Raw genomic sequence first — 56,503 nt, forward strand, 5'->3', positions numbered from 1 at the left:
GCTCGTCAACGAGTCGACCGATATGCTTTGCATCCGCGAAGCAGCGTTTGATCTCGTCAAAGAGGGTGAGGATTTCAAGATATTCAAGAACTCCGACAAGTATCTCGGTATCGTCTTCCATGAGGATGCCATAGAGGACTACAAAAAGGTGATAAAAAAAATAGATGGCCACTTCAACACCTACGTATTCTCACTTGGTGACGAGCCACATGAGAAGGAGTTCGAGGATATCAAAAATAAGGTGACGCTGTGCGCCATACCCGAGGTAATTCTCAAGGTGTATCGTGAGATTTTTAAATAAACATTATGTGGATTAATTTCAAGGATTATCAAGAAAATGCTGTTGTCGATCTAAAGCGCGAATCGAACAAACTACTCGACGCTGAAGGAGACAAAGTACTTATATTCAAAGCCCCTACGGGCTCCGGAAAGACGCTGATGGCGGCGGAGTTTTTGAAGCGCCTCATTGATTCACGTATCGACGGCAAGAGATTCTCGTTCGTCTGGATTGCGGTAAACAAGCTCCATGACCAGAGCCGTGAGAAGCTCGCAAAATACTACGACCACTACGCTGTCGGCTTGAAGTGTTCGCGCTACGAGGATTTGGAGGACAAGAAGATCGCCGAAAACGAGATCCTGTTCCTGAACGGGGCCAGCATCAACAAGAAGGGCAACATATACGTGCGCGCCAATGAGCGCGACAACAATCTCACATCCGTTATTGCTCGTACAAAGAACGAGGGGCGCATTGTCGTGCTGATCATCGACGAAAGTCACCATACAGCTAAGAGCGAGAACTCGAAGGATTTGATCCGCGAGATTGGTCCCAAGCTCACACTCGAAGTATCGGCGACGCCTCAACTTAACAACGCGAACCGTATTGTCGAGGTCGAGCTCAAGGCGGTAAAAGACGAGGGTATGATTAAGAAGGAAATCGCGATCAATCCTGGCTTCGAACACTATGTTCTCGATCCGAAAAAGAGCGATAAGACCGCAGATGAACTCGTGCTCGAGAGTGCTCTCAAGAAACGTGCGGAGCTTCAGAAAAAATACGAGGCCCAGGGCTCCGGCGTGAATCCTCTCCTGCTGATTCAGATACCGGATGCGAAAGCTGGTGTTGCGGATAAGAAGGACGAGGTCGTAGCGATGCTTTCCAAGTATGGCATTACCACAAAGAACGGCCGTCTCGCGATCTATCTCTCTGAGAAGGATAACAAGATCAACCTCGCTAACATTGAGAAGAACGAGAACGAGGTGCAAGTTATGATTTTCAAACAGGCCATCGCGCTTGGATGGGACTGCCCGCGTGCGGCAATACTCGTATTGTTCCGTCAGTGGCGCGAGGAGAATATGACGTTTTCTATACAAACACTGGGTCGTATCATGCGCATGCCAGAGCTCAAGCACTATGAGGATCAGGATTTGAACATCGGCTATGTGTTTACGAGTTTGCCGGACATCGAAGTCGCCGAGGACATATCGCGTGACTACATCACTGTGTATGAAGGCAAGCGCCGGCCGGACTATAAGTCCATCGACCTCGAATCATGGCACTCAAAACGCTTCCGTGAGGAGACACGACTTTCATCCGATTTCGTCCCAGTATTTCTCGAAGCCGCAATCAAACTCAGCACAAAAAAGCGGATTTCAACAAAGCACAGTATTGTAGATACAAAACTGGTCGCAAGCGGCAGAATAATTGATGTCGATAAAGTCGCAAAGAACTTAGATAAAGAAGGGACACTCGATATACCCAAGAACGAGGTTGAGTTACAGAATGCTTTCGACCTGTTTGTGCGCAACAATCTCGCGCCTTTTGCCCCAGAGCAACGTTCAATCGCTCGCATCAAGACCTCCCTCTATAAGCTCTTCGACGTCTATCGCGACGAGGATGAGTGGCCGAAAATACAGGCGATGGTGCTGGCCAAAGAGAACCGTCAGCCGATTATCGATACCATCAACTTAGCGAAGGAGAAGTATCTAGAAGTTGTTGGGTCCGGCAAGAGAGAGCTGGTGATGAATGACAAACCATGGAATGTACCGTCGATCATAAACTACAATCTCGACTTCAAGAAAAAGGATTACAAGAAATCCATCATTCAGCCCTACTACGGTAAGACCCGGGGCAGCCAAAGCTCGTTGCTTGACGGCTATACAGAGGAGAGTGCAATCGAGCAGGATTTTATCGAACTACTTGAGAATTCAAAGAACAAGGTCGCGTGGTGGTTCCGGAATGGCTCGCAAGATGGCTCCTACTTCGCGGTCCCTTACATCGAGAATGGACAGAGTCACGCTTTCTACGTTGACTTCATCGTACTTATGAAGGACGGCAGGGTCGGTCTTTTTGACACTAAAGCTGGCATCACTGCGGAGACAGCTGGATCGCGTGCCGAAGGCCTCGCGGATTACGTTGCCGCACAAAATAAGAAAGGCAAAAAACTGTGGGGTGGCATTGTTGTCTATGACAAGAAAAGCTGGAGGTATCACCCGGGTAAGGGATACTCATTCGACCAAAAGAACTTAAAAGGGTGGGAATTTCTCGACTTTTCCTAATGAATGAGGGATGCCTTGTACCACGATCTATGTACTAAAAAAGTAAAATGAAATCACGGGGGAAACATGGCACTGCCACTCAATTTAAAGGGCGCACAAAACAGACAACCTCTCCGAAGTTCCGTGAGCGGAACCTCGATAATTTCAAACTGTTGGTTGCTTACCCCGCTTTTCAGGAGGAGGTGTGTAAAATCCAGGCGGAACTCGAAATCAAAGCCGGTGGTTTTTCCACAACCAAAGAAGCTGAGGAGTGGAATAAACGAGTCATTAAAAAGACAGACATTGTATGGAAACACTATAGTGAGCTCGTAGAAAAAATAAAAACCGATTCAAAAAACAATGGGATTGGTTACCGAATGATGCAACGCCAGCTCGAAATGTTGTACTCTGGGCTTCCCTTCAGTGGGTTAGAGAGTTATGCGAGCTATCTTATCGGGCGATTTAACTTACCCCAACACTATCAAAGCGCTTTGGTTCTCCACCTTCTATATGGGACCATATCGGCTCCGGTTCACAATTATAAAACAGAAGTGCCCTCACCGTTGCGGTCCAGGTCACAACCGAGCGGGTTTTCGGAAGTTAGAGCCACTATCTACACACGCCTAACAAAAGACGAGCAGAGAGAGTTAATCGCATGGATCGAAAGGATCACAAATGAAAGGACACTTCCTAAATACGAGCCACTTGTCAACATTGACCGTGATCTAAAAATAAAAGAAGCATACGAGGCATATAAAGAAAATCGCACCGGTGAGCGTGGCACGATAGCCGACCTCGCCGAGGAGTATTTAGGGGATAGGAAGAAAGCTAACCAAATAAACGCCATTTTACGAGATCTCAGTAAAATTCAAAAAAGCCGATTTGAAAAAGTGAGAAAAAAGCGGTCATAGTTTCTCACTCATTTTTGACGGGCACCGGACAATATAGTCGCAACCAAAAAGTTGCGACACTTTTGTTCACGGGGGCCGAAATCTGCTCGTACACCCCCGTGGCGAGCAGATTTTGTATGATTTCCCCACAGTCCAAAACAGATAAAGAAAGTACCGCTCTCTCTTTTGACGATTTCAAAAAGTCGTTAGGGCCGAGGGCGGCTAAGTACACCGACGCACAGATCGAGGTGATGCGGCGTATTTGTGATGGCATTGCAGATGCCTGTTTTAATACTTGGCTTCAAGATAGAAAAGCGCATAATGATGTTATACAACATGAATCGTCAAACGCTTAGAGCAACAAAAAACTGCGTTGGCCAATGTCGTGTAAGCTCTCAGAAACAACTGCAGGAGGGTGATAGTTTAGATGTCCAAGAAGCCAGTATTCGCAGATACGCCGAAGTGAAAGGCTGGAACATTGTTCCTAATAACAATGTTTGGAAGACAGCTATCTCTGGGCGAAAAACGGAGCGCGACGACTTTGAGGAAATACTGGCCTACATAAAATCTCACCCGGGCACTGTTGACTACTACGTCTTCCGTTCCATCGATCGCGCAACCCGAGCAGGTAGCGGCGAGTTACAACGCATGAAAATGGAACTCGCTAAGTGTGGCGTGCAGATGGTAGACACTTACGGCATCATTCAACCATCAGTAAATACACTTTCTGATCTTGACTTCGAATACGCATGGAGCAGGTTTTCACCGAGCGAGGTAACAGAGGGTGTCTTTGCTACCACCGCCAATCAAGAAGTCACGACGATCCTCACTCGAATGATTGGCCAGTCAATCCGTAATACCCAAAAAGGATACCGCACCCGCCGTCCAACTGACGGGTATCTTAATCAGAAAGTATTTGATGAGTTCGGTAAAAAGAAGTACATCCAAGTACCAGACCCAAAGCGTGCTAAGTTCCGCATCGATATGTTTGAGTTGCGAGCCCAAGGACTAAGTGATGAGGGGTGTGTGAGGCGGATCAATGCAAGCGGCTATCGATCGCCAATCTACAACAAATGGAATGACGCTCACGACAAAATAATCGGGAGACGGGGCGGTAAACCGATGACTATCAAACAATTTCAACGCGATATTCAAAACACCATTTACGCAGGGGTACTGTGCGAGAAGTGGACATATTACAAGCCAGTTCGGGCACAATACCCGGGACTGGTGAGTATCGAGCTGTGGAACCGTGCCAACCGAGGCAAGATCGCAATTATGGAAGCTGCCGACGGTTCTCTCGAGATCGTTAAGGGTAATCGGTCAGCAACAAGCGGAACGAGATTAAAAAACAACCCTCTCTTTTCATACAAATTTATTTCCTGTCCGCACTGTGGTAAGCCAATGCTCGGGAGCTCACCACGAGGCAAGATGGGAAAGCCGCACCCAACTTACCACTGCGCACGAAAGCACAAGTACTTCGGCGTGCCGAAACAAGTATTTGAGGATGCTATAAAAAAGTATATTCGTAGCTTGAAGTTCAACCCTGACTTGTTAGTAGGACTTGAGGCAACGTTTATGGACAAATTCCGTAAACGTGAGCAAGAGATCGTTCGAGCTTCAGGGCACATCCACCAGAGCATCGCAGACCTTGAGAGTGAACAGGCCATGAAGCTAGAAGCATACACAGCGAGTAAGAGCGCAGTCATACGGGATATGCTTGAAAAGGAGATCGAAGGCCTAGAGAAGCAAATCAAGTCTGCCGGTAAGGAGCGCCTCAAAATACAAATAACTCGAGATGACATCAAGTCATTCATGCGGGAGGCAAAAATGATTATGGAACACCCAGCACAAATACTCCTAAACCAAAAGGATATAAGGGTTCAAAGGGAATTATTCGGACTGGTATTTGAAACTATGCCGACCTACGTCGAAATACTTAGTGGAACACCTAAATTATCCCTAGCTTTCAGGCTTTCTTCGGACTTTGTGCCCGATAAAAACCAACTGGTGACCCCACGGGGAATCGAACCCCGATTACTGCCTTGAGAAGGCAATGTCCTAACCGTTAGACGATAGGGCCGTTAATACGGATAAGACTATAGGAAAATCAACCTTAAAACAACCACTATCCGTGTGCCCCTCTAGACTTTGTTGACTTTTTTATAAATTATGACATAATTAGCGTCAGATAAATGGACTCGGCTAATTTCACAAAAAGAAAGGAGTACTTTGTATGATTACTGTTAAAAGACAGGGGGAAATTGCTCTTATAGTGTTGAAAGAGATCCTTCGCAACAGAGGCATTAAGCCTGATACCGAGGAGATCAGGAAACAGGCGAAAGAGGCAGTGGAAAAATTAAATAAAAGAGGTGCCAACCTCTCTATCCCGGAAGCAACCGAATTTTACCTCACCCTCTGTGATGATCTGGTTAAAGAGATGAAAGAAGGCCTTTCTAAAAAATGAGACCTCGAAAAATAAGCCCTATGCGTTCTGCATAGGGCTTTCTTTTTAACGTTTTCTCCACTCCTCATCCTGTCTCACAAGAAGTTTTTCTTTTTGGTCGGGGTTGGCCATGATGGCTTCCACTACCCTTTCCATCCGCATGGATTGTGAACCCTTAACGAGAACGATGTCTCCCGGTTCAATAATGCTTTTTATATATTCCCCCGCTTGAATAGAATCTTCAAAATGAGCCAGTTTTCGCTTCCCCATTTTTTTCTTGAGCGCCCCCGTTTCAATGAAGTGCGAGCGCATACCCACCGTAATAAGCAGGTCCGCCACTTCGGCGGAGTATTTGCCCGCATTTCTGTGTTCTTCAATCGAGTATTTTCCCAATTCCATCATGTCTCCCAAAACTGCGATTTTTCTTCCGGAAATATCAAGGCGGGCAAGAGTCGCCAAAGCTTCATGCACGGCAACGGGAGAAGAGTTGTACGTATCGTCAATAATAACGGTATCCGCCATTCCCGAAACGATGTGCATTCTTCCCGGAGGAAATTGTCCCGAAGAGACAGCCTGCGCGGATTTAAGAATCGGCAAGCCTTGCGAGATTCCCACCGCAATCGCGGCAAGCACGGGATAGATATGCTGACGGCCCAAGACACCGGGAACACGGATGGGAATGCTTACTCCCCTATGGTCGACTTTAAACGTCATGCCGACTGGGATTTTTTCTTTTCCTTCTTTTTCATATATCGGTTCGTCATGAGCCCCCAACACCACGTTGCCGTCCGCAAAACCGTATGGAAGCGTGCTTCCTGCAAAAGAATGCCTCAATGAAAGAGCATGTTTATCATCTTCGCTGTACACCAAAACGCCGTCTCCTTTAAGCGCGCGCACCAGATGGCCTTTTTCTTTCGTTACATCTTCGGGAGAATCAAAAAACTCGACATGAACGGGCACGTCGCTGAAACGCGTCAGGACGACGATATCGGGATGAAGCCAATGTGATATTTTTCTTATGTCGCCCGGCCTGTCGGCGCCGACTTCAAGCACAAGCCATTTGGGATAATGGCTGGGAAACAGAATAAGCGCGAGCCCCGATATGAGATTTTTTCCCCACGTGAGCGGGTTTCGCCAGCCGTTCTCAACACCGATAATCGTCAACGGAACGCCGATTTCGCTATTGAAACTTTTTGCGCTTTTTCGAACAAAAAATGCGCCGGATAAAACGTTGTAGACGGCGTCTTTAGTCGAGGTTTTCCCCACGCTTCCCGTAACGGCAATTATCTTCGGCTTATATTTGAGAATGATGAGACGGGACTCAAGCGTAAGAAAGAATACTATGATTTTTTTGAAAATGGAAAGCATCGGTTTTAGCGGTCAAATGGCACCTCATAATAATTTATCAGAAATTTCGTTATATCGATAAACGGGTGCGTCAGTGTTTCAGAAGCGTATCGTACTCCTTTCGGGTCCATTGTAAAGAGGAAAACGAGAAATTCGGGGTCATAGGCGGGAAAGTAGCCGAAAAACGAGTGGAGGTATTTCCCTTCTTGATACCCCCCTCCTCCGGTTCCGACAACCTGCGCCGTACCCGTTTTTGCCGCGACACTATAGTGGGGCAATTTGACGGTACCACCCAAAAGGGCTTCGTCGACGACACGGACGAGCATCCGCGTAATTTCTTCCGATGTTTCCTGTTTCAAGACGCGCTCTCCGCGGTCAATGGCGATTGTTTTGGAAAGTCCGTTTTTATAGTTTATTTTTTTTACGAGATGCGGGTTAATCAGAAGACCCCCGTTTCCGAGAGCCGAAAGGGCTCTGACGGTGGCTATGGGCGTAAAGGCGATTCCCTGTCCGTAGGCGGCGGTGGCAAGCTCGATGTCGCGTCCGCTGTCAAGGTTGTCGATGAGACCGTACGTTTCATTGGGAAGGTCGATGCCGGTTTCGTCCCCGACTTTGTACGCTTTCATATAATTTACAAATGCTTCTTTGCCCATTTTAAACATGGCGAAAGCGGCACCCGTGTTGAGAGACTGATTGAGCACCTCTTGCATATCGACAATCCCTCTTCCCTTTCCGTCAAAGTTTGAAATGCGCGCATTGTTGAGGATAAGGTAGCCTTTGTCGTCGTATGTCGTACTTGCGGTGATAGCACCCGTATCAAGAGCCGCGGCAACCGTGAGAGGTTTTATGATGGAACCCATTTCGTACACGTTCTCAACAAGCGGGTTTGAAAAGACGTGCGGGTCTTCTTCGTTTTGAAAGGTATTGAGATTAAATGTCGGGTACGCTCCCATAGCATAGATTTCACCGGTTTTCGGATTGATAATAATCCCCCCCACTTCATCCGAATTCCACGTTTCATCGATTTTCTTGAGTTCCCGTTCCAAAAACGACTGCACCGTCGGTTCGATGGTCGCGACGATGTTTCCTTCGTGCTTCGCTTCACCTGCTATGTTTTCTTTAAGGTTTGAAAAAATTTCTGCGAAGAAATTGATGTACAATCCACCGCTTTCGCGCGCGAGCGTGTCTTCATAATACCGTTCAAGACCGTAACGGCCGGCAAGTGTATCGTCTTTGTATCCCAAAAATCCGATAAGGTGGGAAGCGAGACTTTCGGCGGGATAAAATCTCCATTTTTCCGTATAAATATTTACGCCGGAAATTTTAAGGGCTTCGATTTTTTTTGCCGTGGTTTCGTCAACGCGTTTGGCGATTTCTTCGTACGGGTCTTCTTTTTTCGCGGCTTTCGCGAGAAAAGCGTCACGGTCAAGAGCAATGGCTGAAGAAATTTGGACGTATGCGGACTGCGCGTCGGCAAGGATGCTCGGGTTTATGGCAACCGTAAAACCAGAACGAACAAATGCCATTGGTTCGGGGCCACCGTCCTTTGTTTCAAAATAAATGGTTCCTCTGTTGAAAAGGTTTACGTCCTGACGGACATATTGCTTGTCAGCCTTAAGGCGGTACTCTTCACCCGAAACCACCTGCACAAAATAGAGCCTCGAAAGAAGCAACAACGAAAAAAGCAAAAAGATGACGGAGAGAAATCTCAAACGACCGGGAAATGCCTTCATGAAGGCTTATGGCAAAACGTTAACCGATAGTCCTTTGCCGAGCTCCGCGCGCTCGATGAACTGGGTGTCGTTTACTTGTTTATAGCCTTGAGAATAGGCAAAATCCAGACTAATTGAGTTTTTCTGGGAAATATAGGAACTTTCCATTTCGGACAGCCGGGCCTGCAATGCGCTTATGTTTCCGGCCATTTTTTCCCTGTGTACGACATTAAGAACCGTGTTATTCACGAGAACCAAATAGGCGCCCCAGGAAAAAACCACCGAGGCCAAAAGTATCAAAAATATCTTTTTATCGTTGTAAATGTAAGAAATTGTTTGTGTCATATTGTTTTTTCAATGATTCGAAGCTTGGCGCTTCTGGCACGGGGATTGTCCTTTACTTCCTTAAAATCCGCCGTGATGACTTTTTTATTGACTAACGAAGCCGTCTCTTCTTTTTCTCTTTCCCGAAAAAAAGTCTTTACCGTTCTGTCTTCGCCGCTGTGAAAAGATATGACTCCCATTCGCCCTTTGTCGGCAAGCCGTGCAAAACCTTTTGTTAGCCCTTCTTTCAATGCGCCGACTTCATCATTAACCGCCATTCGGAGCGCCTGAAAAGTTTTTGTGGCGGGATGAATGCGGCGGGTTGCATACCATGACGGAGTGGCTTTCTTAATGACATCGACAAGTTCGGCGGTTGTTCCGATGGGTTTCTTGTTTCTCTGCTCCACGATTGCCGAAGCGATGCGTCGTCCGAAACTTTCTTCTCCGTACTCGTACAGAAGCCATTCGAGGTCCTCTTTGCTCCATCCGTTTATTATTGAAAACGCGGTAGTGGTCTCGGGAGTGATTTCTTTTTCAAAGGTCATCAAAAGCGGTTCGTCTTTCTGAAAAGAAAATCCCCGACCGCTTACTTCCAGTTGTTCGGAATTAAGACCGAGGTCAAAGAGTATCGAGTGCGCTTCTTTTATGCCGGCTTCGTCAAGAACCGTATCAAGATTCCTGAAATTCGCCTGTTTTAAAATCACGCGACACTTCGCTGTCCCAAGACTTTTTTTTGCTTCCTCAAGTCTGTCGGCGTCTCTGTCGATTCCGACATATGTCCCTTTGGAACCCAGGAGTGCCGCGACTGAGGCACCGTGCCCTCCGTTCCCTACCGTTGCATCGAGAAAGACGCTTCCTTCTTTGGGAAGAAGTCCTGCGACAACTTCTTGTAAAAGAACACTGACGTGGGACATAGGACTAAAAGGCTCCTATTTCTCCCAATTTCTCGGCGAGAAGATCGGCCTGCTTCTCGATCCGTTTCTTGTATTCCGTCCATCGTTTCTCGTCCCAGATTTCTATCCTGTTGTGAACGCCAGCAAACACTACCTTGCCCGTCAGCTGAGCGAACTCTCTCAAGAAATCCGGAATGAGAATCCTGCCGATAGAATCGACACCCGCCTCCACCGCACCGGCGAGCATGAAGCGATTGAAGCCTCTTGCGTCCGCCTGCCCCATCGCGAGTGCTCCGAGCTTTTCGGAAATTGTTTTCCACTCACCGATAGGATACAGAAAGAGACAATTATCGAGTCCGTGGGTGATAACGACCGTTTTGCCTACTTCCTTTCGAAATTTCGAAGGAAGGGAAACGCGGCTCTTGTCATCAATCGTGTGTGTGTATTCTCCAATTAACATTTTTCCACTTTATCCCACGTGCCTACATTATATAACACACTCTCCCACCCTACTATGTTTCTTATCCACACAATTCACTAAGTTATTGATTAAATCTTCTTTATGTTGTATAATTAGGGTTAGGTAGAAATAAGGCTCTTTTTAAAGTCACAACAAGGAGGTTTTGTATGAGGGGAAGAAACAGCGATTCACAAAATGTGTGCGCACGGTTTGAGGCCAACGCACGGACATTCGGAAGAGGAGCATGTTCCCGCTCTTCCCGAGCACATGAACCGGTTTATCTTAGGAAGGAGGAACGGCCCCACGGCCAGGAAATCGTCAAAATAGTCACAGGCAGTCCTGTGACAACCCTTTTTCAGACAGGAGGCAGATAACCGTAGCAGAAATTTCAAAAGCCCAAGCGACACACGCTTGGGCTTTTCTTTTCAAATAAAATTAAATGTGGTATAATGATGTTCAGATAAAAAGACCTTTTTAAAACGATCCCTAACCTTAAGGAGGACATATGGAACGCCAAATCAGTCAGTGGGATTTTGTATCTCTCCGACAGTCCTTCAAAACAAGTGAAGGGATTGTTCCGGAAAATACAAAAGCGCGGGTGCTCGAATTGTACGGAAAGAAGCGGTGCAAGGTGTTGTTTTTTTCGTCACGTTTTTACAAAGACGTGGTCCCACAAGAGATTCTTGCATTCGAACATTCCCACGTAGAATTTACACGTCGGATGCTTTCGCTGGAAAGACCGCCTGTCCCAATGTTTCATAACATCCCCAACATCTGTTACGCCTGAACAAAAACATAAAAAACGCCTCGTTTCTTGAGGCGTTTTTTCTTTTTATTTAATCTTTCGGTCTCATTAGAGGAAAGATTTGAGATTCCCGAATGCTTTCACCCGACAAGAAACTGAAAAGTCTTTCTGAAAGACCGAAACCGAAAGTCGGCGGCATTCCATATTCCATCGCCTCCACATATTCAAAATCGGCCATATGCGCCTCATTATCACCGGCGTCACGGAGTTTCTGCTGATTTTCGAAACGTTCCCGCTGGTCGATAGGGTCATTCAGTTCATTAAACGCCTTTCCCACTTCGCTTCCGGCTAAAATAATTTGGAAACGGTCAACGACACTCGGGTCTTTAACGGATTTTTTCGCAAGAGGTTCAAGATATATCGGAAACCCGGTGAGAATAACAGGTCCTTTTATGGTCTTCCTGATTTTTTTCCAAAGAAGGTCAATGCCCCGCCCTATATCAATATTTTCTTCATATTTTATTTTTTCCTTATCCAGAAGACCGCACACAACTTTTCTATCGGCCTTTCTTGGATCAAAACCATATTGTTCCTGCATGAGCGCATTGAAATCCTGCCAAATCCATTCATCTCCAAGGTCAATATCAAATTCGCCTATTTTGAATTTGAGCGTATTGAATGTTTCTTTTGCAACCTGCTTATACAGTTCAATAACCATAGGAATGCCCTTGCGTGCGTCCTGGTATGCTTCGTAAAATTCAAAATGCGTATAATCTTGGGCATGTTCATACGACATTCCTTCGTTTCTAAACACCCTCCCGATTTCAAATATTTTGGGAATACCGCCGATAATCAATTTTTTGTGCCACAACTCAGGCGAAATACGCAGATACACGTCTATATCCAGTGCGTTGTGGTGAGTAACAAAAGGTCGTGCCTCGGCACCTCCCGTTTTGGTTTCTAAAATAGGAGTTTCAACTTCGATAAAACCGCGTTTAAGCATAAAAGAACGGACAGCGTTCCAAAATACCGAGCGTTTTTTTATGATTTCGGTCGTTTTCTGATTAAGTAAAATGTCGAGATATCGTTTTCGGTACCGCCCCTCTTCATCTTTGATACCAAACCACTCATCAGGAATTTGATTTAAGCTCTTTGAAAGCAGTCTCCATGATTTTCCCGATAACGAATTGACTCCCCTCTTGGTGGTGAACGCTCCTCCGGTAATTTCCACAAAATCGCCGGTATTGATGGTTTCTACAAATAACTTGAATTGTTCTTCGCCAATATCGTCTTTTTTTACCAATGCTTGCACGCGGGCAGAACCGTCAAAGAGGTCAATAAAAATAATTCCCCCTTGGTCCCTAAACGACATAATGCGTCCGGCAAGAGTTACCTGTTCTTGCGAAGAAAAAAGCGTACTAAAAACTTCCAGAAAATTGGCATTTTCATGCGTCCGAAAAGATTCAGCGGGATGAGGGTCAATCCCGTGTTCTTTTAAAATTTCTATCTTTTTCAGCCTTTCGGACCGAGTTTCGTCAGTAGACATGGGCTCTATTATATCAATTTTTCTTTTTTTCTTCCCGCTTTCCCCAGGCCGTTTGAGTAAGAACTCACTTTCCAAAAATCTTACGGGACCTCTCCCCCCAGTTGGAGCGAGCAACCCCTTTTTCAGAGACTAGCGAGTGCGACGGCACGAGCTCGAGGAATTTTCTAGTAAGAAAATATCCGTGCTCTGAAGAAGGGATTGTGAACGATTTTTATTTGATTTTCAGAATTTTGTATCGAACGGCGCCTTCGGGAGTTTCAAAGGAAAAAGTTTCTCCTTTCTTTTTTCCTATAATCGCTTTGCCGAACGGAGATTTCATGGATATTTTCGCGGCGGAAATGTCTGCTTCTTCCGAGCCGACAATTGTATACACAAGTTCCCCCTTTCCCCCTTCGCGGGAAACCGTCACAACAGAGCCTACCGAAACTACGTCACCGTGGGCGCCTGAAACAATGTGCGCGGTTTTAATGAGAGACTCAAGCCGCGTGATTCGATTCTCGGTGTTTGCCTGCATTTCACGCGCTTCATGGTACTCGGCGTTTTCAGACAGGTCTCCGAGAGATTTTGCGTATTCAAGACTTTCGGCTATTTCTTTGCGTCTGGTCTTTTTGAGGTATTCAAGTTCTTTCTTGAATTCGTCATATTTCTCCTGCGTAAGATATTCTTTTTCTTCTTTCATATTTGTTGGAAATTCATTCTATCGTGCAACAGGGTCAAAGTCAATTTGCGGGTTTTGCCTCAAAATATTCTGGTGTATGCGCGTTCATCCAGTCAAGAAGCTGGCGCATAACATAGGCTCCTCCAATAAGGTTCGTAACAGGCCCGCGCTCCATAACAACCGCAAAAGCGTATCGGGGAACGTCAAACGGAAAGAAACCGACAATCCACGAGTTCACATATTGCTTTGCCACGCCGAGTTCGGCGGTTCCCGTTTTTGCGGCAACTTTGACAAACGGGACGGAGAGGCCCTGGGCCGTTCCTTCCGTCACAGCCATTCGCATTCCCTCTTTGACAATAGTGAAATATTCGGAGGGGATATTAAGCGAGGTGGATTCTATTTTTCCTTCCGACACTATTTTGGGCCGTAAGAGCATTCCTTCGTTCGCAATCGCGGCAATCGCCCGAACAATCTGGATGGGCGTTACCTGAACACTGTATTGGCCGATAGCCGTGTTATACGTATCCCCGACTCTCCACGCCTCTCCGTTAAAAGTTTCCTCCTTCCATTGCGGTGTCGGAATCAGTCCCGTTTCTTCATGTGGAAGGTCAATGCCCGTTTCCTCTCCGAAACCGAATTTTTTCATATACTCGTCGATTCTCTGTATGCCGAGGCCTTGCTGGTCTTCAAACCCCCCTCCGATTTCGTAAAAATATACGTCCGAAGAAACCGCGAGCGCGTGTCTCATGTCAACCCAGCCATGCGCTTTCCAGTCTTTAAAAACCGAACTTTGTCCCGGTGCGTACGGGTTTGGAATGGAAATCGAACCGGTGGAAAGAATTTGTTTTTCCGGAGAAATGATTTGTTCGTTAAGAGCGGCAAGGGCAAGAAACGGTTTTACAATCGAGCCCGGAGTGTACAGCCCCGCAACGGCACGATTGAGAAAAGGTGTGTATGGATTGTTTACATAGTTTCTAATCTGTTCCGAATCGCCTCCGGTTAAGACCGCCGAGCTGTATTCCGGGTAACTTGCAAGTGCAAGCATTTCTCCCGTCTGCACATCCATGATGAGGCCCGAGCCCGCTCGGAAACCGACATTGCCCGCCGTCTCCCTGATAATTTCATACAGCTTGCTTTGTATTGCCGAATCAACCGACAAAGAAAGGCTTCTTCCGCGCACAGGGGGCTCGATGACACTTTCGGACTGAACCGCGCCAAGAGCGTCGGTTTCGGTAATTTTCAAGCCGTTTGCTCCTCCAAGTAAAACATCATAGGCTCGTTCGACACCCTCCCGCCCATCGAATGTTTCCTGATAGTAAAAACCGTCGCTGTCTTTTGACGGATATTTAAGGTAGCCGAGAAGATGAGAAAGTCCGGGGAGAGACGTGTATTCGCGTAAAGAAAAATCAGGGTTGTTCGGATGGATGCTGTTCCACGCCAATTCCACCTTGTTCCGGTCATAGACAACTCCCCGCTCGGAAAAGATAAGCGTGTGCCGTAGACGGTTGTTTTCGCTCTTTTGCGCATACGTTTTTCCCTCAACAATTTGCAAAGAAAATAACCGGAATACGAATACCAATCCGACAAAAAGAAAGAATACGCCGAGATAGAGCGGCACTGATGAAGAAATCGGTTTCTCCAGTCTCCCTTCAAACTGGTTTCGGTCAAACTTCGGCAGGTTGCTTGAGTCAAGAAAAATATCTTCCGGGGCGATGTCCGCATATCTGTCACGCGGCCGCAACGGCAATTTTAGAAAATTCCGCAATCTTTTCATGTTTTTTCATTATACACTCCCCTATACCCGCACATATTTCTTGGCAAAAAACGAAAGCATGAGGAGGGCGTACGCAAGCAGTATCCCGAAGGGAAAACGGGGAAAAAAGAAAAAAGGAACCGCGTGCAAAGCATCAAAAACAAAACCGAATAAAATAATTTCGTAATAGGAAGAAAAACGGACAAGCGCCGAAAGAGCAAGAAGAAGCGTTACCCACCACGGAAAAAGCAGAGATGAAAAAAGAATGATGAAAACAAAAATTCTAAAAACAATGTTACTCATGGTGTAAAGGTGGAAATATCATTACGCGCTGGAGATTGTTCATATTGACCGGACCCTTGAGGTATACGGCTTGAAAGGAAGATGCGGGATCCGAGTCGATATGCCCGACTTCGGCAACAATCAAATTATCAAGGGAAGAAATTTCAAGAATATCTCCCTTTACGATATCGAACGCCTTTGGCAATAAAGCGACAAAATTTCCATTTCCCCTGCCTTCCAGACGGACGGCCTCACCCGTGCGGGCGACAAATGTTTGCGTCGTTTCTCCAGGGGAAGACGCGAGCAACACATGAGACGTAAGAACGTCCACGCCGATAATTTTCCCGAGATATGCCCCGAGGTACGCAACACTCGCATCTTTTTCAACGTTGTTTTTTGTTCCGGCGTCAACAATGAGCGTATCAAAAGGCGTATACGGCGGACGTGACAATACGGCGACAAGCATACCTTCGGCGGAAGGGGTTCTTCCCAAGAGTTCCCGTAAGCGCACATTTTCAAAACGGAGAACCTCATTCGCCATGCGGTCGAATTTCAGACTTTCGATTTGTTCTTTAAGGAGTCTATTTTCTTCCTCAAGTTTCACCCGCGGAACAAAAAACGCGGAAAGAAAATCCGTGCCTTCCAGAAGCGCGCCGTGCGCGATAAAAAGAGGCCGAAAACTTGTTTTAAAAATATTTGAGAAAAAGGGATGTGCAATAAGAAAAAGGGAGAAAAACAATACAGCCACGCTTGAGGCAATGAGCGCCCGCCTTTTTAAGGGCGATGGGTTTCTTCTATTCTTGAGGAGGTAGTTCATCTTCGTTAACAATAAGAACATCCTCGTATTCTTTTAAATTTTCCAAAACAATACCGGTACCGCGCGCGACAGCCGTGAGCGGGTCATCCGCAATGTGCACGGGAATTTTTACGTATTCCTGAATCATATCTCCCAGACCCCGTAACAATGCCCCTCCGCCGACAAGATGGATTCCGCGATGCATGATGTCTCCGAGAAGTTCGGGAGGAGTGGTTTCCAGCACTTCTTTCGTCGCCTCAATCAACGTGTCGATGGACGAAGAAACGGCTTCCCGAATATCCGAGTCAGTGATAATAACCTCACGCGGAAGCCCCGTAATGAGGTCACGGCCCTTTATTGTGGACTCTAGCGGCATATGTTCGGGAATCATGGTACCGATGGCTATTTTTACGTCTTCAGCGGTTTTCTCTCCGACAAGAATTTTAAATTCGTTTCGGATGTAAGAAATGATGTCGTTGTTAAGACGTTCACCGGCAATACGCAAATTTTTTGATTGAACCACTCCACCCAAAGAAATGACGGCGATGTCGGTCGTTCCGCCCCCGATGTCAATAATCATATTCCCTATCGCGTCGTGAACGGGCAGACGAATTCCGATAGCGGCAGCCATTGGTTCTTCGACAATATATACTTCTCTTGCTCCCGCGTTTTTTGTCGCATCGCGAACGGCACGGGTTTCAACATTCGTAATACCGGAAGGAACGCCGACAACCACCCGCGGACCGAGAAGTTTCCTTGAACTTTCTTGAGCTTTGTTGAGAAGATAGGCAATCATCTCTTCGGTAACTTCAAAGTCCGAGATAACACCGTCAACGACGGGCTTGACCGGAATGATGTGAGGGGGCGTTCGTCCAAGCATTTGTTTTGCTTGCGCCCCGACCGCAACCACCTGCCCCGTTTTGTGGTTTACCGCAACAACGGAAGGTTCATTGATAACGATTCCCCGCCCGTGAACATAGACAAGGGTATTGGCGGTACCTAAATCGATACCGATATCGTTTGAAAACAAGGTATACAGTTTTTCCAACTTTTTGTTAAACACGGGGCGTATTGTTAAAGAGGGGCTTAAGACCGAAACTGACTTAGATATTGTGAGGACAGAGAGCTGTTGTCAATAGAGATTATTTTTCCGTCTTTACGTGACTTTACTTCGATTTTTCCTTCCGCAACGGTCTTTTCGCTTATTACAAAACGGTACGGGATACCAATAAGGTCGGCATCGGCGAGTTTTTCTCCCGGGGAAGCGTCACGTTCGTCATAGAGCACTTCAATACCCGCGTTTCTTAATACGTTGAAGGTTTTGTCCGCGGCATCCGTCACGTCTTTCTTTTCGCCAAGACGGAGAAGGTGCACTTGAAACGGAGCAATGGAAGAAGGCCACACCATTCCCTTTCCGTCAGCCATTACTTCAACAATCACTCCCATAAGCCTTCCCGGTCCGATACCGTAACTGCCCATAATGACAGGCTGCTTCTCCCCTTTGTCGTTTACAAACGTAAGCCCAAACGCGTCCGAAAAACGGGTACCAAGACTAAAAATATTTCCCACCTCAACCGTCTTTTTTTCAACTAAATCTTTTCGGGAAATTTTTAGGTCGGCAAGCACTTCATCCGTTAATACTTCCTTATTTATGGCAAGTTTTCTTTTTTCGTCCACATAGATAAGGTCTTCTCCCGCCGCGGTTTCCGTTTGAAATTCATGGGAATATTTTGAGAACGTTCCGCCGGAAGCGAACGTTAAATGTGTCTTGTCCCCTATACCGAGACGGGCAAAGACCGTTTTATAGGCTTCTTTGGCCTTTTCATAAAACGCCTCGTGTTCTCCTTGGGTGCGGGAAAACGAGTATAAGTCTTTCATAATGAATTCCCGCAGCCGCATAATACCGCTTTTCGCCCGCGTTTCGTTCCTGAATTTTGTCTGGAATTGATACACGGCGCACGGAAGGTCGCGGTACGAACGCACGTATTCGGTCATAATTTTTGTCAGCGGTTCCTCGTGAGTGAACGCAAGACCAACCTCCGTATCGTTTTTAAATTTTGTTTTAAACCAATTGTCGACTGCTCTGTCGTCCCATCGGTTTGTTTTTTCCCATACCGCTTTGTCTTGAAGGGCTGTCAAAAAAACTTCTTGCCCGCCAATGTGATTCATTTCCTCGCGGATAATGTTTGTTATTTTATTGAGAACGCGCAAACCTAAAGGCAGATACGAATACGCTCCGGCCATTTCTTTGTGTATGAATCCGGCCTGTATAAGAAGGAGGGCGTTTTTGGAAACTTCGTCTTTGGGAGTCTCTTTTCTCGTCTTTGTAAAAAGTTGGGATTGAAGCATTGACTTCAATACTACAAGAAAAAAGGGCTTCAATCAAACGGATATTAGAAAAGGCGCACGATGTCGTAAAACGTCACAATAAGCATAAGGAGGATAAGAAGCACAAAACCCGCTCCGTGAGCCGCGCGGACGAAAGACATTTTCAAAGGTGAACCCGTGACAGTTTCTATGAAAAGAAAGAGAAGGCGCCCACCGTCAAGCGCCGGAAAAGGAAGAAGGTTGATGACTCCAAGATTGATGGAAAGAAGCGCCATAAAGGAAAGAATGTGCATTAGACCAAGTCGTGACACATCACCAACTATGGAAGCGATGCCCACTGGTCCGCTTACTTGAGAAAAATCGCCCTGCCCTTTGAAAATATTTCCGAAAAATTCGGTAAGCCCGACAAACGTTGCCTGCGAAAGTTCGAGTGTTGTTTTACCTCCTTCAAAAAGGGCTTGCAAGGCCGGCAGTCTCATCGTTCCCACAATATCCATGGAAATCCCAATCGCCTTTTTTTGCGGGATAACTCCTTCACGCGGAGATACGACAACGGTTTGTGTTTCTCCGTTTCGTTTATACAGAATCGTCACTTCTCCCTCGGAAGAAGAAATAAAGTCTGAAACTTTTTGAGGTGTTACTTCTTGAAGAGCGCCTGATTCATTTTCAAGAAACAAAATGACATCCCCTGCCGCGAGACCGGCTTTTGATGCGGGAGAATCCGCGACAACATACGTCACCATAAGACGTGGGTCTGTCGCCGCCGCATTGTATGAAATTGGCACTTCAAGGCCGGACATAAACGTAATGGAGAGTAAAAGCCAGGCGGAAATAAAATTAAAGGCGACACCTGCCAAAATAACCGACATTTGTATCCATTTCGGTTTAAATATGAAACTGCGTTTTTTCTCTCCGTCCAAAGGAATGTCTGTCGGGTCTTCCCCGAAAATTTTCACAAATCCTCCGAACGGAAGAAGATTGAGCGTGTATTCCGTCTCTCCCTTTTTAAAACCAAATAGTTTCGGCGGAAAACCGAAGCCGAATTCATCCACGCGGATTTTGGCCGCTTTGGCGGTAATAAAATGCCCGAACTCATGAACGAGAACGAGAGAGCCCAAAATAAAAATAAACAGAAGAACGGACATGCCTATTGAGAAATTTCGGTTTCCTTACGAGTCGCCATTTCGTCAAACTTTTTCTGGGCGTCATCGACTATCTTCTGCATTTCGTCTTTAAAACGGAATTTTTCGTCTTCGGTGAGTGTTCCCGCTTTTTCTTTCGTCTGTATATCATTCCACACCCTGTCGCGCTCTTTCCGCATGGAGATTTTTGCTTCTTCAAGTTTCTGCCGCGCAATCTTAATGAGGGACTGCCTGCGCTCGGCGGTCAAATCGGGGAAAATTACCCGGAGACCTTTGTCGTCAACGGCAACCGAAAGACCGAGGTCGGCGAGAGTAACCGCCTTTTCCACCTCCTTTACCTGCGATGCGTCCCACGGAACAACACGAAGTGTTTTTGCATCTTCAACAGCGATACTTGCGACTTCCCGAATCGAAGCCTTGGACCCATATGAGAGAACTTCAATACCGTCAAGCAAAGAAGGGGTCGCGCGGCCTGTGCGGACGGATGCAAATTCTTTGATAAGCCAATCGTTTACTTCGGCAACTTTCAGTTTGAACGGAGAAAAATTATATGGCATATAAATTATTTATATTCTTGTTATTACCATTAACAGTAACAGAAGCGGGATAAAAATCCAGCCTCTAAGATGCGGTGGGAATAACAAGTGAAAGATATTCGAGGATAATTTTTACCGAGGGAGAGCGGTCATGAAGATATGAACGGCAGAGAATAATTTCTTCGAAAAGAGCCGCGTCTTTGACGGTCATGCCTGTTTTCAGATTTCGCAGTGCTTTTTCCAGGCCTGTAAGAAAAGAGATTGCGCGCGCTTTGTTCTTGTCTTCAATAATCGGTTTCAGCAGATTAATTCTTTCGGCCGGCCGCAATGAAAGAAATTGTGCAGCCAAACTGTCATCCTCTTTTTCTTTGCTTTCGAAAACGTAGTGAAGCAGACGGGAAAGAAATGTCGGAAGTAAAGATTCGGCTGAAGGCAGGATGAGAAAAAAATGGGTATGCGGGGTCGGCTCTTCAAACACTTTAAGCAGGGCATTTTGAGCCTCATGCGTAATGCCTTCGGCAGACACGATAAACACTTTAATACCTTCGGAAAAAGCCGTAAAAGATTGGCGTTCTTTAATATGCCTTCCCTCGTCAATGCCAATTGTTTCAAATGTGCCGTGCCAAAAGTCGGGATTTCCGGCAGTCTTTATTTTTACTTTTGTTTCAAAAAACTCGACAAGTTCGGGCACAATTTCCCGAGACCTGCCTTCTATAAGATATGCATGATGCAATGTGCCTGTTTTTCTATACGTGTCGACAAGGAATTTCATGTCTTTTCTTTTAGTTAAAGTGAGAATTTGCTTTTCAAAAATCTTGCGGAGTTCGTGGAGAACGAGCAGAGAAAAATTCAGTAGAATTTTATCGTGTTTTTGAAAAGCAAATATGAGCGGTTTTTACCGCTTGGCTATAATTGTTTTTTTATACAAATCAAGATGGTTAAGGGCGATTCCGGTTCCTTTGGCAACGCAGAAAAATGGGTCTTTCGCGAGAATTGCCTTGACCCCGGTCCTGCGGTAGACAAGTTCGGGAAGATTGCGCAGTTGGGATGTTCCGCCCGTCATAATGATTCCTCTGTCGATAATGTCTGAGGACAGCTCCGGTGGAGTTTCCTGCAAAACATTTTTAACGGCACGAACGATTTCTTGCAGTTCCTTGTTTATGGCCTTAACCACTTCGTTTGTTTTCACTTCTATTGAACGGGGAAGGCCTGAAACGAAATCACGTCCTTTTATGGTAGCCGTCAGTTCCTCATCAAGAGGAAGCGCGGAACCGATTTTGATTTTTATTTCTTCCGCGGTTCGGTCACCGATAGCAAGATTGAAGGCTTTTTTGATGTAATCGGCAATGGCATGATCAATTCTATCCCCGGCAATTTTTACGGAAGTAGACGCAACGATGCCCCCCAAAGAAATGACAGCGACGTCAGTTGTTCCGCCACCGACATCCACCACCATGTGCCCCGCCGCTTCGTGAATTGGTATTCCCGCCCCTATCGCGGCAAGGATCGGTTCTTTAACAACATAGGCGTTCCGCGCGCCGGCTTTAATCGCGGCCTCAATAACCGCGCGCCGTTCCGTTGACGTTACCCCGGCGGGCACAGACACCAACACCTCGGGCTTTATAAAACTCCACCTACCGAGAACCTTGCTGATAAAATAGCGCAGCATCGCTTCGGTGACACGATAATCGGCAATTACTCCGTCTTTCATCGGTCTGTAAGCGATAATGCTTTCCGGAGTTTTTCCTATCATTTCTTTCGCTTCCGTTCCGACGGCAAGAATTTTATTGTCTTCTTCGGATACGGCAACCACGGAGGGCTCATTTAGGACAACACCCTTCCCCGGCACATACACGAGCGTGTTCGCCGTGCCGAGGTCTATTCCGAGTTTTCGAGAAAATAGTCCCATATTTTTATTTAATATTTTTGCTCTGCGGACCAACCGTACGTGTAATGTTGACGCCAATCGAAGACAGCCTCTCTTCAATGCGTTCATACCCCCTGTCTATGTAATAAACATTATTGATAACCGAAGTCCCTTTTGCAACTATGGCGGCAATGATGTAGGCGAGGCCCGCCCGGATGTCCGGACCGTACAATTCCCTGTTTTTAAGAGGGGTTTTCCCCTTAATGAGCGCACGCTGGGAATCCCACACGGTGATATGCGCTCCCATCTGCTTGAGGTCCTCCATGTAACCAAGACGCCCTTCAAAAATAGTCTCAAAAATAACGCTCTCGGTTTCCAGTTGTGTCAAAAAAACGGCAAGCGGGGCCTGAAGGTCGGTTGGGAATCCGGGATATTCGTGAGTACGAATTTGGATTTGCCCTTCGGGGATTTTTTTTACTCCCCGCACGCGGATAAAATCTTCTCCTGTTTCAAGTTTTACTCCGCATTCCGAAAGAGTTTCAATCAACGACAAAAGATGGTTCGGGTTGCAGTGTGCGATGGTCAAGTCATTTGAGGTAATCGCGCCAAGGATAAGAAAACTCCCCGCTTCAATTCGGTCGGGAATCGTGATGTAGGGTTTCTTTTGTGTAAGCAGTCCCCCTCCGATAACGGTAAGCGTCGTCGTGCCGATTCCTTCAATGTGCGCGCCGTTTTCTTTAAGAAAAAGGGCAAGACTTTCCACCTCAGGCTCCAGAGCGACGTTGCGTAAAACCGTTTTTCCCGAAGCCAAAATTGCGGCCATAAGAAATGTCTCGGTCGCCGTTACGCTTTGCACTTTAAAAAAAATTTCCGCGCCGGAAAGTCCGTTCGGTGCAACAAGCGAAAACTGGTCGTCTTTTTCGGAGACTTTTGCCCCCATTTTTTTAAATCCCTGAAGAAACAAATCAATGGGTCGTTTACCTATCACGCATCCGCCCGGATACGGGAAGGAAACTTTTTTAAAACGGGAAAGGAGCGGGCCGGAAAGTATGATTGACGCACGGAGACGTTTTGCTATTTCTACATTAAGAAAAGATTTTTTTACTTCGTTTCCGAAAAGCAGGAGAGTTCGTTTCACCGAATCTTGGGAATTTTTTGCACCCAAATCTTCAAGTAATTCGAGCATGCGGGAGACGTCTTCAATATGGGGAACATTTTCGGCGGATATCGGGTGCTCAAAAAGAATGGAAGAAGCCATAATAGGAAGAATTGCGTTTTTTGAGCCTCTAATTGAAACAGTGCCGCTTAATACTCGCTTCCCACCGAGTCCGTTAATGAGAAACTGATCTTTCATCCAACCTATACTACGACGTTTGGAAGGCTTTTACAAATATTGAGTTTTTAAGGGTTTTCTGTGATTATAGGGTCTATATGATGGCAACATTTAAGAAATCAAAATGGGCTCTTTTGTATGGAAGTATCGCGGTTGTAGTGCTCTTTGGGGCGCTTGCAGCAACGTTTTTGTTGGCCGGTTATTCCCTTGGACCGGGATTGTCGGTTCGGCATCCGGGAACAATTACGGTAATTGTTCCGCACAAAGATACTCATGTGTTTCTTGATGACCGCCGAGTCGGCATCAGTTCAAAGGAAAACGAAGTGTTCAAACTTTCCAACATTGCCACCGGGGCGCACACCGTTCTTGTGGCCAAAGAAACTTTTTTCCCGTGGGGTAAAAACATTGTTCTTAAAGAAAAAGACAGTATCACCGTGCGACCTTTTCTCGCGCCCGCTTCCGCGCAAGTGAGTATAATAACGGAAAACAATGACCGCTTCGCGGAATTAAAAAACAAAATTATCGGCTCTCCCCTTTCCTTGCCGCAGACAATAAAACTTTCTCCGGACAACACCGTGGCGTTATGGACCGATGGGAAAAATGTTATTGCGGAATGGCGGGGAGGCGACATCAAACCCCGATATTTCTGCGAAAACACATGCACCAATAGAATTATTGTTTTCACGGCGGATTCGGAAATAGAAAATACGGATTTTTATGCCAACCGCTCCGACGTTATCATGATTGCAATCAAAGACGGTATATATGCGATTGAACTGGATGCAACGGGAGTTCAAAACTTTCAGCCGTTGTATGTAGGTATCGGCCCCCGATTTCTTAAAGAAAGTTCCGAGAGTTTTCTTGTTTTGGATGGCGATTCCTTAAAAGAAGTCGCCTTCTAAAGGCGTTTGCCATGAAAAATGAAGAAGGACAAAAAGAGGTGCACATCATCCATTGCATCCCCATTGCACGTGGCATTTTCAGGCAACATCTTTCGTATTTCACAACAGCCGAGATTCCTCTCGGAGCGGTTGTAAAGGTTCCCGTCCGCGGCCGAAAAATGCTTGCGCTCGTCGTTAAAAAAGAAAGGGCAAGTGATTTAAAAACGGACATCAAAAGAGCGGCATATGTAATAAAAAAAATTGAAAAAATTGAAACAGTTTCTTTTTTTTCAAAAGAATTCATTGAAAGCTGCGAGGAGGCCGCGCATTACTTCGCGACAACAACCGGCCAAGTCGTAAGCGCACTTGTCCCTAAAACAATACTCGAGCACATGAGTCGTGTGTCGCGTCCTCTGCAGGAAGGCAAAACACCGATTACGGGAGAACGTTTTATTTTACAAAGCGGAGCTGAAGATCGATTTGCCAATTATAAAAGCCTTGTTCGTGAAGAATTCGCACGCGGTTCATCTGTATTTTTTTGTCTTCCGACAATAGAAGATATAAAAAAAGCAAAAAATATTCTTGAAAAAGGCATTGAGCCGTATACCCTAAGTATTCATACATCAATGGGAACGAAAGAACTTATCAAGATGTGGAATGCGATTGTTTCGGAGCCCCATCCGGTCCTCATCATAGCAACCGGGACATTTCTTTCCATCCCGCGCGGAGACATTTCAACAATTGTAATTGAGCGGGAAAATTCCCGAAGCTATAAGACTCAGAAACGCCCGATTATGGACATTCGCGTTTTCGCCCGGCTGTTTGCAAAATTAAGCGGCAAGCGCCTTATCCTCGGAGACACGTTGCTTCGGGTGGAAACGATTTTTGATTACAAAAACAACGAGTATCTAGAGATCGCTCACCCGAAGTTTCGCTCGGTTCTCCATGAACATACCGAGGTAATTTCGATGAAGAGCAAGGCGGTCAAGGGCAAGTTCGAAATCATAAGCGACGAGCTCGCAGAACTTATCGAGAAAACAAAAAAGAACAACGAACGGCTTTTTTTGTTTTCCGTACGCAAGGGCATCGCGCCCTCCATCGTGTGCGGGGATTGCGGAGCGACGGTTGTGTCCGAGCAATGTGGTGCGCCGATGATATTGAAACGAGGGGAACGGGAAAATGTTTTTTTCTGTCCCGTGTGCAAAGAGGAACGGAGCGCGAAAGAAATATGCAAACAATGCGGCAGTTGGAAACTTCAGGCATTGGGGGTGGGCATCGAGCGGATTGAAGAAGAAATCAAGGAACGCTTTCCCTCCGTCAAACTTTTCCGCATCGACAAGGACAAAACGAGCACGTACAAAAAAGCAAAGGAGGTTTCTGAAAAATTCGAAAATACGCCGAGCAGCATCCTTTTGGGTACGGAAATGGCGCTTCTGTATCTTTCAGGCGTTGAAAACGCAGCCGTTGTTTCGATGGATTCCCTCTTTTCCGTGCCGGACTTCAGAATAAACGAAAAGATTCTTTATATTCTCCTTACCATGCGCGACCTCGTGACAAAACAGTTTCTCATCCAGACGCGGAATCCTCAGCAACTTATTTTGGATTACGCTGTCAAAGGTAACCTTATTGATTTTTATCGTGATGAAATAACCATACGAAAACATCTCGGTTATCCCCCATTTTCGATTATTGTCAAAATGAGCGTGCGAGGAAGAAAAAACAGCGTGGAAAGTATGATGAAAAAAATGGAGGCCATATTTGCGGACAAATCTCCCGATGTGGTTTCGGTATTTTCTCCCGCTCCGGAAAAGTCATACGGACTTAATATGATTATGAAAATCCCGCGGGATAAGTGGCCCGACGAGGACATACTTTCAAAAATCCGCTCACTCGGTCCCGCTATCGCTGTCGAAGTTGACCCTGAAAGCATATTGAATTAAAAATCGTTGCAAATCCACGTACTCTGATATAATTTTGAGCAATGGTAAAAATAGTCCAAAAGGAAGACCCCGTTCTGCGTCACATGGCCAATGAGGTGCCTGTTGAGGAAATCAAAAGCGCGAAAATTAAAACCGTGCTTAAAAACATGAAAGAGGCGCTGTATTCTCAGGATGACGGAATTGCAATTGCCGCACCACAGATAGGACAGTCATTGCGTATTTTTATGGTATCGGGAAAAGTGCTCGCTACGCTTGAAGGAAAAGAGGACGGGCATGAAGAAGACCTTACGTTCATCAATCCACGCATTATGCGAATCTCAAAAGAAAGTAAAGAAACGGATGAAGGATGTTTGAGCGTGCGATACCTGTACGGCAAAGTAAAACGGGCAGTCAAAGCGTCAGTCACCGCCTACGACGAAGACGGCGTAGAATTCAAACGCGACGGGCACGGACTTTTGGCACAAGTGTTTCAGCACGAAATTGACCATTTAAACGGCATACTGTTTACCGATAAAGCAAAAGACATTGAAGAGGTTTTGCCGGAACACCCTACAATCACTCCTTCGCATGAATAAGGCACCCTCTATCGTTTTTTTCGGCACATCTGATTTTTCGGTCCGTGTGCTTTCGGCGTTAAAAGAAAAGGGGATTCTCCCCTCTCTTGTCGTTACCGCTCCCGACAAACCTGTGGGCAGGAAACAAACCGTCACCCCGCCGCCGGTAAAAGTATGGGCACAAGAACATAAGATTTCCTTTCTTCAGCCGGAAACTCTTAAGGGAGATTTTGCAGAAAAACTGAAAGGGTCAGGAGGAGCTTCCGGTTGGGACCTTTTTATCGTTGCCTCGTACGGAAAAATTATTCCGTCGTCGGTGCTCTCTCTGCCCCGCCACCATACGCTTAATATACATCCCTCGCTTCTTCCAAAATTCCGCGGGGCATCCCCGATTGAAACAGCAATTATCGAAGGAGAGAAAACCGGGGTAACCATAATGGAAGTTGATGAACAAATGGACCACGGCCCTGTTGTTTCTCAGAAGGAACTTGTGATGGAATGGCCGCAGAATTACCAAACCGCATCGGACGCCCTCGCCCGTCTCGGTGGAGAACTCCTTGCGCGGGTTATTCCCGATTGGATTTCGGGAACCGTAAAAGGAATCATCCAAAATCATGACGAGGCGACATTTACAAAAAAAATTGTTACGGAGGACGGAATGGTAGACCTGTCTGAAAATGCGCTCAAAAACTGGAAGAAGTTTCTTGCTTATGCCAAATCCCCCGGTGCTTATTTTTTTACGGAACGGAACGGGAAAAAAATCCGCGTCAGGATTACAAAAGCGGAATTAAAAAATGGGGAGTTTATCATACACCGCGTTACTCCCGAAGGAAAAAAAGAAATGGAGTACTCCGACTTTAAACGGGGAGAAAAGAAAGGAGAGATTTAGTCCTCGAATTCAATAATAGTCACGAGATACGGGTCAAAGAGAAGTGCAAGGTCTTGCGCCGCGGTTTCCGTTTTATAGAGAATAAAAATAAGGATTGAAAACAGGAAGCCCCAAATAAGAATTGGGACGGTGATAATATTGGGCACTTTTTGTTCAAACGCGAAAAGTTCTCTCATATTAATTCCACGGCATGTGCCTTAAAAGGTTTTTTATTTTTGCGCTTCCCCTTCTTAAAAGCGTGTCTTTTTTCGTTTTGTACGCCTTGAGTGAATGACTTATTTCGTCCTTGACTTCGTCAAGGGCGGCATAAATATTGTCCTTTTCGGAAACCGCGGTAAGATATTTTCCCGCCACGTGAATGTGAAATTCGGCTTTGAAAACATCGCCGGTACGATGATGAGATGTTGTTCGTGCCACTTCAACGTCGCACATAACACTGGTATCAGAAGGGTCAATAAATTTTTCCACGCCCGCTAATTTTTTATCGATGTATTCCTGAAGCTTTTCATCAAGCACCATGTCCGTTGTTTTGATGTTTGTTTTCATACCTTAAATTATAGCAAAGGAACGCCCTCTTCTCTACGAGCTAATATGAAATATCTTTGAGGGAGAATGGTGACCCCGAATGAGACGTACGGAGGAAAGCGGCACTGAAAGGCGTTTGGCAACAATTTCCCTTACACGCCTATTCGCCATATTACGCTCCGGTTTCTCCTTAACTTCCACAGACAAAACATCGGAAGCGATGGAGGTACATCGTTCTTTTTTGGCTCCCGTTTTAACTTTGACTTTAATATGCATCAGTACGCTTCCTCTTCCCGGCGGTATAAGCCCATAAGATGAGTTTCCTCTAATATGTGTCCTTCCATGCCTTTTTCAAGCGTTTCCCGCTCCGCGCCTTCGGGTAAAGAAAGTGTCGTGTCAAGCGCGTACAATTTGAAAAAATAACGATGGGCGCCGGAAGGAGGGCATGGTCCCCTATATCCCTTGGTACCGGCCGTTGTTATTCCGGTGCTGCCTTCCGGGATGCTGTCTTCTTCGATACCGGTCGTGCCCGCAGGAATATTCCACATTATCCAATGCGTAAAAACACCTCTCGGAGCATCCGGGTCATCGACAATAAGCGCAAGGGACTGCGTGCCTTCAGGGACTCCTTCAATTTTCAAAGGAGGATTTATATTCTCCCCGTCGCACGTATACAACGAAGGAATTTCGCTGTTATGCTCAAACGCTTCGCTTTTAAGAGTAAACGTTGACATGGTGTTTAAGTCTGAAACGAGAGAAGATGACCGCTCGTTTTGCCCGATATCCGGCAAGACAAGTTTTTCCCACACCAAGAAAACAAACATTCCGACAAGAAACACAATCGCGACAAGCGGCATGCCATATCGTTTCATCTTTAATAATTATAGCACTCCGTCAAAAAGCAAAGAGGTCTGTTGCCAAAAACGTGTGGGTACGACAAACAACACCGGAGGAACCTCCTTAGACCTTAATCAGAATTTTTCTTTAAAGAGGACAGTTTTTTGAAAATACCCTCAAGACCCATTACTCTTCCTGAATGAAAAGCGGCAAGAATAAATAGACCGAGCATAAAGACAATATGCTGGTCAACGATATAGGCTGTGGCGCTTGGGTGAGGAAAACCGAGCGGGATATAGTATAGAAGCATGAGAATGATTCCAAGCGTTGCGCTCATGCGTACGAAAATCCCGAGAATCAAGGACACCCCAAGAAGCGTGAGCCCCCATTCGTTAACAAAATTGATGACGGGAAGAATGCTCGGTTGTAAAAATATCTGGTACAAACCCGTAAATGCTTTGGCTCCTTTGAGATACCCTTCCGCAGACCATGCGGGATTAAGCACTTTTGTTATCCCTGCGTAAAAATACATCCACCCGAGACCGACTCGGAGAAGAAAAAGAGAGATTTTTTGATACTTTGACATGGTTTTATTTTATCACGTTATCGGGACAGTAAAGATTCTTTATTTTTCATAAGAAGAGCGTTTACGGCAACAATCACCGTAGAAAGGGACATGAATACTGCAGCAAACGCAGGTTGCAAAATGATTCCTTTGGATGCGAGCGCTCCCGCCGCAATTGGCAATGCGATAAGGTTATATCCCGTCGCCCAAAAAAGATTTTGAATCATCTTGTCGTAGGTAATTTTTGAGAGACGGATAATTTTGACTATGTCCCGAGGGTCGTTTTTTACAAGAATGATTCCGGCCGACTCGACAGCAACGTTGGTTCCCGCCCCTATGGCAATACCAATATCGGCGGCAGTCAAAGCGGGTGCGTCATTGACACCATCGCCCACCATTGCCACTTTCATGCCCCGGGCCTGCAAAAGCCTTACTTTGTCGGCTTTTTCATGGGGGAGCACTTCGGAAAAATATTGGTCCAGATCAAGCTTCCCCGCCACCCACGAGGCAACATCTTTTGAATCTCCCGTAATCATTGCGACTTTTACACCAAGCTTTTTAAGGCTGTTAACCGCTTCTTTCGATTCCTCTCTTACGACATCAACAAGAGCAATGCTGCCCAAAAGTTTATGGTCCAATACGACATGAATCACCGTTTTTCCCTCTTTTGCAAGAGAAGAAATCGTCGCCTCATGCATTTCCGACAAATCGATTTTTTCCTCGGAAAGAAGTTGGTCATTCCCCACGAGAACAAGTTTCCCCGCGACAAGTGCCTGGGCGCCCTTCCCCGGAAGACGTTTGAAATCCGTGACCGTCTCAAGATTTACATTGCGATGCTGCGCCTCCATGCCTATTGCTTTTGCAAGCGGGTGTTCGGATTGACTATTTACGGCCGCGGCCAAACGCAATACGTCTTCTTCCGAAAATCCTTCGGCAGAAACAACAGCGTCAACACCAAATTCGCCGCGGGTTAATGTTCCCGTTTTGTCGAAAAGAACAATGTCTATGTTGCGTGCGGCTTCCAATGCGATTCGTTGCCGTACCAGGAGTCCGTTCCGTGCCGCCATCGTTGTCGATATGGAAGCGACAAGGGGCACGGCAAGACCTAAGGCGTGAGGACACGCAATAACGAGCACGGCCACGAGACGTTCTGTCGCAAACACGACTCCCGCTTTCGCAACAATCCAAAGTAAGAATGTAAGACCTCCGGCGGCAATCGCAAGAACGGTAAGATAAAACGCGGCTCTGTCGGAAAGAATTTGCAAACGCGACTTGCTTGCTTGGGCATCCGCGACCAGACGCATCACTCCGGCAAGAAACGTGTGCTCCCCTATTTTTGTGACTTCAATAATAAGACTTCCGTCACCATTTAACGCTCCCGCAATCACTTCGTCGCCTTCTTTTTTTAAAACAGGTTTTGATTCCCCGGTAATAATCGCCTCGTTGAGTTCCGATTTTCCTTCAAGGATTTTCCCGTCAGCGGGGATTTTCGCTCCCGGTTTGACACGAACGTTATCTCCGACGGCAAGTTCGGAAAGCGGTATGGTTTTGGTTGCCCCCCCTCGGATTACTTCGGCAGTATCAGGAAGAAGTTTTGCCAGTTCTTTAAGGGCCCCCTGAGTGCTTTGGACCGATTTCATTTCAATCCAATGTCCGAGCAGCATAACGGCAATCAATGTCCCCAGTTCCCAGAATAACGTATGCTCAGAGCCCCGCAGCACCTCAAAGATACTGAAAGAGTAGGCTGCGGTTATTGCCAAAGCGATAAGCGTCATCATTCCCGGCAACCGGGCGGAAAGTTCCCGATATGCCCCTGCAATAAACACCCATCCGCCGTAAAAGAAAATTACCGAACCGAGAGCCGCAACTGAAAAGTCCTGCAACGGAAAAGACGGCAGTGCGAATCCGAATGCTTTTTCAAAAAGTTCGGAGTAGAGAAGAATCGGAATAGTCAGAACAAGAACAGCCCAGAATTTCTTGAGAAAAGATTCCGTTTTGTGTCCTTTGTGTTTGTCATGATTTTTTTCGGACTTGTCCGTCGTAGCTTTAGTGGAGACGGGAACAAGGCGCATGCCGCATTCGGAACACATGCCTTCCTTTGCTTGTTTGATCTCAGGATGCATCGGACAGGTATATATTGTCTGTGATTCGCTATTTTGATTGTTATGGTTGTGGTGATTCATAATCTTTATTCTACGCCGCATTCAAATAAACGTTTAACACCGTCGCTGACATTTATATTTTTAATTCAGTATGTTTTATATCCCGCACCCGCTTTGCTGGCGTGGCTGTGCCGCTGGTGCTCCTGTGTCTACCCCACATCCATTTCCACTCCTCTGTCCTTGGGGTTGAACAACCTGCGAAGCAATCCTTTGGTATCCCTGCGCGCTTGAGAAATTAATACCAAGTATTTCTTGCGGGTTCACGTCTTTCCAATCAACGCTTTTATTTTTCATATAGGTTGCTATGGTCATATACGTGTCCGGGAACCAGTAAGAATTAACTGCCAAAGCGGCTGCCCACATATCTTCCTCGCTAACGCCCTGTGAAGCCATGAGTTCAAGAAGCCCAAGCATCGCCATACCGTGATTGCAATCGGGAAAATGCGTCGAATTACCACAACAAGGGCGGTAGATTCCTTTCGATACTTTATCCACTAAAGCCTGCTGTTCGGAGGTCAAATCGAAAAATTTATGCCGACTATAGTGATCCATTGCATTTCCTTCGGCAATTGTCCAACCGCCCGTCGAGGCAAAATTACCCGCGCCTCCATATTTCGCATTTGCCATTTCGCCTTTTTCCAAGATTTCATTTTTACTCGCAAGACCTAAAGCCCAGAACAGATTGAGCAGATATCCGGCGTTGTTTTTTGTAATTTTTAGCTTGCCATCGTTTTGTCCGAGAAGCAGATTTTTGTACTCATTGGTAAATGCACTACGGTCTTCGTATATGGCTTTAAATTTTTCGGCATCAATTGCCCCTACACTTGCAAGTTTCACACCGAGGTCGCCCCATGTAACGGGAAGATCAACCCCTTGAGACGACAATACTTTTTCTTCCAGCTCGGAAATCTTGGTTTGCTCGTGGTTTGTTCCAAGACCCGATGTTTGCTTTTCAACGGTTCCAGGCCCGCTTGTATACATCCATGCACCGGAAAGAACAAGCGCGGAAATAAGAATGCTTGCGGAGAGCACGTAGTCTTTTTTGACTGGCTTAACTTCAGGAGAGTCCTCCGTGATTTGATTTTGTGTTTCGTTTTTGTTGTTTTCCATAGATATGTGATTTATTTTCCATTGTTAAGGATAGTTATGTTAACGTGTTTCCGTAACCGGACATCCACTTAATTCGGAAAGTTGCGCGGGGCTCAATTCTCCTTCAACTCTGGTTCCGTCGGGAAATACCCATGTCGGGTAAGCTTTTATACCGGCGGCAATACATACCTGCGGATTATCGGGACATTCCACATATGGAACGAAAGAAAATACTTCTCCGAATGCCCTCTTCTGGCTTTGACAGTGCGAACACCACGCGGCGCCGTACATTGTCACGTTTTTTTCCGCAAGACACTGCGTAAGAAAAGTGAAATCTTCCTTCGGGCGGCTTGTACACAAAAAAACGACAACCAATCCTATGGCCAAAATAAGTGCACCGATAACAAGAAAGAAAGTATTTTCTTTATTCATTGCAGCAGTCCACGAGTTTGTTGACAATGTCTTGCGCTGACCATGGTTTTTCTTCCGAAGCAACCACTTTTATATCTTCAAGATTGAGAAGTTTGAGCCGTAAAGCCCAAAACATCGAGTACATTGAGTAGGCGCGCTCGAACATTTCTTTGGCGTCTTCTTTTTTACCGTCTCCGTGAAATTTCGTTCCGACTTCCATAAGGCGCATCGTCGTCGCCAAGAGATGCTTGCTAATACACCACGTTTCCCCTTCGTGCTTTTGCACAAGGCGGGACATAAGAGCTTTCCGATTTTCCCTTACTTCGGCCAAAAAGTCGAAGTATTCATCTTTTTTTGTCTTTGAGCCCGTGAAAAAGAAATGTTCCTCAAGGCTCAAAAGGTTCATCACAGCAATACTTAAGTCTTCGTCCGAAGAAAGGTCGATTTTCCCGGAGCGGCGTAATTCTTCGACTTTTAGAAGCACTTCATTCATTGTTTGTTTTCCATCCATGATAATTACAACATAAAGATAATAATTCCTAAGATAACCATCGCGACCCCGCCCCATATTCGCATATGAGTATTCTCTCCCTTTTTCCACTCGCGTACTTTTTCTATAAGCGCTTTATCGCTTGAAAGAATAAGAATGATGACGAGCGGAAGGACAAAGATGAGGTTGTAGAAGAAGAGATATCCAAGACCTGTAATATATGTTGTTGAGTCATGGAGAAGTCCGAGAACCATAAGGTATGGACCTCCTGTGCACGGAAATTCGCACAAAGCGACAAATACTCCCAGAATGAAAGCGGTGGGAAGAGTTGCTTTCTCCATTAGGAAAGCCATTGTTTTGTGGGATACAGTCGGTATGCGCAACTTGATGGGAAACGACGGGAAAAATTCATTGATAAGATTCAGCGCTCCCCATCCTATAAGAAGGAAAGCACCGAGTTTCGCCATAAAGTGCGGAGTATTGAAGAAATGAAGCGCCTGAAGAATACCAAGACCGATAAGCATGTAGGAGATGTAAATTCCGAGAATATAGAATGCACCGATAGTAAGGATGCTACCTCGCACTTTTCCAAGATTTATCAGGAAGGCTATGGTAAGAAGAAGAATGGAAAATGCACATGGATTGATACTGTCAATGAGCGCGGCTATGCCCACGAGCGGCAAGAGCCATGTTCCCTCATTGCTTATGTTCCACAACATGACAGAACCGAAAGAAGTCATTTTGAGAAACAGAATTGTCCCCAAAAGCAGAGCGGCAGAAATTACAAGAATGATAAATTTTTTATTCATGGGAGTTTAAGGAGTTACGTTCGCGGTAAAACGAAGCTCAACAGGTGCTCCGCTGTCATTTTCCAGGATAATTGATCGTCCAATTTTCCCCACGCCGGCCGGACCGTGAGCCGCGGGATCAAAAGTAACGATAACGCGAGATTGTTCTTGAGGATTGATTGCGGCATTGATAGCCGGAATAAAACCGTGGCCCGGCATACCAAAGGGACCGAATGTACCCTCTGCCGTTTGCAGTGCCGCTTGTGTGCACATGCAAGAGGTATATAGGGTACGCACCAAGGTTGCTCGCCCGCCTGTATTGGTAATAACGTATTCGTGTGTCACCGGGCCCTTCGCCATAGAAATGGTTCCAAAATCGAAGGTTTTCTCTTGAGCAACGAGGAAGCTTTCGGATAATTTGTTTTCTTGATTTTCTTGGGATTTTTTATTCTGAGAAATATTATTCGTTACAATAAGCGCCCCCAGAGCGACAATACTAATGAACAATGCAATGAGTATATCTTTCGTTTTCATACTTTACATATAACGGGATTAGAAACGGGTAAAATGAAAAACCCGCTTTTAAAACCAAAGGCAACTTGACTAAAGAGCCTGAGGAGAGCGGGCTAGAAAGAAGACGAAGGGTCGCGCTTTTCACGCAAAGAGAGCCAGTGTGAAAATTTCTGCGTCGCACTAGTCTCATGGAGAGAATACGTTACAGGCCGAATGACAAGAAAAGTTTTTTGAGAAATTACAACAATCGCGTATAGAAACGCCGACACGGAAGTCAGCAGCAACGAGACGAGCAAAACAGACATGGACACGCTATCAAAAGTGGCGGTTGAGAATCCACGCAATGCGTTGGTATAAAATGCCGCCCCATCAAGGGCCGTACTTGTGTCCGGACACACCGTCCGCTGGAAAAGAGATGCAATGCAACCTGCTCCATAGTTGTGTCCCATGCCAAGAAAACCGAAAACGGCAATACCCACAATGGCGACAAAAAGTATTGAGGATGTAAGGCGCGCTAACATATTTGGATTATATCACAATTTTTAGGTTATGTCTTCCCTGCTACTCCGTGGTCCTGCCATCGAAGTGTTCTTCATTTGACAGAGCCTCGGCCTTCGTCTTGCGGACAGTACCGTCTTGATGTTCCGGGGGTGAATAAAGAGTATACAGTTTCATATCCGCACTGCCCGCATTTATGACATTGTGTTTTACACCCGCAGGCACAACAACCGCACTCCCGTCGGCAATTACATGTTCCACACCATTAAGCACAGCTTTCCCCTCTCCCGCTTCAACTCTGATAAATTGGTCAAGGGTGTGAACTTCTTCTCCGATATCTTCGCCTGGTTTAAGATTCATCAAAACCAACTGACTGTTTTTTGCCGTATACAGCACACGTCGGAAATCGGAATTTTCAAGAGATTCCTTTTCAATGTTTGAAACATAACCTTTCATACCGTTGATTATACACCCAAAAGAAAACCGTCAGCCTTGGGCTGACGGTTTTTTATAAAGGAACAATTTTTTCCATGTTTTTTCCGAAAGAAACCGCGCGGACCTTCACTTGCGCTTCTTTTTCTAGAAGCGTAATACCCTCAATAAATTCTTTGGGTAGGTCTTTGGAGGAAGAGACGGCGTCCGTTTCGCATTTCCATCCGGGAAACCTTTTGTAAAATGCCTGGCATTTTTCCAGAACTCCGTTTGACGGAATTGCGGTATAAAACTCGCTTTGCATTGAGAGTGTTTCCTTACCCCGGCGTTTTCCCGTGTAATACGGCTCCGTCCCTTCGTAACGATATCCGACACATAATCGTATTTCAGGACAACCGTTTAACACTTCGGCCCGAGCAAGGATAATTTCCCTTCGCTCGTTTCTCAAAGCGTGACGTAACAAGGCAAGGTCGAGCCAGCCTATTCTCAAAGGCCTTCCAAGAGCATCATACTCATCCGCCTTTATACGAATAGCCGCGCCCAGTTCAAATTCATCCTTACTTTCAAGGCTTGCCGTGGGAAACTCTTTGAGATCCCGCTCTCTGTCGACAAGACCTGCACACCATCGTGCAGATTTCCGGCCTCCCATTTCCGTGGGAATACATTGCCGCAAATTGGAATTAGCCATATAAAACGCTTTGACGACAAAACATCTATCCGTAAAAAAGCGGTTCATATAAACCTCCTTTCGTGGAAGTTACGATTTTAAAGAAGAATCATTTTCTTGCCACACATTATATAAAAAGACCAAAAGACGCAAGAAAGGGATAGCTTTTCAAAAATATTTCCCTCAAGCCGTTTGAGCGAAAATTTACTTTTCCAAAATCTTACGGAGCTCGTTGAGGGCGAGTAGAGAAAAATTCAGAAGAATTTTATCGTGTTTTGGAAAAGTGAATTTGAGCGGGTCTTTAAGGCTGGAACAATTCTTCGGGCAAAAAACGGACGGAGGATACCTCGGGAAATTGTTTTGCCGTAGCTTCAATTTGAAACCACAAAATCCCAACCCGGCATGAGCCGCCCCCTGTTTTGTTTTCGGTATCGGAAAAAGTAAGTGTGAGAAGACCGTTTTTAAGTTCGGTACTTTTCAATTCCAGACCGGGTAAGGGATATTCGGTCATGAGGCCTTGCTTCTTTTCTGCTTCAGTCAGCTCACCTTTCAAAAGCAGGTTGATGGTGTCTTCTATCGGCATCGTACTGTTCTCAATCTTCCGTTCAACGCTTTGCAAACCGTTTTGAGAACATAATATGTTTCCCGTTTCGTCTTTATCCGCTTTCGGATTGTAATAAAAAAGTTGGACAGCACGGCCGACATCTTCTTTGTGCAGCAATAATGGCACGAAATACAACGATGATACGACAAGAAAAGAGAGAATAACAAAAAAGATAAGAGATTGTTTACTCATGCCCCCAGTATACACCCTCAAAAAATAACGAAAAAGACCCGCCTTTACAAAACGCGGTGGGTCTTTCTAACAGGAAATGGCTTCTATCCAGCCTATTTTCTTGAAAAAACAAAAAAGTTCTTCCGAGTTCATAAAGAGCGTTGGTAAAACACAGAGCCCACACAACTCCCGTACGTTCTCAATCTTCCTTTTCCCTTCCCCGCATTCAAGCACGTCCCCCGCTTTAACGAAACCAAAACAAGCGGAAAGTTTTGCACGGCAAAGATAGCAACGTCTCATTATTTCCTCCTTTGTCTGTAATGAACCGGCTAGCACTTCCTCAGCAATAATAACAAATAGGTGCCGAATATGCTGTAGAATGGACTGCATGGACACTTGGGAGGAAAAAGGTAATTTTTTGCATAAGACCTTTATTTTCAAAGACTTTAAAGAGGCGCTTGCATTTGTTAACCAAGTGGGAGAAATTGCGGAACGATTACAGCATCACCCTGATATTTCCATTAGTAATTACAAGGAGGTTTCTATTTCAACAACTACCCACAGCGAGAATAATAAAGTAACAGAAAAAGATTATGCTCTTGCAAAAGAAATCAACAGTTTAGAGCACTTGCACAAATAATTTGTGTACAAATGTTCTATAATGAATATGAATTTTATTAGCTCAATTAAAAACTATGAAGGACAATAATATTATCCTCTATGTGCTCGGCCTAGTCATTGTCGCGAGCATTGCATTTGGTGTTTGGGTAAATTCAAAACCCAAACCGGCGGTAGTCGAAGATACGAACTCCCCCGTTTCTTCAAATTCGTCTACCCCCTCTAGCTCCTCCGCCGCCTCACAGACGGGAGGTGCGGTTATAAAAGAAACTCCCGTAACACAGACGCAAACAAACCCGAACGTCAAAACCGTCTTGTATCGGGGTACTTTGTTTGAACCAGCGATTATCGAGATTAACCACGGTCAAGAAATATTGTTTATAAACAAAAGCAGCAGCGCAATGCGCCTTGTGTTTTCTGTTCCCGGTACCACAGCCCAAAGCTATACATCATTTGACCAGGTGAAAACCGTAGGCAAGGATGGAACATATCAGCTTATCTTCAATCAACCCGGCATATGGAATTTCTACAACCTTAACGGCAACAAAGCCGTTATCGGCACCGTTAACGTAAAATAAAGAGTGCTTTGAACAAAACCCCCGCCAAGTTCGCTTGGCGGGGGTTTTTCAAATCTCGCGATCTAATCGAAAAGGTTGATGAGATATTTATCTATTTCGCGCTGGTCGAGGTCGTAAAAATATTTATTTTCATCATGAAGTTTCGTCGCAAGTGTTACACCCACAAACCGCCAGTGCCACGGTTCAAATTGGTAATACAAATTATTTTCGGAGTATGAAAGTACGAAACCGTATTTGTAAGCGTTTTGGGTCAGCCATATATATGCGGCAGTATTTTTGAACGTATTAAAACTTGCCCCTAAATCAGGAGTTGTGAAATCAACCGTTGTTCCAAGTTGATGCTCCGAATATCCTTGGTCGGCGGAAAACTGATTCGCTCCGGACCCGTACGTCACTTTGTAATTAGACTTAAGAGAAGATTGTTCCGCAAAAGACCGATATCCCGAAATGATTTGAAGCGGGACGGAGTTTGCTTTGGCATCATTTAAAAGTTTCGCAAGATAGAGCCATACGCTTGTCTGAATTGAAATCGTTTTTCCGTTGCGATACGCGTATTCCGAATTCGTAATGTCAGTGAGGGTAGCGGGGATATAGTTTTCGTTAAGAAAGTAAACTTTTGAATATTTTTTTAGAAGTTCCGGGTCGGTCATGCTCAGCTTTTGAAGTGTGCCGACAGTACCCGTAATACTTTTAAGCTGAAAATCGAAGTAGTCGTTTTTCCCCTGCTCGACCCTAAGCGCTTCAGCCAAGTTCGTATTTTCATTTTGCGCTTGGGCAAAACTCTCCTGCAGTTCGGAAATTTGTGCTTTAAATGCGGCGGTATCCGAAACCAGCTGGCTTTTTGTAGCCGTTAGTTGTTTTGCCATTGAAAAATAGACGTATACGCTTCCTCCAAGCAAGATAAGCAGAATTGCGACAGTGGCCTGAAGTGGTGTAAAAGGTTTGGATTGGAAGAAGACGGCTTTCATAGGAAAAAATTGTACCACAACAAAAACCCGTCCGCTTGAAGCGGACGGGTTTGTTAAAAATCTTTCAAATTATCCTTCACAATCACATTCGGAGCATTTCTCCCCCGCTTTGTGCTCGTGTTCGCACATTGCACATTTTACTTCTTCCATTGCGTTAAGTCTTAATGCCTTGTAAATCGACTTTCTCCCCTATTTTATCATGTCTTTAAAAACAGCAAAATATAAATAAAAAAAAGCCCGTCAAATTTTATTTTGAACGGACTTTTCAGTTTCTCAGAGAAGCAATTACGAATCAAAAACAGCGGGAGACGCGAGAGCACCTAAAGTTTCCTGGTCTTCAAGAGGATTAAAAATGCGGTCATCCTCCTTTCGAATATCTTTTTTGTAGGACTCGAGATGTTCTTGGTATCCTTGTATGGAGGCGGAACATTCCGCCTTATGAAACACTCTCCACCACGAAAGCGACATTCTGTATTTTTCTAGCACATCAATACGCTTTTCGATTTCCCGTACCACGGCTTGGTCCAAAGTTACATGTTCCGAAGTTGTTTTTTGCATCGGACACCTCCCAAAAAAATGGTTAAGAACAGCAACAATTCCTCAATTTCTAGTAAGAAAGATAGCACAAAAAAACTGAGAAGTCAAGCATCCTCCGAAAGGCTGCGAGGAGAAACTTTATTTTGATTTTTTGCGGGAAGCTCTTTCCGCAAGCATCAGTCTCTTTATCGCAAGACGCTTCTTTGTCTTGGGGGAATGTTTTGATTTTCTTTTCGGACTAAGGAATCCGCCTCTTTTTGCCATATAAATAAGTAGTTAATGAATAGTCGACTAATTCTACACCGATAAGAAAATTAAACAACCTTGAATATTCCTCCCCTTCTGGTATGAAGTGAGAACTACATTAAGAGATTTAAAATGTAAAAATTAAATTGTATATAAAAGAAAACCACCTGCAAATTTAAGGTGATTTCCTTACATTCGAGGTGGTTTAGGCTAGAACGCAAAACTTAATGTGCAAAGTCTGAGACCGCGGCGAGCAAGCGCTCGGTCAACAATGCCACAAATTCTTGTTTGTACACTTTTTTTCTTGAGTTGTTCACTTGTTAAAACACGTGAACATCTTTGAAGAACTTTTTTCAGAACACCATTCACCTGATTCATGGCTGCATCTCCAGTAAAGGGTTAGGGTTTCTGGTTCAACCAGTCTAAGCCTTATTGTACACCGTAATACAATATTTGTCAATATCTAGCTCCCCCGGGAGGATTCGGTCACAGGTTCTTGCTTCGCAGACCTGCGACCCCGACTCGGCGCTTCATCCTGCCCCGCAGGCGCGCCTCCGTCTTTCGAACCCCCTAACCGTGGAAGTTGGAAATACAAAAACGCCCGTGAAGGGCGTCTTGATTTTCAAAGCTCCCCCGGGAGGATTCGGCTACACGTCTTATCTCGCCGTCGCTCGGTAAACTCGCAGCCCGCCCCTCGCGGTTTTGTCTGCTGACAAAACATCGCTGCGGTCTTCGAATCCTCACGAACGCACAACAATGTGCGTTCTCCGTTTGGAAAACCTAAACGATAAAAAAGACCCTGCGTGGAGCAAGGTCTTTTTTATTCGTTGGCTCCCCCGGGAGGATTCGAACCTCCGACCAATCGATTAACAGTCGATTGCTCTACCGCTGAGCTACAGGGGAATGTAGTTATATTATTCCGCTCTGTTCTATGATTGCAAATTTTTATTCTTAGCAATCTCCTTACAGTGCGATCTCCTTACAGGAGCTGCACACCCTTTGAGATATTTTACTTCGTTCCTCATAAAATATCTCAAAGGGTCTTGCGAAGCTCCAAGTCTTCACTTCTCACTCCACCGCCAAGCTACAGGGGAATAATAAAGACTATACTAGCAAAAAATCGCTATCCTGCAATCTACTCTCTTATTCTCCAGCCCTTGGCAAAAAGACGTTCTACAAGCACGGAAAGACCGATAATCAGAAAAAGGGTCATGAGCATGCCGAACGTCTGATTGGCTTCGCTGATACCAACCATTGAAAACCGGATACCATCCGCAAAATAGAAAAACGGATTCCATAAAGCAATAACGTGCAAATTTTGCGGAAGCATTGAGATTGAGTAGAAAACACCTCCGAGAAAAGAAAGGGGCGTGATAATGAATGTGTTCCATACGCTTAACTGTTCGAATCCGCCCGCCTGAAGACCAGCAAGAATTCCCAATAGCGAGAAAATTGCAGACACACCGATAAGGTAGAAAAGGAAAAAGCCAAAATGTTCCATCTGTGCCACACCAAACAAAACGGCAATGAAAAGCACCCCCACACCAACCAAAATGCCGCGAACGACTCCGCTTAAAGTAAACCCAATTACCATTTCAAGATGGGAAAGAGGAGCAACAAGTATTTCTTGGATATTGCGCGTCCAACGGCCGAAATAAACTGCGGAAGAAGTGCTTCCAAAAGCGGCCGCGACAACATTCATCATCAGAATCCCCGGCAACACAAAGGAAATGTAAGAAACACCGCCGATAAGGTCTATCTTCCCGCCAACTATCGAACCGAAAATGAAAATGTAGAGGAAGGCGGAAATCAGAGGGGTAACAATCGTTTGTGTGATGACCCTAAACGTTCGCTCAACCTCTCTGCGTATCAATGTGTAAAATCCTACCCAGTTCATCCCGTTAGAAATTTATTTATAAAGATATCCTGCGCAGTGCGTCTGCCGAATAGGCAGTTCCCGTTATGAGCGAAGCGCTGCGCCGACAAGAAGGACGTGGCTATTTGCCACTCGCGCTTCGCGTGGTTATGTAAAGATAAATTTCGTACGGGACTCATGATGTTTTGGGTTTTTCTTCTTTGGTTAACTCTAAAAATCGCTCCTCGAGTTTTTTGCCCCCTTCAAGGAATACTTCCTTTTTATCAAGTGCGATAATTTTCCCTTTGTGAATAATGGCAATGCGGTCGCACAGCCGCTCAACTTCTTCAAGATAGTGCGAGGTAAGAAGGATGGTTTTTCCTTTTTTGTTCAAATCTTGGAGGTACTCCCACAAGTCATGTCTCATTTCGACATCAACACCCGCAGTCGGTTCGTCGAGAATCAAAACTTCAGGGTCATGCATCAAGGCTCGTGCGAGCATCACACGACGCTTAAGCCCGCCGGAAAGCCATTGAAATGGTTTAGTGGCATGCGGAAGAAGATCAAATTGAACCAAAAGTTCATTGATGCGTTTTTTCCGTTCCGCGCTCCTCATGCCATAATATCCCCCCATATAATCGAGAATCTTTCGGGTAGTCGAAAAAATATCAACATTGAATTCCTGGGGAGACAGTCCCACTTTTTTTCGCGCCTCGCGGTAGTTGTTTTTTACATCAGCTCCACCGACAAGAATTGAGCCCTCGGCATACGTTGCGATTCCCGTAATACAATGGATTGTTGTCGTTTTCCCCGCTCCGTTCACTCCCAAAAATCCGAAAAACTCTCCTTTCTCTATACGAAAAGAAATGTCGTCGACAGCGACGGCATTTTTATATTTCTTTTTCAGATGTGTAATTTCTAGCGCACTCACGGCTCCCCATTATAACAAATAAAATCTTTTGGCAAAATTCCCAATGCACTTCTGTGTAACGTAGTATAATTGGGCATATGCATCTTTCTCGCGCTTCCTTCCTTTCATATATGCGCAATTTTATTTTTGGCGCGGAAGACAGTCTTGTGTCTACGGTGGGTTTGCTTGCAGGTATTGCCGCGGCAGGAACTGAAAAACGAGAGATTGTCATTGCCGGTCTTGTCCTGATTACCGTGGAAGCCTTTTCCATGGGCATTGGGAGCTACCTTTCGGAACGCAGCCTCAGCGATTCCGAGAGCAAAGACGGGGAAAGAAAAACCATTGTGGGAGCCCTGATTATGCTTCTTTCTTATGCCCTGGCCGGCTTTATTCCCCTTTCCCCATATTTGTTTCTTCCAATAGATATTGCCTCGAATACATCCATCGGAGCCACTTTGGCGTCTTTGTTCCTGCTCGGAATAATCAGCGCGCGAGCGTTAAAAACAAATGTGCTGAAAAATGCTTTTCGTCTATTGTTTTTTGGCGGAATTGCTTCCCTGTTGGGAATCGCCGTCGGTATTGCGCTTAAATAGAAGCGCGGTACTATAACAAATAGAAAGGAGGTGCGTATGGACGAAAACGACCATTTGTCTCTGGAGATGCAAGGTGGTAGTGGATTCGTCAAAGAGCAGAGATGGAGACGGACATTGTGTGGTGCAGTGCTCCTTGAACTTCCTGAACATTTGAAAAAGGCTTTTTTCAGGTATGAAAAATCATTTCCGAAAAAGTCTTTGCGTACATCGGGACTCATTACACCCAAGAGCCGCTGTTGCGGTGCGAGACTCCACTTAAGCAAGGGAGGAATCCGCAAAGAAATCTGCAACAAGTGTGGAAAACCGAATCCACCACCTGTCCGTTATTGCTAAAGACCGCTATCAACCCTATGTAGCGGTCTTTTTTTAGGGGTTGCCTAAATTTATTGACACGGTATAATGGGTGCTTGGTTGAACATTATCAGTCGTAATTTTGTTTTTGACTGAAGTAATATGGACGAAATGAACAACTCCATGGAAAACATGGACGAGCAGAAGAAGCCGGAAGAAACAACTGAAGGCACAGAAGAAAGCACAGAAACTTCTTCTGAAGAAGAATAGACAGAAATCGAAAACCCCTCCGCCTTAAGCGGAGGGGTTTTGTTTTAGAGTCTAAAGTTTCCCTATAATGGCCGCTATTTTATGAGAATCGTGACGTAGGACGGATGTGTCGTCATAAATATCGTCTATCACTATTTTCCCCCCGTATTGCGAAAGCGCGCCATCTATAATAACCGGATATTTCTTTTCCGCTTCGTAACCCTTTAACAGGGGCGAGGGCACAACTTTCGAGTTCCCGACAATAACATCAAAATGTTTCATCCCAAGATACAACAGTACTTCGCGGGCGAAGTCGGATGCGCAAAATCCGTGAGTTTCGCCCCACTTTGTCATCAAATTAAGTATATAAACTTTTTTTGCGCGACTTTCCCGAATCGCTTCCGAAACCCCTTTTACCAGAAGATTCGGAATTATCGATGTATATAAATCTCCTGGACCGATAATAATCATATCCGCCTGCGTAATGGCTTCCCGGGTTTTTTCGTACACATGTGCTTCGGGCTTAAGAAAAACTTTCTCTATGCGTTTTGAGCCGTCATGTTTGGGAATATCGATGTTGGTTTCTCCCTCAATTATGCTCCCATCTTCAAGTTCCGCGCATAACTGCGATTTGTGCACGCTTACGGGCAAGACGGTGCCTTTAATATTGAGAAGCTTCCCCGCTTCCGCTATCGCCTCCGCATCGTCAGACTTGATGTGTGCAAGAGCCGTTAAAAATAAATTGCCGAAATTGTGCCCGTGAAGGGTGCTCCCCGGATTATTGAAACGAAAATTAAAAAGACTTCGCAGTGTTTCTTCCCGCTCCCCTCCCGACAAAGCGACGAGACACCGGCGCGCATCGCCCGGCGGTAAAACTCCGAATTCGTCTCGGAGAATTCCGCTTGAACCACCCGAATCAAACATCGTGACCACGGCGGTGATGTCAAACGGATATTCCTTCAGACCACGGAGCATAACAAAGCTTCCGGTGCCGCCCCCGATGACGACTACTTTCTTTTTCCTTGTCGGGCTAAGAAAGCGCATACGTTTTACTCGGACGGTTTCTTATGAAGTATGAGAGAGGCTATTTCGTCAAACCGCCGTGGCAGTGTTTCTCGAAAGAAAATTTCTCTTTCGGAAGGTTCGTAGGCCCCGACTTCCTGCCACAAGGCGCGCCCGGCAAGAAATCCCTTTGCTCCGGCTTCAACGGCCGTCTGGAGTTGCTCTTTGAAAGCGTCGAAAGATACTCCGCGGGTCAGAAGAATCCACGGGACATTGCCTGCTTTTGTGTTCATTTCCTTACATACATACGGGTCACCTTCGGGGAATTCAAGTTTCCACACGTCGGGAATAATATCCTTTGCAATAAGCGCATCCATGGAAGAAAGAATCAGTTCTCCGCGCGATTTCGGGGCCCCTTCCACTTCGTATGTCACGATCTCAAGGAACAAAGGCATTTGTGCGGAGTGAGCGTCGGCGAGCACTTCTTTGGCCGTTTGAAGTTGCTTTTCCGCTGATTTGGAAAACGGGTTGAAGTAAAGAAGCAGTTTGACTCCCTGCGCTCCTTTTTCTTTTAAATCTTTAGCTGTGTAGATAATTTTCGTGTATCGTTCGTCGGTTCCTCCTTCGTAGCTGGATTCCTCAACACGCAAAAGATAGGGCGGCTGATGAAGAGTTTTCTTTGTCGCTCCCTCGTATGCGGGCAAACCATATTCCGAATCAATGAGAACCCCGCTCATCCGGGAAAGCAAAGAAGCGATAATACCCCGTTTGAGTTCAATGATATCCGAAGGGTACACCCCTGCGGGATTGCGCGGATTGATAATTTTCCTGAAACTGTCTTCGTGGTCAAGAGCAAGCATCAAAAACGCACCTCTTTTCGTAAATATATCGGCGTTCATAAAAATTGTTTGTTTAAGTACAGAAAATTATATCACAGGGAAACCGTAAAAAAGAAAAAGAGAGTGAGAAGCGAAGACTTGGAGCTTCGCAAGACCGGAGGAGCGCTTCCGCTCCGAGGTGGGGTCGCGAAATTTTCTAGTAAGAAAATATTCGTGACAGGATAAAAACCAGAGCAAAAAGCCCCTTCAGGGGGCTTTTACTTTTTCTCTTTGTACACCGTATGCTTCCGGGCTATTGGGTTGTATTTTTTAATTGAAAGTTTCGCCGGAGTATTTTTTTTGTTTTTGGACGTAAAATACACATGGCCCTTACCTACGCCTTTTGCGTCCCCTTCCGAAACGATTCTTATGAGTTTATCTTGAGACATAACGAGAAAAAGTATAACAGAAAAAAAAGAAAGCGCAATGTCCGTGAATGAGGGTCATTGCGTCTTCCGGGAACATGCTATCATGAAATGCATAAGACCTTTTCGGGGTCGAATTTTATATAACTCCTTTACAAACCAAACAATGAATAAAATTGCATGGTGGCTTGTCATCATCGGGGCTCTTAACTGGGGACTCGTAGGGATAGGCGAACTCGTCGGAGGAAATTGGAACATGGTCAATTTGCTTCTCGGAAGCATTTCTTCACTTGAAGCCATAGTATACGTGCTCGTTGGCGCTTCGGCAGTCGTTCTCCTCCTTGATAAGAAGAAAATGATGTAGTGTCTATTTAGGCATTTACAGCAAGAAAACAAATAATAAAAATACCGTCAGCCCAAGGCTGACGGTATTTTTATTAGAATTTGAGTTGACGAACAAAGGAACCGAGTATGTTGTGAATTTTCCCGAAATAAATTTTGAAATAAAGCGGTCTTTCTTCTATGCCTCTGGCTCCCGAGAAAATACGTCCCCCATTTTCAAGTTCTTGATATTTTACGTGCGGGTTTGTAACGGTCATGTGGCTTCCCATTTTTTTTGCTGTCCGGTATTTTCCGTCGCTGCAAAAGACTTTTTCACTTAACACGAAATCAACGTTGATCTCATTGAGCCGCGCAAGCTCTTCCGACTCATGTTTTTCTTCCTCAATGATGAAATCACGCAGATCTTCAAGCAGACGATTCACATCCTCCTGAAGTCTCGTCGCCGGAAGATCTTTTTTGTGCTGTTTTCTTAAAAATGATACTGCGTTCATAGTTTTTGTGTTTAGTTATAAGCACTATTTGCTTACTCTCAATAGTATCATTCTTTTGACATAATGTCAATGTATTTATATGATAAATGGCTTAGAATATAAGAAAAAGCGCGTCAGCCTAAGGCTGACGCGCTTTTATTGTTTTGTTTGCCTTAAACAGAAACTGATGCCGGTACAGGACCGACAAAATTACGAATTCTTCCCTTTCCGTTTTTTGTATGCCGGGGGAGAGCGAGTAATTGACGGGCTCTTTTGAACACCGACTCAATTGTTGACAAATTGGTTTGGGTGATACGGAGGTTTCGAATAATGTTTTTTTCCTGTAACTGGAGGTACTTGATCATGGGTACGGTTTTGCCCTTGAATTCTTTCCACCGTTTCTCGAAAGTGGACGTCGAGTCGTCTTTCCTGTCACCTCTGGTTTTGCCGGCACGAAGCAGTCTCTCGAGGAAAATTTCCTTTTCCCCGTCAAGAAAGAGATGTGTGACGCCAAAATGTGACCAATAACGTATGAAACTTGCGCGTTGGCCGTTTGTCCGGGGATAACCGCAAACAATTATCGGTATGCTCTTTGGCGCATAATCACCATTTCTTTCACGAATAATGCGCGTAACTTCTTTTTGGAAGCACGTGTCAATAATTTCGTCGGGAAGCAAATGACCCGAATTCATTGCCGTTTTCAGCGCCTCCTGAAGGTGGGGTTCTTTCAAAACGTTCGAAAAACTCGGGTCGTTTTGAATCGTTTTGCGAAGATAATCGCCCATGTCGATGAAACCAAAACCATATTCGCGGGCGAGCCCTTCCGCAAGGGTGTTTTTGCCCGAACACGGTCCACCGGTAACCAGGATAAAACGAACGCTTTTCTGCATTAACTACCTCCTCTGTTTAATAGGTTATAACGAACTTATCCTGGGCGAAAGAGTACCCCAAAAAACTACAAAGGTCAATATTTAGGGGGCGACAGGAAAAGTCTTTTTGCCTGCATATACGGCCTCATTCCCCAATTCTTCCTCAATTCTTAATAGCCGATTGTATTTTGCCACCCGCTCACTTCGGGAAAGAGAGCCTGTTTTAATCTGCCCTGTCCCAAGACCTACCGCAAAATCGGCTATGGTCGTGTCCTCGGTTTCTCCTGAACGGTGGGAAATGATTGATGTATATCGAGCTTTCCGCGCGATTTCGATAGTGTGTATCGTTTCGGTGACAGTCCCTATTTGATTTAGTTTCACAAGGATTGAATTTCCAACTCCTTCCGTAATTCCTTTTTCGAGGCGTACGGGATTTGTTACAAACAAGTCGTCACCGACAATCTGCATTTTCCCACCAAGAATATCGGTAAGTTTTTTGTATCCATCCCAGTCATCTTCGTACAGGCCATCTTCAAGAGAAATAAGAGGATATTTTTTCTGCCAGTCCACGTACATGGCAATCATTTCATCCGTCGTAAGATTTTTCCCTTCGGTTTTGAGGTTATATTTTCCATCGGCATAAAGTTCGTTCGACGCGGCGTCTATGGCAAGAGAGACATCTTTTCCGGCAACATAACCGGCGCGGTCAATTGATTTTAAAATCACTTCAATGGCAGCCTCGTTTGAAGGCAGAGCGGGCGCGTATCCTCCCTCGTCCCCAACCATGACATTGCAATTCATTTCTTCGAGTACTTTCTTCAGTGTATGAAAAATTTCCGAACCGTATCGCAATGCTTCTTTAAACGTCTGCGCCCCGTGCGGTACTATCATGAATTCTTGAAGATCGGTGGAATTAAGAGCATGTTTTCCGCCGTTTAAAATGTTCATGAGAGGAACGGGAAGAATCATCTTGCCTTTTCCGCTTATGTCATTGAAATAGCGGTAGAGCGGTTTCTTCTCGCTCTGGGCTGCCGCGTGAGAAAATCCGAGTGATACTCCTAAAATCGCGTTTGCCCCAAGATTACTTTTGTTTTCTGTGCCGTCAATTTCAAGCATTGTCTTGTCGAGATTTTCTTGACCAAACTCTTTTCCGACAAGCGAATTACTCAAGGTTGTGTTTACGTGCGTAACCGCGTTGGATACCCCTTTACCTTGATACCGTTTTTTGTCTCCATCGCGGAGTTCAACGGCCTCGTGCGTGCCTGTGGAAGCGCCGGAAGGAATGGCCGCACGGCCAAATGCGCCGTCTTCAAGAGTAACGTCAACTTCAACAGTAGGATTCCCGCGGGAGTCGAGAACTTCTCTTGCAAAAATGTTTCGTATTTTCTTTATCGTTTCCATTTGATGAGGACAGTATAGCAAAAACCCGCTCTAATTTCCTTTTGCAAAACACGATAAAATCCTACTGGATTTTTCTCTGCTCGCCTTCTTCAGGCTCCGCAAGATTTTTTAAAAGGAAATTCTCGCTCAAACGTCCTGAAGGAAAAGCTAAAGAAAAACAAAAAACCCCGCTTGCGCGGGGTGTTTTTGTTTATGCTTAGCGAGGCTGCATAGGTCGCGCCTCGTTAACCGTGATGGTTCTACCATCCATGTCCTTGCCATTGAGCATGTCAATAGCTTTCTGTCCGTCTTCGTCGTTTGTCATAGTGACAAATCCGAATCCGCGGGACTTTCCGGTCATACGGTCCATAATGACGTTTGCTGACTCAACTGCTCCGGCCTGTGAGAAAACTTCTGAAAGTCTCTCATCGGTCGTAGTGTAAGGCAAACCGCCAATATATAACTTCTTCGCCATTTGTTTCCGATGTACGTTAACTGAATAATTGCATCGCACACGAACCCCTACCAATGGCGAGTTAAAACCCTAGACCCACTGGAGATTTACGATACAAGAAGGGATTATACAAGAAATGAAGAAAAAAGCAAGCCTACAAGAGCGCATTGTCGATAGCGTATTCTCCGACACGCGTCCGAGTAAGAGAAAGAATAGTGCCCCCACAAGCCAGATTTTGGCCAAGTAAGTGAACAAGTCCGCGTATATACGTGCCCGAAGTGACTGAAAAAAAGACCGATGTTGTCCTGAATGTCTCCCCTTCTTTTCCCGCAAGTGTTTTGCGCCACTCCCGCACAATATCGTCCTGGCGAAAATTACCTGAAATTTTGGAAATTTTTTCTTCAATGGCCGAAAGAAGAACCTTACCGTGCATCGCGTTGTGAGAAACCACGTATGCGTTTTCCACGTGAATATCTTTGAGAGGAATTTCAATTTCGTTTATTTTTCCTTCACGGGCCCATTGAAACAGTGGTTTACCGAGAACCGGCTTGGAAGAGTAGGCTGGAAAGTGCTGGTGAGTTTCGTCGTGAAGTTTTTTCACTTCTTCTTCGACAAGAACATCAAATGTTTCGGGAAAGGAAAACGGCGTGCTGCGCATTATTCCGAGAATGTCGTATGTGTCGGTTGAAAAACCCCACAGGATTTCACATACATAGTCTTTGGTAAAAGAAAGATATTGCGCACGTTTTTTATTTTCTTCATCAACAAGCACGAGAAGCACCCCCTCGGCCATTGGGTCAAGACGTCCCGCATAACTCAATGTCGCATCCGCATACAGCGGATTTTCTTTTTTAAAACGCTCAAGACGTTCTTTGGGCGTTTCCCCAATACGTTTGTATAGATTGATGATTCCTTGTTTCTCCTTCATCTTTTGGCTACAATAGTACCTATCATGGAAGAAAAGGCAAAGAAGCTTTCAACTGAGAGCTACAAAGGTGTGCGGGATTTTTATCCCGAAGACATGGCTGTTCAAAATTATATTTTCTCGACATGGAGAAAAATAGTTGAGGAAGCCGGGTATCAAGAGTATGAAGCATCCATACTTGAATATGCCGACCTCTATCGAAGTAAAGGAAACGACGAAATTGTTAATGACCAGATGTATCTGTTCAAGGATAAAGGCGACCGTGAAGTTGCCCTTCGTCCAGAAATGACACCTTCGCTTGCCCGCATGATTGCGGCAAAGCGCAGAGGTCTCAAGCTCCCCCTCCGTTGGTATTCAATCCCAAACGTTTTTCGTTACGAACGTCCTCAACGCGGACGCAAGCGCGAACACTGGCAGCTCAACTGTGACCTTATAGGTGTTCCTGGAATTGAGGGAGATGTAGAGATTATTTCTCTTGCTCATAAAACTATGCGAGAGTTCGGAGCAAAAGATGAAGATTTCATTATACGAGTGAATGACCGGAAACTCTTTGACGAAATTTTTGAAGAGATTGGCGGTTGTTCATCGAGTACGAGAAAAGAAGTTATACGCCTTGTGGATGCTCAAGAAAAAATTGATAACTTTAAAGACGAACTTACCCGTAACTTGGGAGAAGAGAAAAAAGAAAGATTTCTAGAACTTTTGAATGGGAAGAAAACAACAAAAAATCTTGATAACTTAAAAAACGAGCTCAATTCAAGAGGGATTAATAATGTGGTTATTGATACAAACATTGCTCGGGGTTTTGATTACTACACGGGTATTGTCTTTGAAGCTTTTGACACAAACACGGAAAATCGTCGTTCTCTTTTTGGTGGTGGACGATATGATAATTTGCTTGAGATGTTCGGTGTAGAACCTGTAGCAATCGTTGGTTTCGGTATAGGAGATGTTACTGTTCGCGATTTTCTGGAAAGCCACAACCTCCCGCTTACTATTTCTAAAAAGTTATAATTTCTAGAAACTCCAGTATGCGAAAAATAGTTTTTGATGTTGAAACCGCGAATCTCTTTCAAGACGTGGGTACGAATAATCCTGCCGATTTGACCATTTCTCTTCTTGCCATTTACGACTACACGGAAGACAAGTATTCATCATTTTTGGAAAACGAACTTTCGCAGTTGTGGCCTATTCTCTCAAAAGCTGACATTCTTATCGGCTATAACTCGGACCACTTCGACATCCCCCTTCTCAATAAATATTACCCCGGCAATCTGGCAAAAATTAAAAGTGTTGATTTGCTGAGAGAGATTAAAAACAGTATTGGCAAGCGCGTACGCCTTGACCAGGTGGCGCAAGGAACTCTCGGTGTTTCTAAATCCGGACACGGCCTCCAGGCCCTTGAATGGTGGAAAAAGGGCGAGATAGAAAAAGTGAAAGCATATTGCATCGATGACGTAAAGATCACAAAAGATCTGTACGAGTATGCGCTTAAAAATAGCAAACTTTTCTATAAAGAAGGCCCTGCCAAACTTGAAATAAAACTTGATACCAGGCTTTGGGAAGAAGTCAAAGAAACCGCTTTCACCCAATCACTTTTCTAAAGAAAGTGGCGGCCTGTCAAAAAATAATAAACCAAAAAAGAAGCGCTACCAAAATGCGGTATATGCCGAATGGGACAAAGTCGTGTTTTTGAACAAATCCGAGGAAAAATTTGATACTTGCCATGGCAACCAAAAATGCCGAGAAAAAACCCACGGCAAGTATCCCCGCCTCGTTTAAGGAAAAAGTGGAAGCATTTTTGTACAGATCAAGCCCGCTTGCGGCAAGCATCGTGGGCACGGCAAGCAGGAAGGAAAACTCAACGATTGTTTTTCTTTTGAGCCCCAAAAGCAATCCTCCCAGAATTGTCGCAGCCGAACGCGAGACTCCGGGAATAAGCGCCACGGACTGGAACAGCCCGACAAAAAACGACTGGGAATAAGAGATGGAATGCACGTCTTCGGTTGCGGTGTCTTTTTCCTTATGGAGAAGTTCAAAAACAATAAGAACAATACCACCGATAAAAAGCGCCCAAAGAACAATGGCGTTATTCCCCAAGAAATATGTTTTCACAACGCGGTACAGGGTAAATCCAACAAGCGCCGTCGGGAGAAACGCGACAACAAGTTTCTTTATGATGGTAAGGTTAAGAAACGATTTCCAATAGAGAACGATAACCGAAGCGATGGCCCCGAGTTGAATGATTATTTCAAAACTTTTAAGGAAATCCGTTTGGGCCAAATGTGAAATTTGACTCACGAGGATTAAATGCCCCGTCGAGGATACCGGTAAAAATTCGGTAATGCCCTCAACTATGCCGAGCAAAATCGCTTGGATAACGGTCATTACAGTATTATCACAGAAAATCTGCGCTTCCGTAAGTCCTGCTAATTTGGAATGGCTGTGGTAAAATGAGGCTCATTAACAAATCACAGTCTATTACCATGGATACTACGCAGAACAAATGGACAGTCCCCTTTGCTATTGTCGTTGCCGGAGCCCTTATCGCGGGAGCGATTTATTTTTCAAATAAAAGTACTTCCCAAACACAACAGCAGCCACAAACGGGCACTCCACAGAAAGTGACAATTACTCTTGAGCCCGTAAGCGCAACCGAGCATATTTTAGGCAATCCTGCTGCCGCAATTACCGTGGTTGAATTCTCCGACACCGAATGCCCGTTCTGCAAGCAATTTCACACAACAATGCACCAAGTAGTCGATGAATATGGGAAGGACGGTTCCCTTGCCTGGGTATATCGACATTTCCCCATTCCCGAGCTTCACCCGAAGGCCGCCAAAGAATCGGAAGCGCTTGAGTGCGCGGCTGAACTGGGCGGAAATGAGAAGTTTTGGGCATATACCGATAGAATTTATGAGATCACCCCTTCAAACAACCAGCTTGATGCCGCGCAACTTCCCATTATCGCAAAAGAGGTAGGTCTTGATGTAACCGCGTTCAATAATTGCCTTTCAAGCGGGAAATACGCCGCAACGGTTGAAGCCGACAAACAGGAAGCGGTGAAAGCGGGAGGCCGTGGCACCCCGTTCTCCGTTATCATATTAAAGAAAAAACTAACCGACGATGCCGAGGGGGTCATAGGCCAACTTGCGGCGCAACTGCGGGCGCAGACGGGAACGGACGCAATATTGATTTCTCAGGACAAAACAAAAGTTGCCATAAGTGGAGCATTTCCTTACAGCTTCCTCAAGGGTATTTTTGATCTCATTCTCGGACGTCCCTAGATATTCCCTTTCAAAATATCATCCTCAAACGCGATAATTCCGGAAAGATTTTTTTCGTATTTTTCAACAGATGGAAACTCCAGGGCCAGAATTTTTTTGTATACGGCAACAATAAGGGCGACCATCCGCGACGTTTCTTTTTCCGAAAGAGACAAAGAAAGGCTTGCGAGCTTTCCCCCTTTTGGTTCAATAAATTGGAGTATTCCTTCGGTGACTTCAAAGTCACTGAAATCTTTTGAGTGTTCCAGGAGAATCTTGTAAAAAATAAGCTGCTCGGCATACTGGTGCAGTTTGACTTTATCGTACACTCCGGAAGCTTTCCACGAAAAACAAGGAGCGCCTGTTTTCCAGTCATAGACCTTCATGCGTCCGTGAGCAAGTTTTTCCAACTTGTCGATTTTTCCGGAAAGCGGCACGCCCGAAATGACAACGTTTTGGCGCGAAAAATTGACTTCGACAAGCTGCTCGGCACTCCAGTTTTTTTTCTGCGACTCGTAAAATGCCGTAAGGCTTTTGATTCCTCTCTTGAGTTCACGCGCGTAATCCGCTTGGCTAAGACGCTCTTCCTGAAGAGACGTTTCAAAAAAACCAAGAGCCCTTGTGCGCGTGGGGAGCGTCCCCGTTTTTTTCAGCGCCCGGTGGGACAATTCAAGCGCTTTGTGCACTGCCGACCCGAATGACGCACTTGCCGATTTTGCCCGGGGAAAACGAAGAAGGTTTTGCTCAAGGAACAGCTGAGGGCCACCGTGAATAACATTTAGGTAATTGTTGAGATGGGTCACGCTCATCTTATAATCGTCCAGGAGAGGCAGAAGTAGGGCCTTTTCATCGGATACAAAAGGGGGAGCATAGAATGGAAGCGTAATGGGTACAACGTCTTTCTCCCCTCTTCCCGCTTCCGGATTAACAGAAAATTGCGCGGAAAGAATGTCGGATATTTTTTTGTTTAAATGTGTTTTGTCGGAAACAAGAAAAGAAAGCTTTGACATCGCCCTTCCGTTTTCTCCGACAGCGTGGCAAGAAAGGTAGAGTGTGTGTTTTGCCCGGGTAATCGCCACAAAAAAGAGCCTCATGTGGTCGTCTTTTGTGTCGTTGCCCGGCGCAATGGGAAGGTTGGCGGGAAAAGAAATTTTGCTTATTGTTCCACGCCCGGTCCACACTTCGTTTTGGCAGTGGAGAACAAACACTACCGGAAATTCCAATCCTTTCGCTTTGTGCGCGGTAAGTAAGGACACTGCGGGACGTCCGGTCAAAAACGCCCCCTCGTCGGCAAGGATAATTTCATTTTTCTCATGAGTGTCAACAAAGTCGATAAGATCGTCAATGCGCAACATTCTCCCCTGTTTATATTCTCGGAGCGCTTGAACAAAAACCCGCAGCGCCGAGAGAAAGACAAGGTATTCCGCGCGCGCGGTATTAAATTTTGTCTTCCCGAAATAATATTCTTTGAAGGGACTGACAAATACCCTCTTTGAAGGAAGGGCGGCTGTCTCATTTTCGGAAAGCATCTCCAAAGACACGTGCGTACCAATAATGTCGTCGAGAATGTATTCAAGCGGCTCGTTGAGGGAACGGATTGAGAGGGAGACGAGAAAAGAAGCAAGTATCTTTATACGCCGATTTTTTGATTTTTCCATTATTGCGAGCCATGGTTTTCTCGTACGTGAAGCTTCCAAAGAAATTTCCCAAATCGCCCTTCTTTCAATACCCCAAAACGGGTAGCTGAGAATTTCCGGCAGTAAGTTGTCCGCCTCTTCCCTGTCTTTCCTTCCGAGGGTGACAAGAAACCGGGCGATGCCGATAATTTCCACGATATGTTTATCGCGCAATACATTTTGCTGACGCTCGTAATTTACGGCAATTTTTTTGCGGTACAAGTACGGCACGATTTTTTCAAGAAACTGGTGCTTCCTGCCGATAACAGCTATGGACGAGGGGGCCGTACCGTTTTTTATCAATCGTTCGATTTCATCGGCAACAAACGCATATTCATCGTCACTACGGATAAAATTCCGAAACACCACATCCCCCTTTTTTTCTTTGCCTACGGAAATAAGAGTCTTTTTGATTTCAGGAAAGC

The 56,503-nt window shown here is 45.4% G+C and carries 62 protein-coding genes and 2 tRNA genes (1 of these 64 cut by a window edge); 17 read left to right on the forward strand and 47 right to left on the reverse strand.

The features are described 5' to 3' along the window. The 3 genes from Q8O71_03045 to Q8O71_03055 all read left to right on the forward strand — a co-directional run. Positions 1-301: hypothetical protein (locus Q8O71_03045; protein ID MDP2705340.1), on the forward strand; the 301-nt coding region annotated here is incomplete at its 5' end. 5 nt (positions 302-306) lie between these two features. Further along, positions 307-2,553, forward strand: a complete 2,247-nt coding sequence (locus Q8O71_03050; protein ID MDP2705341.1) for a DEAD/DEAH box helicase family protein — start codon at positions 307-309, stop codon at positions 2,551-2,553. 47 nt (positions 2,554-2,600) lie between these two features. After that, a complete protein-coding gene (locus Q8O71_03055) occupies positions 2,601-3,443 on the forward strand; it encodes a hypothetical protein (GenBank protein ID MDP2705342.1) in 843 nt (280 codons plus the stop codon). A gap of 1,987 nt (positions 3,444-5,430) precedes the next feature. Here the strand turns inward: Q8O71_03055 and Q8O71_03060 are convergent. Beyond that, a tRNA-Glu gene (locus Q8O71_03060) sits at positions 5,431-5,505 on the reverse strand. Positions 5,506-5,658: 153 nt separating this feature from the next. Between Q8O71_03060 and Q8O71_03065 the strand changes: the two genes are divergently transcribed. Beyond that, positions 5,659-5,889 carry a hypothetical protein gene (locus Q8O71_03065; protein ID MDP2705343.1) on the forward strand — a complete coding sequence of 77 codons (231 nt, stop codon included), beginning with the start codon at positions 5,659-5,661 and terminating at the stop codon, positions 5,887-5,889. A gap of 45 nt (positions 5,890-5,934) precedes the next feature. On the opposite strand, the gene Q8O71_03070 is transcribed toward Q8O71_03065, so the two are convergent. From Q8O71_03070 to mraZ, 5 genes are read right to left on the reverse strand one after another with little or no spacing between them, the layout of a single operon-like run. Continuing rightward, on the reverse strand, positions 5,935-7,236 hold the full coding sequence (locus Q8O71_03070) for a Mur ligase family protein (protein ID MDP2705344.1): 1,302 nt from the start codon (positions 7,234-7,236) through the stop codon (positions 5,935-5,937). Between the two features lie 5 nt (positions 7,237-7,241). Next, positions 7,242-8,948 carry a penicillin-binding protein 2 gene (locus tag Q8O71_03075; protein MDP2705345.1) on the reverse strand — a complete coding sequence of 569 codons (1,707 nt, stop codon included), beginning with the start codon at positions 8,946-8,948 and terminating at the stop codon, positions 7,242-7,244. Between the two features lie 6 nt (positions 8,949-8,954). Beyond that, entirely contained in the window at positions 8,955-9,272 is a 318-nt protein-coding gene (locus Q8O71_03080; protein MDP2705346.1) for a hypothetical protein, read from the reverse strand. Beyond that, positions 9,269-10,165, reverse strand: a complete 897-nt coding sequence (gene rsmH, locus Q8O71_03085) for a 16S rRNA (cytosine(1402)-N(4))-methyltransferase RsmH (protein MDP2705347.1) — start codon at positions 10,163-10,165, stop codon at positions 9,269-9,271. The genes Q8O71_03080 and rsmH overlap by 4 nt, the downstream gene beginning before the upstream one ends. Positions 10,166-10,169: 4 nt before the next feature. Further along, a complete protein-coding gene (mraZ, locus tag Q8O71_03090; GenBank protein ID MDP2705348.1) occupies positions 10,170-10,604 on the reverse strand; it encodes a division/cell wall cluster transcriptional repressor MraZ in 435 nt (144 codons plus the stop codon). Positions 10,605-10,771: 167 nt separating this feature from the next. Between mraZ and Q8O71_03095 the strand changes: the two genes are divergently transcribed. Beyond that, the gene (locus Q8O71_03095) at positions 10,772-10,978 is read left to right on the forward strand and encodes a hypothetical protein (GenBank protein ID MDP2705349.1); all 207 of its coding nucleotides are present in this window, start codon (positions 10,772-10,774) and stop codon (positions 10,976-10,978) included. 462 nt (positions 10,979-11,440) lie between these two features. Here the strand turns inward: Q8O71_03095 and lysS are convergent, their stop codons facing one another. The 12 genes from lysS to murA all read right to left on the reverse strand — a co-directional run bounded on the left by lysS (position 11,441) and on the right by murA (position 23,611). Beyond that, the gene (gene lysS, locus Q8O71_03100) at positions 11,441-12,895 is read right to left on the reverse strand and encodes a lysine--tRNA ligase (protein ID MDP2705350.1); all 1,455 of its coding nucleotides are present in this window, start codon (positions 12,893-12,895) and stop codon (positions 11,441-11,443) included. Between the two features lie 211 nt (positions 12,896-13,106). After that, positions 13,107-13,574, reverse strand: a complete 468-nt coding sequence (gene greA, locus Q8O71_03105) for a transcription elongation factor GreA (GenBank protein MDP2705351.1) — start codon at positions 13,572-13,574, stop codon at positions 13,107-13,109. 40 nt (positions 13,575-13,614) lie between these two features. Continuing rightward, the gene (locus tag Q8O71_03110; GenBank protein MDP2705352.1) at positions 13,615-15,327 is read right to left on the reverse strand and encodes a penicillin-binding transpeptidase domain-containing protein; all 1,713 of its coding nucleotides are present in this window, start codon (positions 15,325-15,327) and stop codon (positions 13,615-13,617) included. 21 nt (positions 15,328-15,348) lie between these two features. After that, positions 15,349-15,609, reverse strand: coding sequence for a hypothetical protein (locus Q8O71_03115; GenBank protein ID MDP2705353.1), 261 nt, complete (start codon positions 15,607-15,609; stop codon positions 15,349-15,351). Beyond that, entirely contained in the window at positions 15,602-16,405 is an 804-nt protein-coding gene (gene mreC, locus Q8O71_03120) for a rod shape-determining protein MreC (protein MDP2705354.1), read from the reverse strand. The genes Q8O71_03115 and mreC overlap by 8 nt, the downstream gene beginning before the upstream one ends. Further along, entirely contained in the window at positions 16,383-17,447 is a 1,065-nt protein-coding gene (locus Q8O71_03125) for a rod shape-determining protein (GenBank protein ID MDP2705355.1), read from the reverse strand. The genes mreC and Q8O71_03125 overlap by 23 nt, the downstream gene beginning before the upstream one ends. Positions 17,448-17,470: 23 nt before the next feature. Then, the gene (locus Q8O71_03130) at positions 17,471-18,733 is read right to left on the reverse strand and encodes an aminoacyl--tRNA ligase-related protein (protein ID MDP2705356.1); all 1,263 of its coding nucleotides are present in this window, start codon (positions 18,731-18,733) and stop codon (positions 17,471-17,473) included. Between the two features lie 44 nt (positions 18,734-18,777). Continuing rightward, positions 18,778-19,857 (reverse strand): RIP metalloprotease RseP, encoded by a 1,080-nt coding sequence (rseP, locus tag Q8O71_03135; protein ID MDP2705357.1) that lies wholly within the window; start codon positions 19,855-19,857, stop codon positions 18,778-18,780. A 2-nt stretch (positions 19,858-19,859) separates the two neighbouring features. Next, a complete protein-coding gene (frr, locus tag Q8O71_03140; GenBank protein ID MDP2705358.1) occupies positions 19,860-20,411 on the reverse strand; it encodes a ribosome recycling factor in 552 nt (183 codons plus the stop codon). A 64-nt stretch (positions 20,412-20,475) separates the two neighbouring features. Next, entirely contained in the window at positions 20,476-21,162 is a 687-nt protein-coding gene (locus Q8O71_03145; GenBank protein ID MDP2705359.1) for a hypothetical protein, read from the reverse strand. Between the two features lie 123 nt (positions 21,163-21,285). Beyond that, entirely contained in the window at positions 21,286-22,299 is a 1,014-nt protein-coding gene (locus Q8O71_03150) for a rod shape-determining protein (protein ID MDP2705360.1), read from the reverse strand. 4 nt (positions 22,300-22,303) lie between these two features. Then, the gene (gene murA / locus Q8O71_03155) at positions 22,304-23,611 is read right to left on the reverse strand and encodes a UDP-N-acetylglucosamine 1-carboxyvinyltransferase (protein MDP2705361.1); all 1,308 of its coding nucleotides are present in this window, start codon (positions 23,609-23,611) and stop codon (positions 22,304-22,306) included. Positions 23,612-23,688: 77 nt separating this feature from the next. On the opposite strand from murA, the gene Q8O71_03160 reads away from it, so the two are divergent. Genes Q8O71_03160 through fmt form a run of 4 tightly spaced genes read left to right on the forward strand, consistent with a single transcriptional unit; the run spans position 23,689 to position 27,854 of the window. Continuing rightward, complete coding sequence (locus tag Q8O71_03160) at positions 23,689-24,492, forward strand: hypothetical protein (GenBank protein MDP2705362.1); 804 nt, start codon at positions 23,689-23,691, stop codon at positions 24,490-24,492. Between the two features lie 11 nt (positions 24,493-24,503). Then, positions 24,504-26,411: a hypothetical protein gene (locus Q8O71_03165; protein MDP2705363.1), complete on the forward strand. Its 1,908-nt coding sequence runs from the start codon at positions 24,504-24,506 to the stop codon at positions 26,409-26,411. A 41-nt stretch (positions 26,412-26,452) separates the two neighbouring features. Next, on the forward strand, positions 26,453-26,986 hold the full coding sequence (def, locus tag Q8O71_03170) for a peptide deformylase (GenBank protein ID MDP2705364.1): 534 nt from the start codon (positions 26,453-26,455) through the stop codon (positions 26,984-26,986). Next, the gene (fmt, locus tag Q8O71_03175) at positions 26,979-27,854 is read left to right on the forward strand and encodes a methionyl-tRNA formyltransferase (protein ID MDP2705365.1); all 876 of its coding nucleotides are present in this window, start codon (positions 26,979-26,981) and stop codon (positions 27,852-27,854) included. Before def ends, fmt begins: the two co-directional genes overlap by 8 nt. Here fmt and Q8O71_03180 read toward each other — a convergent pair. From Q8O71_03180 to Q8O71_03245, 14 genes are all read right to left on the reverse strand, one after another. Further along, complete coding sequence (locus tag Q8O71_03180; GenBank protein MDP2705366.1) at positions 27,851-28,030, reverse strand: hypothetical protein; 180 nt, start codon at positions 28,028-28,030, stop codon at positions 27,851-27,853. The genes fmt and Q8O71_03180 overlap by 4 nt on opposite strands. A gap of 1 nt (position 28,031) precedes the next feature. Next, entirely contained in the window at positions 28,032-28,400 is a 369-nt protein-coding gene (gene raiA, locus Q8O71_03185) for a ribosome-associated translation inhibitor RaiA (GenBank protein MDP2705367.1), read from the reverse strand. Between the two features lie 254 nt (positions 28,401-28,654). Then, positions 28,655-29,251: a YbhB/YbcL family Raf kinase inhibitor-like protein gene (locus tag Q8O71_03190; protein ID MDP2705368.1), complete on the reverse strand. Its 597-nt coding sequence runs from the start codon at positions 29,249-29,251 to the stop codon at positions 28,655-28,657. Positions 29,252-29,346: 95 nt separating this feature from the next. After that, positions 29,347-29,802: a DoxX family protein gene (locus tag Q8O71_03195; protein MDP2705369.1), complete on the reverse strand. Its 456-nt coding sequence runs from the start codon at positions 29,800-29,802 to the stop codon at positions 29,347-29,349. A 17-nt stretch (positions 29,803-29,819) separates the two neighbouring features. After that, positions 29,820-31,964 (reverse strand): heavy metal translocating P-type ATPase, encoded by a 2,145-nt coding sequence (locus Q8O71_03200; GenBank protein ID MDP2705370.1) that lies wholly within the window; start codon positions 31,962-31,964, stop codon positions 29,820-29,822. A 75-nt stretch (positions 31,965-32,039) separates the two neighbouring features. Continuing rightward, positions 32,040-33,053, reverse strand: coding sequence for a hypothetical protein (locus Q8O71_03205; protein ID MDP2705371.1), 1,014 nt, complete (start codon positions 33,051-33,053; stop codon positions 32,040-32,042). A gap of 39 nt (positions 33,054-33,092) precedes the next feature. Then, a complete protein-coding gene (locus Q8O71_03210; protein ID MDP2705372.1) occupies positions 33,093-33,464 on the reverse strand; it encodes a hypothetical protein in 372 nt (123 codons plus the stop codon). Next, a complete protein-coding gene (locus Q8O71_03215; protein ID MDP2705373.1) occupies positions 33,457-33,954 on the reverse strand; it encodes a hypothetical protein in 498 nt (165 codons plus the stop codon). The genes Q8O71_03210 and Q8O71_03215 overlap by 8 nt, the downstream gene beginning before the upstream one ends. 5 nt (positions 33,955-33,959) lie before the next feature. Beyond that, positions 33,960-34,742: a cytochrome c biogenesis protein CcdA gene (locus Q8O71_03220; protein ID MDP2705374.1), complete on the reverse strand. Its 783-nt coding sequence runs from the start codon at positions 34,740-34,742 to the stop codon at positions 33,960-33,962. Positions 34,743-34,748: 6 nt separating this feature from the next. Then, on the reverse strand, positions 34,749-35,255 hold the full coding sequence (locus Q8O71_03225) for a DUF1573 domain-containing protein (GenBank protein MDP2705375.1): 507 nt from the start codon (positions 35,253-35,255) through the stop codon (positions 34,749-34,751). 92 nt (positions 35,256-35,347) lie between these two features. Beyond that, on the reverse strand, positions 35,348-35,755 hold the full coding sequence (locus Q8O71_03230) for a hypothetical protein (GenBank protein ID MDP2705376.1): 408 nt from the start codon (positions 35,753-35,755) through the stop codon (positions 35,348-35,350). A 40-nt stretch (positions 35,756-35,795) separates the two neighbouring features. After that, positions 35,796-36,188, reverse strand: a complete 393-nt coding sequence (locus Q8O71_03235) for a cupin domain-containing protein (GenBank protein MDP2705377.1) — start codon at positions 36,186-36,188, stop codon at positions 35,796-35,798. 52 nt (positions 36,189-36,240) lie between these two features. Beyond that, positions 36,241-36,900, reverse strand: a complete 660-nt coding sequence (locus Q8O71_03240; protein ID MDP2705378.1) for an adenylosuccinate synthetase — start codon at positions 36,898-36,900, stop codon at positions 36,241-36,243. A gap of 232 nt (positions 36,901-37,132) precedes the next feature. Then, a complete protein-coding gene (locus Q8O71_03245; GenBank protein ID MDP2705379.1) occupies positions 37,133-37,627 on the reverse strand; it encodes a GerMN domain-containing protein in 495 nt (164 codons plus the stop codon). A 358-nt stretch (positions 37,628-37,985) separates the two neighbouring features. Here Q8O71_03245 and Q8O71_03250 point away from each other — a divergent pair, with 358 nt between their 5' ends. Then, positions 37,986-38,246: a 4a-hydroxytetrahydrobiopterin dehydratase gene (locus Q8O71_03250; protein ID MDP2705380.1), complete on the forward strand. Its 261-nt coding sequence runs from the start codon at positions 37,986-37,988 to the stop codon at positions 38,244-38,246. A 55-nt stretch (positions 38,247-38,301) separates the two neighbouring features. After that, positions 38,302-38,802, forward strand: coding sequence for a hypothetical protein (locus tag Q8O71_03255; protein MDP2705381.1), 501 nt, complete (start codon positions 38,302-38,304; stop codon positions 38,800-38,802). Positions 38,803-38,864: 62 nt separating this feature from the next. Here Q8O71_03255 and Q8O71_03260 read toward each other — a convergent pair whose 3' ends face one another. From Q8O71_03260 to Q8O71_03280, 5 genes are all read right to left on the reverse strand, one after another. Continuing rightward, complete coding sequence (locus tag Q8O71_03260) at positions 38,865-39,770, reverse strand: M15 family metallopeptidase (protein ID MDP2705382.1); 906 nt, start codon at positions 39,768-39,770, stop codon at positions 38,865-38,867. A gap of 285 nt (positions 39,771-40,055) precedes the next feature. Continuing rightward, a complete protein-coding gene (locus tag Q8O71_03265; GenBank protein ID MDP2705383.1) occupies positions 40,056-40,328 on the reverse strand; it encodes a hypothetical protein in 273 nt (90 codons plus the stop codon). Positions 40,329-41,381: 1,053 nt separating this feature from the next. Continuing rightward, positions 41,382-41,456, reverse strand: a tRNA-Asn gene (locus Q8O71_03270). A gap of 232 nt (positions 41,457-41,688) precedes the next feature. Next, positions 41,689-42,450: an ABC transporter permease gene (locus Q8O71_03275; protein ID MDP2705384.1), complete on the reverse strand. Its 762-nt coding sequence runs from the start codon at positions 42,448-42,450 to the stop codon at positions 41,689-41,691. 154 nt (positions 42,451-42,604) lie between these two features. Then, positions 42,605-43,339 carry an ABC transporter ATP-binding protein gene (locus Q8O71_03280; GenBank protein MDP2705385.1) on the reverse strand — a complete coding sequence of 245 codons (735 nt, stop codon included), beginning with the start codon at positions 43,337-43,339 and terminating at the stop codon, positions 42,605-42,607. 77 nt (positions 43,340-43,416) lie between these two features. Between Q8O71_03280 and Q8O71_03285 the strand changes: the two genes are divergently transcribed. Both Q8O71_03285 and Q8O71_03290 read left to right on the forward strand, forming a co-directional pair. Further along, positions 43,417-43,911 carry a VIT1/CCC1 transporter family protein gene (locus Q8O71_03285; GenBank protein ID MDP2705386.1) on the forward strand — a complete coding sequence of 165 codons (495 nt, stop codon included), beginning with the start codon at positions 43,417-43,419 and terminating at the stop codon, positions 43,909-43,911. 36 nt (positions 43,912-43,947) lie between these two features. Further along, complete coding sequence (locus tag Q8O71_03290; GenBank protein ID MDP2705387.1) at positions 43,948-44,244, forward strand: hypothetical protein; 297 nt, start codon at positions 43,948-43,950, stop codon at positions 44,242-44,244. A gap of 279 nt (positions 44,245-44,523) precedes the next feature. Here Q8O71_03290 and Q8O71_03295 read toward each other — a convergent pair whose 3' ends face one another. The 3 genes from Q8O71_03295 to rpmG form a co-directional block, all read right to left on the reverse strand. Next, positions 44,524-45,495, reverse strand: coding sequence for a YvcK family protein (locus tag Q8O71_03295; protein MDP2705388.1), 972 nt, complete (start codon positions 45,493-45,495; stop codon positions 44,524-44,526). Positions 45,496-45,500: 5 nt separating this feature from the next. Then, complete coding sequence (locus tag Q8O71_03300) at positions 45,501-46,352, reverse strand: DUF2090 domain-containing protein (GenBank protein MDP2705389.1); 852 nt, start codon at positions 46,350-46,352, stop codon at positions 45,501-45,503. 197 nt (positions 46,353-46,549) lie between these two features. After that, positions 46,550-46,720 carry a 50S ribosomal protein L33 gene (rpmG, locus tag Q8O71_03305; GenBank protein MDP2705390.1) on the reverse strand — a complete coding sequence of 57 codons (171 nt, stop codon included), beginning with the start codon at positions 46,718-46,720 and terminating at the stop codon, positions 46,550-46,552. Between the two features lie 142 nt (positions 46,721-46,862). Between rpmG and Q8O71_03310 the strand changes: the two genes are divergently transcribed. Next, positions 46,863-47,060, forward strand: coding sequence for a DUF378 domain-containing protein (locus tag Q8O71_03310; GenBank protein ID MDP2705391.1), 198 nt, complete (start codon positions 46,863-46,865; stop codon positions 47,058-47,060). Positions 47,061-47,133: 73 nt separating this feature from the next. On the opposite strand, the gene Q8O71_03315 is transcribed toward Q8O71_03310, so the two are convergent. The 5 genes from Q8O71_03315 to Q8O71_03335 all read right to left on the reverse strand — a co-directional run bounded on the left by Q8O71_03315 (position 47,134) and on the right by Q8O71_03335 (position 51,139). Then, positions 47,134-47,529, reverse strand: a complete 396-nt coding sequence (locus tag Q8O71_03315; protein ID MDP2705392.1) for a hypothetical protein — start codon at positions 47,527-47,529, stop codon at positions 47,134-47,136. A 152-nt stretch (positions 47,530-47,681) separates the two neighbouring features. Beyond that, a complete protein-coding gene (locus Q8O71_03320; protein ID MDP2705393.1) occupies positions 47,682-48,398 on the reverse strand; it encodes a nucleoside monophosphate kinase in 717 nt (238 codons plus the stop codon). Positions 48,399-48,479: 81 nt separating this feature from the next. Beyond that, positions 48,480-49,778 (reverse strand): phosphopyruvate hydratase, encoded by a 1,299-nt coding sequence (eno, locus tag Q8O71_03325; GenBank protein ID MDP2705394.1) that lies wholly within the window; start codon positions 49,776-49,778, stop codon positions 48,480-48,482. A 196-nt stretch (positions 49,779-49,974) separates the two neighbouring features. Further along, positions 49,975-50,232, reverse strand: a complete 258-nt coding sequence (locus Q8O71_03330) for an RNA-binding protein (GenBank protein MDP2705395.1) — start codon at positions 50,230-50,232, stop codon at positions 49,975-49,977. A gap of 133 nt (positions 50,233-50,365) precedes the next feature. Beyond that, positions 50,366-51,139 (reverse strand): hypothetical protein, encoded by a 774-nt coding sequence (locus Q8O71_03335; protein MDP2705396.1) that lies wholly within the window; start codon positions 51,137-51,139, stop codon positions 50,366-50,368. 24 nt (positions 51,140-51,163) lie between these two features. On the opposite strand from Q8O71_03335, the gene Q8O71_03340 reads away from it, so the two are divergent. Together Q8O71_03340 and Q8O71_03345 are read left to right on the forward strand one after the other, a co-directional pair. Then, positions 51,164-52,150 carry an ATP phosphoribosyltransferase regulatory subunit gene (locus Q8O71_03340; protein ID MDP2705397.1) on the forward strand — a complete coding sequence of 329 codons (987 nt, stop codon included), beginning with the start codon at positions 51,164-51,166 and terminating at the stop codon, positions 52,148-52,150. Positions 52,151-52,167: 17 nt separating this feature from the next. Further along, on the forward strand, positions 52,168-52,740 hold the full coding sequence (locus Q8O71_03345) for a ribonuclease H-like domain-containing protein (GenBank protein ID MDP2705398.1): 573 nt from the start codon (positions 52,168-52,170) through the stop codon (positions 52,738-52,740). A 16-nt stretch (positions 52,741-52,756) separates the two neighbouring features. On the opposite strand, the gene Q8O71_03350 is transcribed toward Q8O71_03345, so the two are convergent. Next, the gene (locus Q8O71_03350; protein MDP2705399.1) at positions 52,757-53,524 is read right to left on the reverse strand and encodes an undecaprenyl-diphosphate phosphatase; all 768 of its coding nucleotides are present in this window, start codon (positions 53,522-53,524) and stop codon (positions 52,757-52,759) included. Between the two features lie 98 nt (positions 53,525-53,622). On the opposite strand from Q8O71_03350, the gene Q8O71_03355 reads away from it, so the two are divergent. Beyond that, positions 53,623-54,423: a thioredoxin domain-containing protein gene (locus tag Q8O71_03355; GenBank protein MDP2705400.1), complete on the forward strand. Its 801-nt coding sequence runs from the start codon at positions 53,623-53,625 to the stop codon at positions 54,421-54,423. On the opposite strand, the gene Q8O71_03360 is transcribed toward Q8O71_03355, so the two are convergent. Beyond that, positions 54,420-56,503, reverse strand: partial view of an ATP-dependent DNA helicase gene (locus Q8O71_03360; protein ID MDP2705401.1) — the 3' portion only. It continues 1,261 nt past the right edge of the window; the window shows 2,084 of its 3,345 coding nt (coding positions 1,262-3,345); the start codon falls outside the window, past its right edge; it ends in the stop codon at positions 54,420-54,422. The genes Q8O71_03355 and Q8O71_03360 overlap by 4 nt on opposite strands.

Source organism: bacterium (assembly GCA_030690305.1).
Classification (GTDB): domain Bacteria; phylum Patescibacteriota; class Minisyncoccia; order Phycocordibacterales; family JAGLPS01; genus JBBUCK01.

Coding starts and splice junctions, on each gene's coding strand:
- Q8O71_03300 (MDP2705389.1), bottom strand. CDS start 46,352: ATGAACGCCGATATATTTACGAAAAGAGGTGCGTTTTTGATGCTTGCT.
- Q8O71_03355 (MDP2705400.1), top strand. CDS start 53,623: ATGGATACTACGCAGAACAAATGGACAGTCCCCTTTGCTATTGTCGTT.
- Q8O71_03255 (MDP2705381.1), top strand. CDS start 38,302: ATGAAGGACAATAATATTATCCTCTATGTGCTCGGCCTAGTCATTGTC.
- Q8O71_03250 (MDP2705380.1), top strand. CDS start 37,986: ATGGACTGCATGGACACTTGGGAGGAAAAAGGTAATTTTTTGCATAAG.
- greA (MDP2705351.1), bottom strand. CDS start 13,574: ATGAAAGAAGAAAAAGAATATCTTACGCAGGAGAAATATGACGAATTC.
- Q8O71_03070 (MDP2705344.1), bottom strand. CDS start 7,236: ATGCTTTCCATTTTCAAAAAAATCATAGTATTCTTTCTTACGCTTGAG.
- Q8O71_03145 (MDP2705359.1), bottom strand. CDS start 21,162: ATGAAATTCCTTGTCGACACGTATAGAAAAACAGGCACATTGCATCAT.
- mreC (MDP2705354.1), bottom strand. CDS start 16,405: ATGAACTACCTCCTCAAGAATAGAAGAAACCCATCGCCCTTAAAAAGG.
- raiA (MDP2705367.1), bottom strand. CDS start 28,400: ATGAAAACAAACATCAAAACAACGGACATGGTGCTTGATGAAAAGCTT.
- rsmH (MDP2705347.1), bottom strand. CDS start 10,165: ATGTCCCACGTCAGTGTTCTTTTACAAGAAGTTGTCGCAGGACTTCTT.
- Q8O71_03320 (MDP2705393.1), bottom strand. CDS start 48,398: ATGCAGAAAAGCGTTCGTTTTATCCTGGTTACCGGTGGACCGTGTTCG.
- lysS (MDP2705350.1), bottom strand. CDS start 12,895: ATGTCTACTGACGAAACTCGGTCCGAAAGGCTGAAAAAGATAGAAATT.
- Q8O71_03215 (MDP2705373.1), bottom strand. CDS start 33,954: ATGGATGGAAAACAAACAATGAATGAAGTGCTTCTAAAAGTCGAAGAA.
- eno (MDP2705394.1), bottom strand. CDS start 49,778: ATGGAAACGATAAAGAAAATACGAAACATTTTTGCAAGAGAAGTTCTC.
- Q8O71_03205 (MDP2705371.1), bottom strand. CDS start 33,053: ATGGAAAACAACAAAAACGAAACACAAAATCAAATCACGGAGGACTCT.
- Q8O71_03050 (MDP2705341.1), top strand. CDS start 307: ATGTGGATTAATTTCAAGGATTATCAAGAAAATGCTGTTGTCGATCTA.
- Q8O71_03095 (MDP2705349.1), top strand. CDS start 10,772: ATGAGGGGAAGAAACAGCGATTCACAAAATGTGTGCGCACGGTTTGAG.
- Q8O71_03115 (MDP2705353.1), bottom strand. CDS start 15,609: ATGAGTAACATTGTTTTTAGAATTTTTGTTTTCATCATTCTTTTTTCA.
- Q8O71_03065 (MDP2705343.1), top strand. CDS start 5,659: ATGATTACTGTTAAAAGACAGGGGGAAATTGCTCTTATAGTGTTGAAA.
- Q8O71_03345 (MDP2705398.1), top strand. CDS start 52,168: ATGCGAAAAATAGTTTTTGATGTTGAAACCGCGAATCTCTTTCAAGAC.
- Q8O71_03110 (MDP2705352.1), bottom strand. CDS start 15,327: ATGAAAAGATTGCGGAATTTTCTAAAATTGCCGTTGCGGCCGCGTGAC.
- murA (MDP2705361.1), bottom strand. CDS start 23,611: ATGAAAGATCAGTTTCTCATTAACGGACTCGGTGGGAAGCGAGTATTA.
- Q8O71_03295 (MDP2705388.1), bottom strand. CDS start 45,495: ATGCGCTTTCTTAGCCCGACAAGGAAAAAGAAAGTAGTCGTCATCGGG.
- Q8O71_03245 (MDP2705379.1), bottom strand. CDS start 37,627: ATGAGTAAACAATCTCTTATCTTTTTTGTTATTCTCTCTTTTCTTGTC.
- fmt (MDP2705365.1), top strand. CDS start 26,979: ATGAATAAGGCACCCTCTATCGTTTTTTTCGGCACATCTGATTTTTCG.
- Q8O71_03210 (MDP2705372.1), bottom strand. CDS start 33,464: ATGAATAAAGAAAATACTTTCTTTCTTGTTATCGGTGCACTTATTTTG.
- Q8O71_03275 (MDP2705384.1), bottom strand. CDS start 42,450: ATGAACTGGGTAGGATTTTACACATTGATACGCAGAGAGGTTGAGCGA.
- Q8O71_03160 (MDP2705362.1), top strand. CDS start 23,689: ATGATGGCAACATTTAAGAAATCAAAATGGGCTCTTTTGTATGGAAGT.
- mraZ (MDP2705348.1), bottom strand. CDS start 10,604: ATGTTAATTGGAGAATACACACACACGATTGATGACAAGAGCCGCGTT.
- Q8O71_03340 (MDP2705397.1), top strand. CDS start 51,164: ATGGAAGAAAAGGCAAAGAAGCTTTCAACTGAGAGCTACAAAGGTGTG.
- Q8O71_03165 (MDP2705363.1), top strand. CDS start 24,504: ATGAAAAATGAAGAAGGACAAAAAGAGGTGCACATCATCCATTGCATC.
- Q8O71_03195 (MDP2705369.1), bottom strand. CDS start 29,802: ATGTCAAAGTATCAAAAAATCTCTCTTTTTCTTCTCCGAGTCGGTCTC.
- Q8O71_03240 (MDP2705378.1), bottom strand. CDS start 36,900: ATGAACCGCTTTTTTACGGATAGATGTTTTGTCGTCAAAGCGTTTTAT.
- Q8O71_03335 (MDP2705396.1), bottom strand. CDS start 51,139: ATGAAGGAGAAACAAGGAATCATCAATCTATACAAACGTATTGGGGAA.
- Q8O71_03285 (MDP2705386.1), top strand. CDS start 43,417: ATGCATCTTTCTCGCGCTTCCTTCCTTTCATATATGCGCAATTTTATT.
- Q8O71_03150 (MDP2705360.1), bottom strand. CDS start 22,299: ATGGGACTATTTTCTCGAAAACTCGGAATAGACCTCGGCACGGCGAAC.
- Q8O71_03235 (MDP2705377.1), bottom strand. CDS start 36,188: ATGAAAGGTTATGTTTCAAACATTGAAAAGGAATCTCTTGAAAATTCC.
- Q8O71_03180 (MDP2705366.1), bottom strand. CDS start 28,030: ATGAGAGAACTTTTCGCGTTTGAACAAAAAGTGCCCAATATTATCACC.
- Q8O71_03350 (MDP2705399.1), bottom strand. CDS start 53,524: ATGACCGTTATCCAAGCGATTTTGCTCGGCATAGTTGAGGGCATTACC.
- Q8O71_03290 (MDP2705387.1), top strand. CDS start 43,948: ATGGACGAAAACGACCATTTGTCTCTGGAGATGCAAGGTGGTAGTGGA.
- Q8O71_03055 (MDP2705342.1), top strand. CDS start 2,601: ATGAAATCACGGGGGAAACATGGCACTGCCACTCAATTTAAAGGGCGC.
- Q8O71_03130 (MDP2705356.1), bottom strand. CDS start 18,733: ATGCTTCAATCCCAACTTTTTACAAAGACGAGAAAAGAGACTCCCAAA.
- Q8O71_03200 (MDP2705370.1), bottom strand. CDS start 31,964: ATGAATCACCACAACCATAACAATCAAAATAGCGAATCACAGACAATA.
- Q8O71_03315 (MDP2705392.1), bottom strand. CDS start 47,529: ATGAACGCAGTATCATTTTTAAGAAAACAGCACAAAAAAGATCTTCCG.
- Q8O71_03220 (MDP2705374.1), bottom strand. CDS start 34,742: ATGAATAAAAAATTTATCATTCTTGTAATTTCTGCCGCTCTGCTTTTG.
- Q8O71_03260 (MDP2705382.1), bottom strand. CDS start 39,770: ATGAAAGCCGTCTTCTTCCAATCCAAACCTTTTACACCACTTCAGGCC.
- Q8O71_03230 (MDP2705376.1), bottom strand. CDS start 35,755: ATGTTAGCGCGCCTTACATCCTCAATACTTTTTGTCGCCATTGTGGGT.
- Q8O71_03225 (MDP2705375.1), bottom strand. CDS start 35,255: ATGAAAACGAAAGATATACTCATTGCATTGTTCATTAGTATTGTCGCT.
- Q8O71_03265 (MDP2705383.1), bottom strand. CDS start 40,328: ATGCAAAAAACAACTTCGGAACATGTAACTTTGGACCAAGCCGTGGTA.
- Q8O71_03190 (MDP2705368.1), bottom strand. CDS start 29,251: ATGAAACGATATGGCATGCCGCTTGTCGCGATTGTGTTTCTTGTCGGA.
- Q8O71_03310 (MDP2705391.1), top strand. CDS start 46,863: ATGAATAAAATTGCATGGTGGCTTGTCATCATCGGGGCTCTTAACTGG.
- Q8O71_03080 (MDP2705346.1), bottom strand. CDS start 9,272: ATGACACAAACAATTTCTTACATTTACAACGATAAAAAGATATTTTTG.
- Q8O71_03075 (MDP2705345.1), bottom strand. CDS start 8,948: ATGAAGGCATTTCCCGGTCGTTTGAGATTTCTCTCCGTCATCTTTTTG.
- Q8O71_03330 (MDP2705395.1), bottom strand. CDS start 50,232: ATGGCGAAGAAGTTATATATTGGCGGTTTGCCTTACACTACGACCGAT.
- rseP (MDP2705357.1), bottom strand. CDS start 19,857: ATGTCCGTTCTTCTGTTTATTTTTATTTTGGGCTCTCTCGTTCTCGTT.
- frr (MDP2705358.1), bottom strand. CDS start 20,411: ATGCCATATAATTTTTCTCCGTTCAAACTGAAAGTTGCCGAAGTAAAC.
- rpmG (MDP2705390.1), bottom strand. CDS start 46,720: ATGTCTCAAGATAAACTCATAAGAATCGTTTCGGAAGGGGACGCAAAA.
- def (MDP2705364.1), top strand. CDS start 26,453: ATGGTAAAAATAGTCCAAAAGGAAGACCCCGTTCTGCGTCACATGGCC.